The 57671-nt window shown below is 39.3% G+C and carries 56 protein-coding genes (1 of these 56 running past the window's edge); 33 read left to right on the top strand and 23 right to left on the bottom strand.

The window, feature by feature from the left end; genetic code table 11:
- On the top strand, positions 1-982 hold the 3' portion of the coding sequence (locus tag I7H67_RS07020) for an NAD(P)(+) transhydrogenase (Re/Si-specific) subunit beta (protein ID WP_004794591.1). The gene continues 473 nt to the left of window position 1, outside the view; only the last 982 of its 1455 coding nucleotides appear in the window; the start codon falls outside the window, past its left edge; its stop codon occupies positions 980-982.
- A 64-nt stretch (positions 983-1046) separates the two neighbouring features.
- Here the strand turns inward: I7H67_RS07020 and I7H67_RS07015 are convergent, their stop codons facing one another.
- From I7H67_RS07015 to I7H67_RS06990, 6 genes are all read right to left on the bottom strand, one after another.
- A complete protein-coding gene (locus tag I7H67_RS07015; protein WP_198307451.1) occupies positions 1047-1868 on the bottom strand; it encodes an SDR family NAD(P)-dependent oxidoreductase in 822 nt (273 codons plus the stop codon).
- Between the two features lie 218 nt (positions 1869-2086).
- Positions 2087-2488: a ribosome silencing factor gene (gene rsfS / locus I7H67_RS07010; protein WP_004794586.1), complete on the bottom strand. Its 402-nt coding sequence runs from the start codon at positions 2486-2488 to the stop codon at positions 2087-2089.
- A gap of 81 nt (positions 2489-2569) precedes the next feature.
- On the bottom strand, positions 2570-3364 hold the full coding sequence (locus I7H67_RS07005; protein WP_004794584.1) for a hydroxypyruvate isomerase family protein: 795 nt from the start codon (positions 3362-3364) through the stop codon (positions 2570-2572).
- A gap of 13 nt (positions 3365-3377) precedes the next feature.
- Entirely contained in the window at positions 3378-4247 is an 870-nt protein-coding gene (locus I7H67_RS07000) for an NAD(P)-dependent oxidoreductase (protein ID WP_198307450.1), read from the bottom strand.
- Positions 4248-4259: 12 nt separating this feature from the next.
- The gene (locus I7H67_RS06995) at positions 4260-5048 is read right to left on the bottom strand and encodes a crotonase/enoyl-CoA hydratase family protein (RefSeq protein ID WP_004794580.1); all 789 of its coding nucleotides are present in this window, start codon (positions 5046-5048) and stop codon (positions 4260-4262) included.
- 94 nt (positions 5049-5142) lie between these two features.
- On the bottom strand, positions 5143-7950 hold the full coding sequence (locus tag I7H67_RS06990) for an ATP-binding protein (protein ID WP_111855418.1): 2808 nt from the start codon (positions 7948-7950) through the stop codon (positions 5143-5145).
- Positions 7951-8122: 172 nt separating this feature from the next.
- Between I7H67_RS06990 and cysM the strand changes: the two genes are divergently transcribed.
- The 4 genes from cysM to I7H67_RS06970 are packed head-to-tail and all read left to right on the top strand — an operon-like array spanning position 8123 to position 13624.
- Positions 8123-9055, top strand: a complete 933-nt coding sequence (cysM, locus tag I7H67_RS06985; RefSeq protein ID WP_005302386.1) for a cysteine synthase CysM — start codon at positions 8123-8125, stop codon at positions 9053-9055.
- A gap of 12 nt (positions 9056-9067) precedes the next feature.
- Positions 9068-9886: a 3'-5' exonuclease gene (locus tag I7H67_RS06980; RefSeq protein WP_151768005.1), complete on the top strand. Its 819-nt coding sequence runs from the start codon at positions 9068-9070 to the stop codon at positions 9884-9886.
- Between the two features lie 9 nt (positions 9887-9895).
- Entirely contained in the window at positions 9896-11287 is a 1392-nt protein-coding gene (gene rlmD, locus I7H67_RS06975; RefSeq protein WP_198307449.1) for a 23S rRNA (uracil(1939)-C(5))-methyltransferase RlmD, read from the top strand.
- A gap of 30 nt (positions 11288-11317) precedes the next feature.
- Positions 11318-13624, top strand: a complete 2307-nt coding sequence (locus I7H67_RS06970; RefSeq protein ID WP_005302395.1) for a RelA/SpoT family protein — start codon at positions 11318-11320, stop codon at positions 13622-13624.
- A 48-nt stretch (positions 13625-13672) separates the two neighbouring features.
- Here I7H67_RS06970 and I7H67_RS06965 read toward each other — a convergent pair whose 3' ends face one another.
- Positions 13673-14446 (bottom strand): SDR family oxidoreductase, encoded by a 774-nt coding sequence (locus I7H67_RS06965; RefSeq protein WP_198307448.1) that lies wholly within the window; start codon positions 14444-14446, stop codon positions 13673-13675.
- 112 nt (positions 14447-14558) lie between these two features.
- Here I7H67_RS06965 and mazG point away from each other — a divergent pair, with 112 nt between their 5' ends.
- The 9 genes from mazG (at position 14559) to yjgA (ending at position 21195) form a co-directional block, all read left to right on the top strand.
- Positions 14559-15362, top strand: coding sequence for a nucleoside triphosphate pyrophosphohydrolase (gene mazG / locus I7H67_RS06960; RefSeq protein WP_198307447.1), 804 nt, complete (start codon positions 14559-14561; stop codon positions 15360-15362).
- A complete protein-coding gene (locus I7H67_RS06955; RefSeq protein ID WP_198307446.1) occupies positions 15334-15738 on the top strand; it encodes a ComEA family DNA-binding protein in 405 nt (134 codons plus the stop codon). The genes mazG and I7H67_RS06955 overlap by 29 nt, the downstream gene beginning before the upstream one ends.
- Before the next feature lie 125 nt (positions 15739-15863).
- Positions 15864-17327 (top strand): polynucleotide adenylyltransferase PcnB, encoded by a 1464-nt coding sequence (gene pcnB, locus I7H67_RS06950; RefSeq protein WP_004794561.1) that lies wholly within the window; start codon positions 15864-15866, stop codon positions 17325-17327.
- Positions 17324-17806 (top strand): 2-amino-4-hydroxy-6-hydroxymethyldihydropteridine diphosphokinase, encoded by a 483-nt coding sequence (gene folK / locus I7H67_RS06945; protein WP_198307445.1) that lies wholly within the window; start codon positions 17324-17326, stop codon positions 17804-17806. The genes pcnB and folK overlap by 4 nt, the downstream gene beginning before the upstream one ends.
- 46 nt (positions 17807-17852) lie before the next feature.
- Positions 17853-18662 carry a 3-methyl-2-oxobutanoate hydroxymethyltransferase gene (panB, locus tag I7H67_RS06940; RefSeq protein ID WP_004794557.1) on the top strand — a complete coding sequence of 270 codons (810 nt, stop codon included), beginning with the start codon at positions 17853-17855 and terminating at the stop codon, positions 18660-18662.
- Between the two features lie 3 nt (positions 18663-18665).
- Positions 18666-19514 (top strand): pantoate--beta-alanine ligase, encoded by an 849-nt coding sequence (panC, locus tag I7H67_RS06935; protein ID WP_005302410.1) that lies wholly within the window; start codon positions 18666-18668, stop codon positions 19512-19514.
- Between the two features lie 24 nt (positions 19515-19538).
- A complete protein-coding gene (rapZ, locus tag I7H67_RS06930) occupies positions 19539-20390 on the top strand; it encodes an RNase adapter RapZ (RefSeq protein ID WP_004794551.1) in 852 nt (283 codons plus the stop codon).
- Complete coding sequence (locus I7H67_RS06925) at positions 20387-20656, top strand: HPr family phosphocarrier protein (protein ID WP_013198928.1); 270 nt, start codon at positions 20387-20389, stop codon at positions 20654-20656. The genes rapZ and I7H67_RS06925 overlap by 4 nt, the downstream gene beginning before the upstream one ends.
- A gap of 2 nt (positions 20657-20658) precedes the next feature.
- On the top strand, positions 20659-21195 hold the full coding sequence (gene yjgA / locus I7H67_RS06920; RefSeq protein ID WP_005302413.1) for a ribosome biogenesis factor YjgA: 537 nt from the start codon (positions 20659-20661) through the stop codon (positions 21193-21195).
- A 47-nt stretch (positions 21196-21242) separates the two neighbouring features.
- On the opposite strand, the gene I7H67_RS06915 is transcribed toward yjgA, so the two are convergent.
- Positions 21243-22880 carry an acyl-CoA synthetase gene (locus I7H67_RS06915; RefSeq protein ID WP_198307444.1) on the bottom strand — a complete coding sequence of 546 codons (1638 nt, stop codon included), beginning with the start codon at positions 22878-22880 and terminating at the stop codon, positions 21243-21245.
- 393 nt (positions 22881-23273) lie between these two features.
- Here I7H67_RS06915 and thrS point away from each other — a divergent pair, with 393 nt between their 5' ends.
- The 4 genes from thrS to I7H67_RS06895 all read left to right on the top strand — a co-directional run bounded on the left by thrS (position 23274) and on the right by I7H67_RS06895 (position 27088).
- A complete protein-coding gene (gene thrS / locus I7H67_RS06910; protein WP_004794546.1) occupies positions 23274-25196 on the top strand; it encodes a threonine--tRNA ligase in 1923 nt (640 codons plus the stop codon).
- 5 nt (positions 25197-25201) lie between these two features.
- Positions 25202-25753, top strand: coding sequence for a translation initiation factor IF-3 (infC, locus tag I7H67_RS06905; protein ID WP_081399203.1), 552 nt, complete (start codon positions 25202-25204; stop codon positions 25751-25753).
- Positions 25754-25981: 228 nt separating this feature from the next.
- Positions 25982-26602 carry a glutathione S-transferase N-terminal domain-containing protein gene (locus I7H67_RS06900; protein ID WP_005302422.1) on the top strand — a complete coding sequence of 207 codons (621 nt, stop codon included), beginning with the start codon at positions 25982-25984 and terminating at the stop codon, positions 26600-26602.
- A 57-nt stretch (positions 26603-26659) separates the two neighbouring features.
- Positions 26660-27088 carry a YqaA family protein gene (locus I7H67_RS06895; protein ID WP_198307443.1) on the top strand — a complete coding sequence of 143 codons (429 nt, stop codon included), beginning with the start codon at positions 26660-26662 and terminating at the stop codon, positions 27086-27088.
- A 42-nt stretch (positions 27089-27130) separates the two neighbouring features.
- Here the strand turns inward: I7H67_RS06895 and nreB are convergent, their stop codons facing one another.
- Positions 27131-28384, bottom strand: a complete 1254-nt coding sequence (gene nreB, locus I7H67_RS06890) for a nickel resistance MFS transporter NreB (RefSeq protein WP_198307442.1) — start codon at positions 28382-28384, stop codon at positions 27131-27133.
- 236 nt (positions 28385-28620) lie between these two features.
- Here nreB and rpmI point away from each other — a divergent pair, with 236 nt between their 5' ends.
- The 4 genes from rpmI (at position 28621) to I7H67_RS06870 (ending at position 30395) form a co-directional block, all read left to right on the top strand.
- Positions 28621-28815: a 50S ribosomal protein L35 gene (gene rpmI / locus I7H67_RS06885; RefSeq protein ID WP_003655048.1), complete on the top strand. Its 195-nt coding sequence runs from the start codon at positions 28621-28623 to the stop codon at positions 28813-28815.
- Positions 28816-28826: 11 nt separating this feature from the next.
- The gene (gene rplT / locus I7H67_RS06880; RefSeq protein WP_000124858.1) at positions 28827-29186 is read left to right on the top strand and encodes a 50S ribosomal protein L20; all 360 of its coding nucleotides are present in this window, start codon (positions 28827-28829) and stop codon (positions 29184-29186) included.
- A 90-nt stretch (positions 29187-29276) separates the two neighbouring features.
- A complete protein-coding gene (locus tag I7H67_RS06875) occupies positions 29277-29834 on the top strand; it encodes an NADAR family protein (RefSeq protein ID WP_198307514.1) in 558 nt (185 codons plus the stop codon).
- A 57-nt stretch (positions 29835-29891) separates the two neighbouring features.
- Positions 29892-30395, top strand: a complete 504-nt coding sequence (locus I7H67_RS06870; RefSeq protein WP_198307441.1) for a GNAT family N-acetyltransferase — start codon at positions 29892-29894, stop codon at positions 30393-30395.
- 6 nt (positions 30396-30401) lie between these two features.
- Here the strand turns inward: I7H67_RS06870 and I7H67_RS06865 are convergent, their stop codons facing one another.
- Entirely contained in the window at positions 30402-31394 is a 993-nt protein-coding gene (locus tag I7H67_RS06865; protein WP_198307513.1) for a hypothetical protein, read from the bottom strand.
- A gap of 158 nt (positions 31395-31552) precedes the next feature.
- Here I7H67_RS06865 and pheS point away from each other — a divergent pair, with 158 nt between their 5' ends.
- The 3 genes from pheS to I7H67_RS06850 are packed head-to-tail and all read left to right on the top strand — an operon-like array spanning position 31553 to position 35240.
- On the top strand, positions 31553-32533 hold the full coding sequence (gene pheS, locus I7H67_RS06860; protein WP_004794529.1) for a phenylalanine--tRNA ligase subunit alpha: 981 nt from the start codon (positions 31553-31555) through the stop codon (positions 32531-32533).
- A 32-nt stretch (positions 32534-32565) separates the two neighbouring features.
- Positions 32566-34947, top strand: coding sequence for a phenylalanine--tRNA ligase subunit beta (gene pheT / locus I7H67_RS06855; RefSeq protein ID WP_198307440.1), 2382 nt, complete (start codon positions 32566-32568; stop codon positions 34945-34947).
- Entirely contained in the window at positions 34944-35240 is a 297-nt protein-coding gene (locus I7H67_RS06850) for an integration host factor subunit alpha (protein ID WP_000126166.1), read from the top strand. The genes pheT and I7H67_RS06850 overlap by 4 nt, the downstream gene beginning before the upstream one ends.
- A gap of 153 nt (positions 35241-35393) precedes the next feature.
- Here I7H67_RS06850 and I7H67_RS06845 read toward each other — a convergent pair whose 3' ends face one another.
- The gene (locus I7H67_RS06845) at positions 35394-35636 is read right to left on the bottom strand and encodes a hypothetical protein (protein WP_005302445.1); all 243 of its coding nucleotides are present in this window, start codon (positions 35634-35636) and stop codon (positions 35394-35396) included.
- Between the two features lie 94 nt (positions 35637-35730).
- Here I7H67_RS06845 and I7H67_RS06840 point away from each other — a divergent pair, with 94 nt between their 5' ends.
- Complete coding sequence (locus I7H67_RS06840; RefSeq protein WP_107880773.1) at positions 35731-35883, top strand: hypothetical protein; 153 nt, start codon at positions 35731-35733, stop codon at positions 35881-35883.
- Between the two features lie 163 nt (positions 35884-36046).
- Here I7H67_RS06840 and rho read toward each other — a convergent pair whose 3' ends face one another.
- Positions 36047-37315: a transcription termination factor Rho gene (gene rho / locus I7H67_RS06835; protein WP_004794523.1), complete on the bottom strand. Its 1269-nt coding sequence runs from the start codon at positions 37313-37315 to the stop codon at positions 36047-36049.
- 322 nt (positions 37316-37637) lie between these two features.
- Positions 37638-37964, bottom strand: a complete 327-nt coding sequence (gene trxA, locus I7H67_RS06830) for a thioredoxin (RefSeq protein ID WP_003655060.1) — start codon at positions 37962-37964, stop codon at positions 37638-37640.
- Between the two features lie 277 nt (positions 37965-38241).
- Here trxA and ppx point away from each other — a divergent pair, with 277 nt between their 5' ends.
- From ppx to I7H67_RS06805, 5 genes are read left to right on the top strand one after another with little or no spacing between them, the layout of a single operon-like run.
- Positions 38242-39762 (top strand): exopolyphosphatase, encoded by a 1521-nt coding sequence (gene ppx / locus I7H67_RS06825; protein WP_198307439.1) that lies wholly within the window; start codon positions 38242-38244, stop codon positions 39760-39762.
- 18 nt (positions 39763-39780) lie between these two features.
- On the top strand, positions 39781-40602 hold the full coding sequence (locus I7H67_RS06820) for an acetyl-CoA carboxylase carboxyltransferase subunit alpha (RefSeq protein ID WP_013198918.1): 822 nt from the start codon (positions 39781-39783) through the stop codon (positions 40600-40602).
- Complete coding sequence (gene tilS, locus I7H67_RS06815) at positions 40539-41942, top strand: tRNA lysidine(34) synthetase TilS (protein WP_198307438.1); 1404 nt, start codon at positions 40539-40541, stop codon at positions 41940-41942. Before I7H67_RS06820 ends, tilS begins: the two co-directional genes overlap by 64 nt.
- On the top strand, positions 41914-42750 hold the full coding sequence (proC, locus tag I7H67_RS06810; RefSeq protein WP_111855380.1) for a pyrroline-5-carboxylate reductase: 837 nt from the start codon (positions 41914-41916) through the stop codon (positions 42748-42750). Before tilS ends, proC begins: the two co-directional genes overlap by 29 nt.
- Before the next feature lie 21 nt (positions 42751-42771).
- Positions 42772-43341, top strand: a complete 570-nt coding sequence (locus I7H67_RS06805; RefSeq protein WP_004794512.1) for a YggT family protein — start codon at positions 42772-42774, stop codon at positions 43339-43341.
- 53 nt (positions 43342-43394) lie between these two features.
- Here the strand turns inward: I7H67_RS06805 and polA are convergent, their stop codons facing one another.
- The gene (gene polA / locus I7H67_RS06800) at positions 43395-46166 is read right to left on the bottom strand and encodes a DNA polymerase I (protein ID WP_198307437.1); all 2772 of its coding nucleotides are present in this window, start codon (positions 46164-46166) and stop codon (positions 43395-43397) included.
- Positions 46167-46320: 154 nt separating this feature from the next.
- Between polA and I7H67_RS06795 the strand changes: the two genes are divergently transcribed.
- Positions 46321-49125 carry a DUF2339 domain-containing protein gene (locus I7H67_RS06795; protein ID WP_198307436.1) on the top strand — a complete coding sequence of 935 codons (2805 nt, stop codon included), beginning with the start codon at positions 46321-46323 and terminating at the stop codon, positions 49123-49125.
- Here I7H67_RS06795 and I7H67_RS06790 read toward each other — a convergent pair.
- Both I7H67_RS06790 and I7H67_RS06785 read right to left on the bottom strand, forming a co-directional pair.
- Positions 49115-50032, bottom strand: a complete 918-nt coding sequence (locus I7H67_RS06790) for a mechanosensitive ion channel family protein (protein ID WP_049837853.1) — start codon at positions 50030-50032, stop codon at positions 49115-49117. The two genes, I7H67_RS06795 and I7H67_RS06790, sit on opposite strands and share 11 nt — an antisense overlap.
- Before the next feature lie 9 nt (positions 50033-50041).
- On the bottom strand, positions 50042-50863 hold the full coding sequence (locus I7H67_RS06785; RefSeq protein ID WP_151822292.1) for a hypothetical protein: 822 nt from the start codon (positions 50861-50863) through the stop codon (positions 50042-50044).
- A 96-nt stretch (positions 50864-50959) separates the two neighbouring features.
- Here I7H67_RS06785 and gspE point away from each other — a divergent pair, with 96 nt between their 5' ends.
- Positions 50960-52450 carry a type II secretion system ATPase GspE gene (gene gspE / locus I7H67_RS06780; RefSeq protein ID WP_049837851.1) on the top strand — a complete coding sequence of 497 codons (1491 nt, stop codon included), beginning with the start codon at positions 50960-50962 and terminating at the stop codon, positions 52448-52450.
- 56 nt (positions 52451-52506) lie between these two features.
- Here gspE and I7H67_RS06775 read toward each other — a convergent pair whose 3' ends face one another.
- From I7H67_RS06775 to I7H67_RS06745, 7 genes are all read right to left on the bottom strand, one after another.
- A complete protein-coding gene (locus tag I7H67_RS06775) occupies positions 52507-52938 on the bottom strand; it encodes an organic hydroperoxide resistance protein (protein ID WP_002117290.1) in 432 nt (143 codons plus the stop codon).
- Between the two features lie 88 nt (positions 52939-53026).
- The gene (locus I7H67_RS06770; protein WP_191900457.1) at positions 53027-53464 is read right to left on the bottom strand and encodes a MarR family winged helix-turn-helix transcriptional regulator; all 438 of its coding nucleotides are present in this window, start codon (positions 53462-53464) and stop codon (positions 53027-53029) included.
- 165 nt (positions 53465-53629) lie between these two features.
- Positions 53630-54004, bottom strand: coding sequence for a DUF4951 domain-containing protein (locus I7H67_RS06765; RefSeq protein ID WP_004794496.1), 375 nt, complete (start codon positions 54002-54004; stop codon positions 53630-53632).
- A 14-nt stretch (positions 54005-54018) separates the two neighbouring features.
- On the bottom strand, positions 54019-54843 hold the full coding sequence (locus I7H67_RS06760) for a carbon-nitrogen hydrolase family protein (protein ID WP_198307435.1): 825 nt from the start codon (positions 54841-54843) through the stop codon (positions 54019-54021).
- A 26-nt stretch (positions 54844-54869) separates the two neighbouring features.
- Positions 54870-55391, bottom strand: a complete 522-nt coding sequence (gigB, locus tag I7H67_RS06755) for an anti-anti-sigma factor GigB (protein WP_002117273.1) — start codon at positions 55389-55391, stop codon at positions 54870-54872.
- Between the two features lie 102 nt (positions 55392-55493).
- The gene (gene gigA, locus I7H67_RS06750) at positions 55494-56462 is read right to left on the bottom strand and encodes an RsbU family protein phosphatase GigA (RefSeq protein ID WP_005302479.1); all 969 of its coding nucleotides are present in this window, start codon (positions 56460-56462) and stop codon (positions 55494-55496) included.
- Between the two features lie 109 nt (positions 56463-56571).
- Positions 56572-57450, bottom strand: coding sequence for a VacJ family lipoprotein (locus tag I7H67_RS06745; RefSeq protein WP_004794490.1), 879 nt, complete (start codon positions 57448-57450; stop codon positions 56572-56574).
- Between the last annotated feature and the right edge of the window lie 221 nt (positions 57451-57671).

The raw sequence follows: 57671 nt of genomic DNA, 5'->3' as shown, positions 1-57671 counted from the left end.
GTTTGCGTACGGTAAATTGGCTGCGAAAAAATGGGCTAAAACAATTTCTGGTGCATGGGTTAAACCTGTTCAAGCGCTTATCTTTATTGCGATGTTGGCTTGTGGATTTTACTTCTTCACGACTGGCAACATGACTGCTTTCTGGGCAATGACAGCTCTTGCGCTTGCATTTGGCTGGGTATGGATTGCACCGGTCGGTGGTGGTGATATGCCTGTAGTAGTATCGCTTCTTAACTCATTCTCTGGTTGGGCTGCGGCAGGTATTGGTTTTACACTTGAAAACAACATGTTGATCGTTGCGGGTTCTCTCGTAGGTTCATCTGGTGCGATTCTGTCATACATCATGTGTAAAGCAATGAACCGTTCGATCATCAATGTATTGTTTGGTGGTGCAATGGGTGGTGCAGCGGTTGCTACTGCTGCCAAAGGTGAGCAAGTTCAACGTAACCATCGTTCTGGTTCTGCTGATGATGCTGGCTTCTTGATGTCAAATGCTGACAGCGTTGTGATTGTACCAGGTTATGGTATGGCGCAAGGCCGTGCACAGAATGCTGTAAAAGAATTGTGTGAAATTCTAAAAGAGCAAGGTGTTCGCGTTCGTTTCGCAATCCATCCTGTTGCTGGTCGTATGCCTGGTCACATGAACGTATTGCTTGCAGAAGCAGACGTGGCTTATGAAGACATCTTGGAAATGGATGAGATTAACTCAGACTTCCCTGCAACAGATGTAGTGCTTGTAATTGGTGCAAACGACGTTGTAAACCCTGCTGCGAAAGATGATCCAAGCTCACCGATTTATGGTATGCCGATTCTTGAAGCTCATAAAGCGCGTACAATCATGGTGATTAAGCGTTCTATGGCAACAGGTTATGCTGGTCTAGACAACGATTTGTTCTATAACGAAAAAACAATGATGATCTTTGGTGATGCTAAAAAAGTTGTTGAAGATATGACAAAAGCAATCAATGGTGGTGGTCACTAATCTGACCCCAATCAGGATTGTAAAAGCCACCCTCGGGTGGCTTTTTTTTATTTGGCTTATTTGTTTAAAGAAATTTTTCTACGAGGTTTAGAGATTGTTGATAGAGGTCGCGTGCCAGTTGCTGATTTTTGGCATGTGATGATTTCCAGTCTGGCATATGTGCGCTGACATATTCGCCATTACGGTTTTGCCAAGCATCTCCAGTTGCCATTTCTGTAATGAGATTTGCTGGAACTGAAGTTGGCACTAATCCTAATTTCATTGCTGCATAAACTGGTTTTGGTAAGTCACGATAAATATCGGAAGCAACACCACCGGGGTGTAATGCATTATTAGTAATTGAGCTTTCAGCTAGCTGTTCTGCTAATGCATTACTGAATAATAAATTTGCAAGCTTTGATTGCCCATAATAGAACAGGGGATTGTAAAAACCTTCTGCGCGAAACTTGTTGGGTTTAATTGAGCCAACCCAGTGAGCAATAGATGCAAGATGAATAATACGTGCTTTAGGAGATTGTTTTAAAACTGGGAGTAATTTTTGAGTAAGTAAAAAATGACCTAAATAGTTAACCCCAAATTGTTGCTCAAAGCCTTCATTAGTCAATTGTTTGGTTTTGGCAAATAAGCCTGCATTATTAATGAGTACGTCAAGGCTGCCATAGCGATCAGCAATTTCATCTGCTGCTTTTTGGGTTAACTCAAGGCTGTTTAAATCGAGGGAAACTAAATCGACTTGGCCTTGATTAAGTGAAAGTAGTTTATTCTGCGCATCTTGGGCTTTTTGTGGATTTCGGCACGCTAGAATGACATGTTGTCCTTGTTTAACGAGTTGTTCTGCTGTAGCAAAGCCAATGCCCGTATTGGCGCCTGTAATTAATATCTTCACTTTCTGTACTCCGGTTATGCTATTTATTGGTGAGAACTTTCAGAAAATATATAGTGCTGCAAATTTGACAATTTGTCATGTCAAATTTGGTTGTAAGTGATGATTGGTATTTGTGGGGGGGGCGGGAAAGATGATGGGGTATTTGAAAATGGTTAAAATCTTTGTTTAGTAAATAAAAAAAGCGGCTCAAAAGAGCCGCTTTTTTTAAAAGCAAAATTTTAAGCAACCGACTCTGGAGCGGTACGCCATAAGCTTTCTAAATCATAGAATTTACGAGCTGTTGGTAGCATCACATGTACTACAACAAAGCCGAGATCAATTAAGATCCATTCTGCATCTCGTTCACCTTCAACGCCAATCGGGCGGAAACCGGCTTTTCGAGCTTCTTCTGCAACATTGTCTGCAAGCGCTTTCACATGACGAGTAGAAGTGCCGCTCGCAATTACAATAGCATCAGCGACATTGCTAATTGAGCTAACATCTAACTGGAGAATATCTTTTGCTTTTACATCAACTAAAGCGTCGTGGACGACTTTGAGACAAGTTTGTACGTCTTTATTTGAGGTATTCATTGCGAAATCGTGAGAATTAGACACGCTGGGCGATGGTTCTAAATTCATATAGGGTATATTTTCCTGACAATTACTCACTATCTAATATAGTGGTTTTCGCGCTAAATTTCAAACAAAACTCGTAACAGTTTATATATTTACATCATCAGAAAAATACTTTTTCTTCCATGTAAATGACTGATTTGAAGTATTTTCAGGCTTATATTCTGCTGCAATATAGTTTTGATAAGAACTTTGTTTTAACCAAGAAAAAATTTGTTCATAAGGAATTTCAGCTGTATCTGGCTCATGACGGCCCGGACAGTCTGCAAATTGAATATGACCAATTGAGTTAATATTCTCTTGTAAACCCTCAAGAACGTCTTCGCCCATCATTGCCATATGATAGCAGTCATATTGCATTTTTAGAGTAGGGTCGTTGACCGCTTCTAGCATTTCTTGTGCCTGCGCAATATTTTGTACTAAAAAGCGGGGCATATCTGTACCGTTAATCATTTCAAAAACGGGTTCTATATCGTGTTCACTGAGTAAGTTGCACGCAAGTTTTAAATTAGCTGCTAAGGTTTTTAAACAAGGCAGTAAGTCGGCATCGAGCGGTTGCTTGCCCGCTAGAATATTAACACGAGGAACCTTTAAAGCTGTGGCATAGCTAATGGCTAACTCTAATGCCTCATGGAAAGCTATTTCTTGGCCGGGAATGCCTGCTAAACCATTTCCGCCTTGCATAAGGTCACCAGCAGGTACATTGATCAGACAGAGGCTAAGATTATAGCGTTCGAGTTGAGTTTGAATATCTGCAATAGTTAATTCATAAGGGAATTGAATTTCTACATATTCAAAGCCCTGTGCATGGGCCAGAGCGAAGCGTTCAATTAGAGGAACTTCGGTAAAAATCATGGATAAATTGACTGCAAGACGACCCATACTCAAACTCCGTTTATTTTTGCTCTACTAATTGAATCATAGTAGCTAAATCTTTCTCAGCAAAGCCATTTTTTTGGTGAGTTTGTAGCTGTAATAGAGCTTTTTGTGCAACTGGGATGTCTAAATTAACATTGTTAGCCAATGTTACTGCGTTATTAAGATCCTTAGATAATGTTTGAACTTTCCACTGAACTGGCTCAAAGGTATGAGTTGCCATACGTGGAGTTAGAATTTGAAAGGGTTTAGAGTCCGCAAATCCGCCTGCTAAGGCAGGAGCGAGTAAAGTTGTATCTACACCAGCTCGGTCTGCAAGCGCGACAGCTTCTGCAATAATGGCGCTGTTGGCTGCAACAATCAGTTGATTACAAATTTTGGTAGCTTGGCCAGTTCCTGTATCGCCCATTCGAGTTACACGTTGAGATAAAACATTATAAACAGGTGTTAGTTCTGTAATCGTTTGATCATTACCGCCTGCAAAAATGACAAGTGTGCCTTGTTCTGCTCCAGCTGTTCCACCTGATACAGGTGAATCAATCCAAATAACGTCATGTGTGGCAGCTGCTTGAGCAAGTGTTTTTGTTGCAGCAACAGATAAGCTTGAGAAATCCACAATAACTTGCTCAGCTTTTAAGTTAGGCTGAATTTTTTCAAATACTGCCTCTACGGCTTTATCATCTGCTAGACAGATTAAAATAATAGGATAGTCACCAATATTTGAAAGTTCTAAAGGTTGGGCGCCGATATCAATCAGTTCTTCACATGCAGAGAAGGTTCGATTCCAAACCGCAACTTGAAAGCCGGCTTGAATAAGGCGGGTTGCCATCCGACTTCCCATAAGCCCCATACCTAAAAAAGCAATAGGGGTATTACGATCAAAATTCATAATCTAAGCTCTTTATTTATATTGGCGTGGTAAAAAATTAACTTCCGGATGTTTGTCTTTTTTACGAGCAAGTTTGCTATTTTTACCAAGTAATAATTTAAGTTGCCAGATTTTTTCTAGACGTAATGATTTTTCTGGTTGATGCTCCATTGCATCTAGTACGCGTTTTGCGGCAGTGAGGGCATCAGGTGAGCGCTGCAACATTTCAGCTGCAATCTCATGTGCTCTCTCTAGAGGCGAGTCACTTAAATGAGTCACAAGACCGATTTCTTTTGCATAATTCCCATCAAAGACACGAGCAGTTAAGGTGAGTTCTTTTGCAAGGTCAACGCTAATTAAGCCTTTTAATGAGCGAGTAAGTCCCATATCAGGAACTAAACCCCAACGGCTTTCCATAATCGACATTTTTGTTTCTGGGTGAGAAATTCGAATGTCGGAAGCCAAGGCAAGTTGCATACCTGCGCCGAAACAATATCCTTCTAATGCAGCAATAACTGGTACAGGTAAATTCTGCCAAGTCAGAAATGCTTTTTGAAAAAGGCTTTGTCCGGGTTTTACAAGTTCCCAAATGGCAAAAGCAGAGTTTTTCGGATTGTTTAGGTCGGATAAATCAATTCCAGCACTAAACACATTCCCTTCGCCTGTCAAAATAACACAGCGAATATCTCTATCCTTTTTAATTGCTTTTGCAGTTGAAACTAACTCTTTTAATAAGGCAAAACTCATTGCATTGCGTTTGTCTGGACGGTTTAAATATACCGTTGCAATGCCATTATTTTTTTCAATACGTAAGAGTGCCATGAGATTCCCGCTTCTTTTTTTATAGATGAACGGAGCATAACATGGCTGTAATTTGGAAACATGACAGCCCAGTCATGCCTCTTTGATAGAGATGTTAGTCAGGAATCACCAAGATTTGATGGGCTGCACTTTCTACCTCTTTAACGACAAGACCGAGTTCATCAAAGCGCTGCATAACTTCTTCAATGAAGCCTTCATCTGCTATACGGCGTTCTTTACGCAGCGTTGAAATAAACTGCTCAAAGTCCCCAGTCACTTGTTGTAGTTTTGGGGCGCCTACATAGCGAGTAGCACCATAGAGGCGATGTAAAACATGCTCAAGTTGAGGGAAGTCTTCAAGCTCAATGAGCTGCTGCATTTCATCTAGCTCAGTTGGAAAACTATCAACTAACATTTTAAGTAGATCTTGCGCTAAGTCTTCTTTATTTGCTGCAAGCTGCAAACTTTGTTGCCAGTTTAAAATTTGTGGATCTAAAGCTTCTGCGACTACATGATGGTCTTTATCTAAGGCTTTTGCTGTAAAGTTATTTTTAGTCCATTGCGTTAAGATCTGAATGATTTGCTCCATTTGAATTGGCTTGGTGACATAGTCATTCATGCCTACTTTAAGGAGTTTTTGCTTTTCATCGGCTAGTGCATGAGCGGTGAGCGCAATAATTGGAAGTTGCATTTCTCCATCTAATGTCGACTCTAAAGAGCGAATAGCACGAGTGGTATCAATGCCTGACATGACAGGCATTTGAATGTCCATAAACACTAAATCAAATGGTTTAAGTTTCTGATCAATTCGCTCTTGGATCAGGTTAAGAGCTTCTTGGCCACTGAGAGCTTTAGTTGTTTTAACGTTGAGTTCACCGAGTAAGGCTTCTAAAACAATTAAGTTAGGGAGATGGTCATCCACTGCCAGAATGTGTAGCCCCTGACCATTAAAGTCTTGTTGTTCCTCTTCAAAAATAGGTTGATCATTTAATAGTTGAATAAGTCCGCTTCGACTTAATGGTTGATAGAGAGGACGAGCACGGTATTCATTGAGCATGTTTGGCTCAAGTGTCATTTGATAGCCATAGACGGCTAAATTGCCTTGATAACGGCTACGGATTTCTTTTAATAACGCTTCAGTGTCGCCGCTATGGTCAACAATGAGCCATGTATTATCTTTCTGATCAAGATGTTTTAAACGGCTAAACAAGTCCAGAATCGATTGTGTTTCGATATGAGGAACATGGTAGTTTTCAAGGTAGTAACGTAAAACACTTGCTGTAGCAGGATGAGCAAGATAAGACACCACTTGTAAATGCTCAAAGTGCGGGTGTTCGATTTCGTAATCTTCATCTACCACAAATTGTGCGGTAAACCAGAAGGTCGAGCCTTTTTCAGTTGGTGCACGTTCTTGGTTATCTTCAAAACCAATTTGACCATGCATGAGATGAACAAGCTGTTTAGAAATAGCTAAACCTAAACCAGTACCACCAAATTGACGTGTAACTGAGGCATCGCCTTGCGAGAATGATTCAAATAGTTTTTTACGGTCTGTGCCACTTAAACCAATACCACTATCTTGAACACTGAAATGAAGCAGACATTGCCCAATATCATCATGTTCCATACGAACACGAACAATAATTTCCCCATCAGGAGTGAACTTGATCGCATTGGAAATTAAGTTGGTCAAGATTTGCTTGAAGCGTAAAGCATCGCCAATCACTTCTTGTGGAATGTTGTCCGCATAGTAAAAAGCCATGGCGATATGTTTTTGAGCAGCCAATGGAGACAGCATATCCATGACATCAAAGATGGCTTCTTCTAAATCAAAAGGTGCTGTTTCAAGTTCTAATTTACCCGCGTCAATTTTCGAGAAATCTAATACATCGTTAATTAATGCCAATAAATGGGCAGATGACTTGCGAATGGTTTGCAAATAAAGATTTTGCTCATTATTTAAATTTTGTTGACGAAGCAATAAATGAATAAAGCCATCAATACTGTTTAGAGGTGTTCGAAGCTCATGACTAATATTTGCCAAGAAAACTGACTTCGCTTGGTTTGATGAAATCGCTTGGTCACGTGCTTGACGATAAGTAATGTTTTGGACTTCTAAGGTATCTAGTGTTCTGCGTAAATCTTCTTCTGTTTGTTCAGTGTGTTCTTTTAATTCTAAAAAGCTAAAGTGTAATCGCTTAACAACATTTGCAATATCACGCTGTAGTAGGCGTAGCTCTCCAGTACTGTTAATAACTAGGTGCTGATCTAAAGTATCGGCATTTAGGCGTTGTAACTGCATGCGAATTTCATACATCGGCGCAATCCAACGACGAGAGTAAAAATTCAAGCACAGTAAAAGTAATAATAGGGTCATTAATCCAGTAATGACGAGGGCAATCATAATGCGATAACGTGCCAACTCTAGAGGCTGGTTATCCATTTCAATCATTAACCAAACTGGGGCTTTTCCTGCTTTATTGCTAATTTGCAGTCCATAAATATTGTTGTGGTTATAAGAGATTGGACCGAAAAAACTATTATTACTAGGAAAGCTCGGCCAATAACGATTATCACGATAACCAATACTTAAATAAGTCTGTCCATTGTTATCAATTAATACCGCGCGTTTAAGATTTTTTTCGCTAAACATGCTTTGCATGATGTGCTGGGCATGATCGTATTCATCGGGCTCTAGTTCGACTAGCGTATATAGATCTTTCGCAATTTGATTGTAGCGAGCTAAAATTGCTGAGGCGTGATGTAGCTGTTGTTGTTTTACCGAATGTGACGTTTCAGTTAAAACCAGAAAAGCACCGACCCCTGTTAAAATCATAATCGGCACAAAAATTAGAGCAATCAATTGCCCATATGCATGATTCAGACGTAAGCGTTTCGATAAGGTTTTATTGAAATTAGACATGGCTACATCAGATTTATCTCTCTGTACGGCATCTTATCACGCTTTATTTTAAAACAGACGGCATTTTATAAATGACCGAGCTTTAATCGCTTTCATGAAAAAGCATATTGAAATGGGTGCAGTAGCGAGCATTTTTTCATACAATAGGCGCACCTCGATATAGGTATTGATCATGAGTAATACACAACCTGACTTTTTAGCCGACGAATTTTTGTTAGATCACTATGTAGGTAAGACACCTCTAGTTCGTTTGCAGCGATTAGCTTCTCATACGCAAGCGACGGTTTTAGCAAAATTAGAAGGTAATAATCCGGCAGGTTCTGTAAAAGACCGTCCTGCATATAACATGATTATGCAGGCAGAAAAACGTGGTCAAATTAAGCCAGGCGACACCTTGATTGAGGCAACCAGTGGGAACACAGGTATTGCTTTGGCAATGGTTGCTGCAATGCGTGGCTATAAAATGAAACTTATTATGCCGAACAACATGAGTCAGGAGCGTAAAGATGCGATGCTGGCTTATGGCGCAGAGCTGATTGAAGTAACACCGCAGCAAGGTATGGAAGGTGCTCGTGATTTAGCCTTGCAAATGGAAAAAGAAGGTAAGGGGCACGTTTTAAATCAGTTTGGTAACCCTGACAATGTTGAAGCTCATTATTTAACGACTGGTCCTGAAATTTGGAAACAAACAGGTGGGAAAATCACCCATTTTGTAAGCTCAATGGGTACGACTGGTACCATCATGGGTGTTTCTAAATATTTAAAAGAACAAAATCCAGATATTCAAATTATTGGCTTGCAACCAGCAGATGGTTCAAGCATTGCTGGTATTCGCCGTTGGCCGAAAGAATATTTACCTACTATTTTTGATAGTAGCCGTGTGGATCGTACCATTGATATTCCACAAATTGATGCTGAAAAGACCATGCGTAAATTAGCGCGGATGGAAGGCATCAGTGCGGGTACATCTTCAGGTGGCGCGGTATGGGCATCCATTAAGATTGCAGAAGAAAATCCAGATGCTGTTATTGTTTGCATTATCTGTGACCGTGGCGACCGCTACTTGTCTACAGGATTGTTTTCAGTACAGGACGATAACTCATAATTGAGAGAAATAATGCGTTTCCCTACCTTAGTTTTTGATATTGAAACTTTAACTGATTTAAAAGCGGGAGCGCATTTATATCATCTTGATTTACCAGAGGCTGATGTAGAGCAAGCATTGACTAAACTCCGTCGTCAAGAATCAGGCATGGATTTTCAGCGCTTACCTTTGCATGAAATTGTTTGTATTTCTGGTCTATGGATTGATGAGTCTGGTTTCAGGTTGTTTTCTTTTAGTCGTGAACAATATTCCGAAGCTGAGATTTTGCAAAAGTTCTTGTCAATTTTTGATAAGCGTCATCCGACTTTAGTGAGTTGGAACGGCTCACAATTTGATTTACCCGTCATTCTATTTCGCGCGATGTATCATGGGCTTTCTGCACCGGGTTTGTTTGATCAAGGTGAGATTGATAGCCAGAAGCGTTTTAATAATTACCAAAACCGTTATCACCATCGCCACATTGATTTAATGGACGTGATGGCAATGTTTAATGGGCGTAATTTTCAAAAGCTTGATGATATTGCCTGCATTTTAGGTTTGCCAGGTAAACGTGGTGAATCGGGTTATCATGTGCCTGAATATGTTCGTAATCAACAATGGTTAAAATTGACTAGCTATTGTGAAGGGGATGTACTCAATACATGGTTTATTTATTTGCGTTGGCTCGTACTAAAAGGCCAGTTGAGCGTAGATGAACATAACCACTGGATTAGTTCGAGTATTGAATATTTACAGACCATGCCGCAGCAGTCTGATTTTCTTGAAGTATGGAAACGTACTTCCAAGCATACTGAGTTTACCTCTCACTATTTTAATCCTTCAGATTTTTAGGTTCATCCTTTGAAACAACAAGCCAAATCTCGCAAGCCTCAACAACCTGAATATATTTTTCAAGTTGAAACACTTTCTCATGAGGGGCGGGGAATTGCGCATTATGGTTCTCATCCTGATCATCCAGCAGATAAGCGTGGCAAGAAAGTTTTTATTCGTTATGCATTGCCTGGAGAAACTGTAAAGGCTCAAATTACCCATCAAGCAAAGCGTCTTGAAGAAGCTGAGATGGTGCAGTTGTTAGGAGGACCTTCAACTCATCGCATAGATGCAATTTGTCCTCATTATGGTATTTGCGGTGGCTGTAGCATGCAGCATATCCATCCTGATGAACAAATCCGTTTAAAGCAAAGTGTGCTCCAATCGCATTTACAACATTTTGCAGGCATTCAACCTGAACAGTGGCTTGAGCCAATTCGATCTTTACAAACAGATTATCGTCGTCGTGCTCGAATAGGGGTGCGCTATCTGCCAAAGCCAGATCGCTTAATTATGGGGTTTCGTGAACATCATAGTAATCGGCTAACTTCTATCCACACTTGTAGTGTTTTGGATAAAAAACTATCAGATAGTTTGCCTGAGCTGCGTATTTTACTCCAAAGTCTAAAAGGCAAAGCGCATATAGGTCATGTAGAATTAGCAAAAGGTGATCATGAAATTTCTTTATTGGTTCGTCATGTAGAAAAATTAAACAATTCTGATGTCAACCAATTAAAGCAATTTGCGTTAGACAAAGGGTGGCAGTTGTATTTACAGCCTAAGGGGCCTGAAAGTATTCATCGTATTGATGATGAAAAAGGTGCTTTACGTTTACACTATGCCTTAGAGCGGTTTAATGTAAATTTTGCTTTTTCGCCATTGGATTTTACTCAGGTCAATGCCACAGTAAATGAACAAATGGTTCAATTGGCATGTGAATTGCTTCAATTGCAACCAGGTGAAAAGGTACTTGATCTATTTTGCGGTTTAGGCAATTTCTCACTCCCGTTAGCACGATGTGTTGGTGAGAGTGGTCAGGTTGTCGGTGTGGAAGGGAGTGAAGAAATGGTGCAACGGGCAACAGCTAATGCAAAATGCAATAGTTTGGTGCAAGCAACCTTCTTTTCACAAGATTTAACAAAAGATTTTTCGCATCATTCTTGGGCAAATCAAGGATTTGATGCATTATTGATTGATCCTCCTCGTGCTGGTGCATATGAAATTATGCAGTATGTATCAAATTTTGGAGCAAAAAGAATCGTTTATGTATCATGTAATCCAGCTACACTGGCAAGGGATGCGGGTGTTTTGGTCCAATATGGTTACCAGTTAAAAAAAGCAGCTGTGATGGACATGTTTACGCACACAGAACATGTTGAATCCATTGCACTATTTGAAAAAATTCAAGAGATAAACGATTAAAAACATGAGTTACATATTGAGGAGAATGGTATGGTCACAGTACGTGAACAGTTACCTGAACAACTAACTGAGTTGTCCGAGGAAACGACTGTAGAGCATGCCGCCGAAACGCAAATCGGTTTAGCCTCATGGTTGGATCGGGTGCGTGAAATATTAGATGGGGCGAAGCTTGAACAGCTTGAGCAGGTTGCTCATTTAACCCTGCAAAAAGAGTTGGATTCAACGGTTAATCATCGTTCAAATACTTTCGCTACAGGCGTTGGAATGGCTGACATTCTGGCGCATCTCCATGTAGATGAAGATACTCTATCGGCAGCAATGCTCTATCGTAGTGTGCGTGAAGACATTACTGATATAGAAGAAGTAAAACAGAAATTTGGGGAGCAGGTCTATAACCTTGTCAAAGGCACTTTGGCAATGGGTAAGCTCTCGGAACTCATTGAGAAAAATAAACGGTTAGAAGATCATTTTAATAATAATCAACGAGAACATTTAAGTGGCATTTATAAAATGCTGATTTCGGTTACCGAAGATGTTCGAGTTGTTTTAATTAAACTTGCTGAACGTACCTATTCTTTACGAGAACTAGCAAATTCATCTCGTGAACGTCAAGAACGTGTAGCGCGCGAAATTCTTACTATTTATTCGCCATTGGCGCATCGACTCGGTATTGCTCAGCTTAAGTGGGAACTTGAAGATCTCGCTTTTCGCTATTTAGCTCCAGATCGTTATAAAGAAATTGCGTCATTACTGAATGAAAAACGATTAGAGCGCGAACACTATATTCAGTTCGTGATTGATCGTTTAAAAAATGAGTTGGCGTCTTACGGAATCGAGTCAGAAATCACAGGTCGAGCGAAGCACATTTATTCGATTTATCGAAAAATGAAAAGCAAAAACCTGAGTTTTGATCAGCTTTATGATATTCGTGCCTTACGTGTATTGGTCAATAGTGTTCCTGAGTGTTACCACTCTTTGGGTATTGTTCATCAAATCTGGCGTCATATTCCGCATCAGTTTGATGACTATATTACCAACCCGAAAGCAAATGGTTATCGCTCTTTGCATACTGCTGTAATTGCCGAAAATAAATCGCTTGAAGTGCAAATTCGTACTCATGAGATGCATGACGAGGCAGAATTAGGCGTATGTTCGCACTTTAACTATAAAGAAGGTTCAAAGAATACTGACCATTCCTTTAATCATCGTTTGCATTCATTGCGTGCTGTTTTAGAACACTATCAAGAGCGCAATGAAACGACGGTACATCAAAACGAAGATGAAACAGAAGGCTTTGAACAGTTACAAGACTTTGAAGGCTTTGAGAAGATTTACGTTTTTAGTCGTGATGGTGATATTAAGGAATTGCCACGTGGCTCAACAGTTCTAGATTTTGCTTATCATGTCCATACGGAAGTAGGCAACAAGTGTTATGCAGCGCGAGTTAACCAGCGCTATGTGCCACTTACCTATACTTTAAAAACTGGTGAGCAGGTTGAGATTTTAACTAAAAAAGATCGTGATCCAAACCGAGATTGGTTGGTCAATTCTTTAGGTTATATTAAAACCTCTCGTGCTCGTGACAAGCTGCGTCATTGGTTTAGACAGCAAGATCGTAGTAAAAATCTTGAAGTTGGCCGTGAACTTCTTAATAAAGAGTTAGCTCGTCTAGCGATTCACCCAAAAAGTATCGACTTAAATGATTACTCATCACATTTTAACGTGAAAACGGGTGATGACATTTTGGTGAGTCTAGTAAGCGGTGATATTAGCTTACATGCCTTGATTAATCAGGTGAACCGTCAAATGCATTTAGATCAGGATGAACCTGAACTAGTGCTTAAACCTGCATTAAATCCACGTGCTAGCCATACATTGTCGGCTCATGGAATTTTAATTGATGGTTTAGACAATGTAGAGCTGCACATCGCACAGTGCTGTCAGCCTGTACATGGTGAGTCAATCGCTGGATATATTACTTTGAACCGTGGTGTTAGCATCCACAAAGTCATTTGTTCAGACTACCAACGTATGATTAAGCAAGAACCAGAGCGTGCTGTTGAAGCCGACTGGGAAATGCAGCCAACACGTGGTCAAAGCGTTCAAATTGTGGTGGAAGCGTATGATCGCCGTGGTTTGCTTAAAGACTTAACTCAAGTGATTTTCTCTGACCAAATCAATATTCGTCAGGTCAATACAATTTCTGAGGCAGATGGTATTGCCAATATGAAGTTGCTCATTGAGGTTAAGGGTTTAGCACAGCTTTCTCGCTTATTGGCTCGCTTAGAGCAACAGCCTGGAATTATTAGTGCGCGACGCATGATTCAAGGTGTTTAAATAAATTGAGTAAAAAGGCTGTCAAATGACAGCCTTTTTTATATTGGATTATTTTCTCGATAAATAAATGTTAGTGAGCCGATTTAAAAACTGAGGGCTTAAAGTCGAGAGTTGGTAAAGCAGTTTGGTTTTTATGCCAACTGGAGTGTGAGTGGGTGTCCAGAAATGAGTCTTTTTCTCTACAAGTGTAAGCACCTGCTGAGCAATATCATTTGGAGTTAAATCTATCCCCATATTTTGAATAGTGCCTGCATCCATATTGTTAACCATTGCAGTTTGCACAAATAGCGGCATCACATCTAAAACGCGAATACCATATTTTTTCCATTCCACATCTAAACCTTCAGTAATTCCGCGAACAGCAAATTTACTGGCTGAGTAAGAAATCAAATCAGCTTGCCCATAAATTGCAGAAGCTGAAGATAGATTGATAACGCGTGCAAAAGATGCTTGCTTTAAATAAGGTAGGGCAGCGTGACAGCCATTGATAACACCGTTTACATTAATATTTATTGTTCTTTGGTGAGCTTTAATATCAGTTGTTTCAAATGCACCAGAATATAAAATACCGGCATTATTTACTAAGATGTTGAGTTCGCCAGCCCATTCAGTAAATTCTTTTAATATGTGTTGCCATTGGTCGTAATCACTTACATCTAGATAGCCGGCACGGGCATTTGGCCCTAAGTCGTTTGCTAATTCTTGAGCAAGCGATTCATTAATATCATAAATGCCTACTTTATATCCTTGTTTGTAAAATACGCGTGCAATTTCAGCCCCAATACCTTGAGCGGCACCACTAATCAGAATACTGTATCTCATCTTTTTTCTCTTTGTCAGTACAATAGTGCGACTGATTTAATCGCTTTGATTTTGATCATAACAAATTAAAATCTTAGTTTTACTGACCGACTTTTTAAACTTGAGGGTTACCATGGATAAATTGCTTAAAATCATGCAAGAGTTACGAGAAAAATGTCCGTGGGATCAACAACAAACCCCAATGTCACTGACTAAATATGCGATTGAAGAAGCATATGAAGTTGAGGCTGCTGTTCGTCAGGGTAATATCGATGAAATCAGAAATGAGCTAGGCGATTTGTTATTACAAGTCGTGTTTCAATCACAAATGTTTAGTGAGCAAGGTGCTTTTAACTTTCAAGATGTTGTTGAGGCAATAAGTGAAAAGTTAATTCGCCGTCATCCACATGTTTTTCAGGCAGATCAATTTAATAATTTAACACCAGAGCAAGTAAGTGAGCTTTGGAAACAAATTAAACAGCAAGAAAAACAAGGCAAGCCGCAATCAAGGTTGGACGAAATTAAGCATGGACCAGCTCTATTGCAGGCACAAGAAATTCAAGAAAATGTCGCAAAAGTTGGGTTTGACTTTGAAACCGTAGAAGATGCTTATGGAAAACTAGAAGAAGAGCTAGATGAGTTTAAGCAAGCACTAAAAAATCAAAATATTGATGAAATTCAAGATGAATTTGGAGATTGCCTGTTTTCATTAGTCAATGTAGGACGTAAACTTGCGATTTCAAGTGAAACATCACTTTTATCAACAATACATAAATTTAGAAGTCGTTTTGCTTTTATTGAAGATCAAGCGCAAAAACAGCAAAGAACATTAGAAGACATGACCTTGTCTGAAATGGATGAATTGTGGAATCAGGCAAAGCGGCAGTTAAGATTAGGGGAAAAAACACATGCATCTCAGCATGAATCTTTGGAATAGTAAGTCTTATATTTTTATTATTTTATTTTGGAGCCTGATTTCTTCAAGCTTTGTTCAGGCTCAATCTTTTGATCAAAATTTTAAGGAGTGGAAGGCTAAACAGCAGATGTATGATCAGAAGTTAAGCATACAACACGCCTCTCATTCTAGTGTTCCAAAAAGCTCAGTTATGACTGACTCTTCGGGACAAGTTCACTTGAATCAAGCCAATATTGATGAGCTTCAAAAGCTAAAAGGTATTGGTGAGAAAAAGGCTCAAGCGATTATAGAATACCGTCAAAAGAATGGTGGCTTTAAAAATATTGATGAATTTAAAAGCGTAAAGGGCATTGGTCCAGCCATTTTTGAAAAGAATAAAGCACGTTTGACTTTATAAATCATCTGTTTGTCAATTGTCATTTCATGCGCAAACTACAGAGAATCAAATTGCCCTTTGTGTGCGTTAGAGCTATGATTAGCGACAACTTGTTATTTACGTCCTGACGTAGGAGACAGCGTCTTTTGCAAACATTGCGAGCGTCAAAATGTGGTTTGTCCACAGCCCAACTTCCTTCTTCGATTTTAGATGTGATCGATAGCCTGACTAAAGCTGGCTATGAAGCTTATATTGTTGGGGGTGGTGTCCGTGATTTAATGCTAGGGTTTAATCCTAAAGATTTCGATGCAGTGACCAATGCGACACCTTCTCAAATTAAAGAAGTTTTTGGCAGACGTTGCCGAATCATTGGTCGTCGATTTGAATTGGCACATGTTTATTCAGGGCGTGAGCTTATTGAAGTTGCTACATTCCGTGCCCCTCCTAAAAAAGCAGTCACTAGTGCCTCAGGCATGATTTTACGTGACAATAATTGGGGTACTATCGAACAAGACTTTGCTCGACGTGATTTTTCAATCAATACGCTATATTACCAACCGCGTAAGAGTATTGTGCTCGATTTCTGCAAAGCAATTGATGATGTAAAAAATAAAACTCTACGTTTATTGGGCGATCCGGCACAGCGCTTCGAAGAAGACCCTGTGCGTATGCTGCGAACTCTACGTTTTGCAGCCAAGTTAAATTTCAAAATTGATTCAAATATTCTCGATATCTTTGATGCTGAAATGACGCAATTACTGCGTGATGTATCTCCGCATCGTTTATACGATGAATCTCAGAAGCTGTTCACAATGGGACATTTGGCGCGTGTTTTGCCAATGTTGATTGAGTTTGGTGTCTGGAAGCAACTCTTTGCAGATATTCAGCCTAACCTCACTCCATTTATTTTAAGAGCGGCAAAAAATACAGATCAACGTATTCAGGTTGGGAAAACAATTAACCCAGCATTTTTCTATGCAGTGTTATTGTGGCAACCATTTTTAGAGCGTTGTGAGTTTTATTTATCTAAAGGTATTGTGCCGGCTGAAGCACGTGCGCAGGCTGGCTTAGATGTCTTAAAACGCCAAGCAACACGTACAGTTATTCCTCGCTTTGCAGAAACTTTTATTCGTGAAGTTTGGGAAATGCAGACCCGTTTGCTTAATCCAAAACCACAGCAAATAGAAGCATTGGCTGGACATGCTCGTTTCCGTGCAGGTTTTGACTTCTTATTACTTCGTGAAAAGTCAGGTGATGACACAACACAAGGAATGGGAAGCTGGTGGGAAGCCTACCAAGAAATGTCAAATGACGAAAAAGAAGCTGCGATTAGCCAATATAATCGTCAAAAAGCTAGAAACCGTCGTAAAGCTGCTGCTGAGCCTATTGAAAATAATAAAGTTGACACCGAAATTGAACCTTTGGTTGATATTCCGGAACCACGCACTCGCCGTGGGAAAAAAGAACGTACTAGACAAGATCAGGCAGTTGGCCGATTTGTTGAAAAAGCGACTACTTCTGAAGCAGGGGTGATAGGCGATCATCCAATTTTAAAACGTAAGCGGGTACAACGTGATTTAAGCCAAGTCGTCTTTGGGCCAACGCAATGACAATAACCACTTATATTGGTTTAGGAAGTAATTTAGGCGATTCACGTCAAATTTTATCTGAAGCCATTGCTAAGCTTAAGACGTTAGGAGTGGTTAAAGTCTCTAGACTTTATCAAAGTCCGCCTATGGGGCCTCAAGATCAGCCAAATTATTTAAATGCAGTTGCAGAATTAAATACCGATCTTGCGCCTTTAGATTTGCTGGATCATTTACAACGTTTTGAGCAAGAAGCTGGTCGTGTACGGCTTCGTCGTTGGGGTGAGCGAACCTTAGATCTGGATTTGCTTATTTATGGCAATGAAAAAATTCACAATGAGCGCTTAACTGTGCCGCACATAGGCATTCTACAACGAGATTTCGTTGTGATTCCTTTATTAGATTTAGATGCTGATTTACAGATTAATGATCAGCCACTTAAAAATTTAGAACTGATACAGCAGCCAACGCTGACTGTACTTGCGGATGAGTCTTGGGCTTAAGCTCTCGATTCATTATGTTCTGCAAACTCCTGTAGAGGATATCATCATGATTAGTCTAAGTGACTTAAGAAAATTTAAAGCCGAAGGACGTAAGTTCTCTTGTCTAACTTGTTACGATGCAAGCATGGCAAAAGCAATGGAACTTGCTGAAATTGATACAATCTTAATTGGTGATTCTCTTGGAATGGCAATTCAAGGGCGAGATTCAACTTTGCCAGTAACCGTTGAAGATATGGCTTATCATACGGCAGCGGTGCGCCGTGGTAATCAGCATGCCTTGATTATGACGGACTTGCCATTTATGAGTTATGCAACCTTGAATGATGCTTTGCAAAATGCAAGAACAGTCATGCAAGCTGGCGCTCAAATGGTGAAAATCGAAGGCGGTGCATGGTTAAGTGAAATCGTGCAGGTCTTAACCCGTAATGGCGTACCTGTTTGTGTACATTTAGGCTTAACGCCTCAATCTGTACATGTATTCGGTGGCTATAAATTACAAGCTAGAACACGTGAAGCGGCAGATCAGCTTATTGCTGATTGTACAGCAGTGGTTGAGGCGGGCGCAGCGGTATTATTACTTGAATGTGTTCCTGCTCAGTTGGGTCAAGAAATTGCTGAATTATTCCCAAATACGCCTGTAATTGGTATTGGTGCGGGCAATGCAACCGATGGACAAGTATTGGTTGTACAAGATATGTTAGGTTTAACTTTTGGTCGAGTTGCGCGTTTTGTACGTAACTTTATGAAAGAGCAATCAGGTGAAACTGCCATTTTAGATGCTTTTAAAGCTTTTCATGCTGCTGTGCAGGATCAGTCATTCCCTGCCAAAGAACATACTTTTCACGTTGAGCTGTAATTCATGAAAACAGAAACCACCATACAAGGTCTTGCAGCTTCTTTAAATCCTGCTAGAGCTGCACGTAAAATTATTGGTTTTGTCCCAACAATGGGAAATCTACATGAAGGGCATCTCACACTTGTTCGTGAAGCGAAAAAGCTATGTGATGTTGTGGTTGTAAGCATCTTCGTAAATCCGACGCAATTTGGCCCAGGCGAAGATTTTGACAACTATCCTCGTACTTTAGAGCAAGATAGTCGCTTACTTGCTGATGTTGGCTGTGACATTATTTTTGCGCCATCAGTTGAGCAAATGTATGGTACACAACCACGTTTAACGAACATCAGTGTCAGCCAGATTACAGATGCTTTATGTGGTAGTTCACGTCCAGGACACTTTGATGGTGTCGCTTTGGTTGTAACTAAGCTCTTTAATATTGTGCAACCGAATTACGCTTTCTTTGGACAAAAAGATTACCAACAGTTAGCCGTTATTCGTCAGTTTGTACAAGATTTAAATATTCCTTTAGAAGTAATTGGCGTGCCAATTGTTCGTGCAGCAGATGGTTTGGCGCTTAGCTCAAGAAATGGTTATTTAAGCGCTGAGCACCGTCAGATTGCTCCGGTTATTTATCAGAGTTTGAAGCAGGCTGAGCAACAGTTACATCAAGGCAAAGATTTGCAACAAGTTGTAGAAGATATCAAAACTCAGTTGACAGATAATGGCTTTGTTGTTGATTATGTCGAAGCTCGTCAGACAAATCTGTTACCTGCTGCTCAATTTGATCGTGATATTGTGTTGTTTGTCGCGGCAAAACTTGGTGCAACTCGTTTGATTGACAATTTAGAAGTTGCCTTTACACCCCAATAAAAGAGATCAAAGGACAGCCATGCCATGAAGCGTATACTTATCGTGACAGGACAGTCTGGTTCAGGAAAATCTTCGGCCCTTCAAGTATTAGAAGATTTGGGCTATTACTGTATTGATAATTTGCCTTTGGCATTGCTGCCTGAAATTGTGGCAAAGCTAGATCATGAAAACAATCTAGAGCAATTAGCTTTAGGTGTGGATGTAAGAAGTACTCGGGCAGATATGCAAGAGTTCGATCATGTGTTTGAGCAATTACAAAGACATGGAACTGTTGATGTTATTTACTTGACGACACAAGATCAGGATCTGATTGCGCGTTTTAGTGCATCGCGTCGCCCGCATCCATTAGCTAATCGTTTTAAAAGTCTGTTGCAATGTATTCATGAAGAAAAGCAGTTACTGCTTCCAATTCAGTTCCGAGCTACGGTTCATATTGATACAACGGATAAAAGCGTTCATGATTTAAAGCATATTTTACTGTCTAAATTAGGGCAGTCAGATAAGCTTATTGTCATATTGCAGTCATTTGGATATAAACATGGCATTCCTTTGGATGCCGATTATGTTTTTGATGTACGGCATTTACCAAATCCGCATTGGGATTTAGAATTAAGACGTTTTTCTGGTTTGGATGAGCCAGTAAGACTATTTTTAGAAGCAAGTCCGCAAGCAAACGAAATGTTTGATGATATTCTTCACTTCTTAAAAAAATGGCTTCCCGCATTTGCTGAAGGACATCGTCACTATATGACGATTTCTATTGGTTGCACTGGGGGGCAACATCGTTCGGTTTATATCGTAGATAGACTAAAACAAGCACTTGAGGCAGAATGGTCTGTTCAGGTCTTACACAGAGAAATGAAGCACTGGTCATGATAGACACAACTGTTGATGTAATTAATAAACTCGGTTTACATGCTCGTGCATCAGGAAAACTGATCGAGGTCACTACAAAGTTTCGTTCGTCGATCCAGATTGGAAAAGGCGATCATTTGGTAGATGCAAAAAATATTATGTCTTTGCTGATGTTAGGTGCAGGTAAAGGGACCACTTTGCGATTGGTCATTGATGGTACCGACGAAGAGCAGGCATTAAATGAAGTACTGGCGTTATTCGCAGCAAAATTTTATGAGGCAGATTAATCGTGGCACGTGGTTCCCAACGTTATACTGAAGAAGATTTCGGTTCTTTAGAAGGACGTGCAAGTAAAACCGAACAGAAAAAAGCAGTGCAACGCATGGCTGCTTTAGGTGAGCAACTCGCACAACTTTCTATTAAACAAATTCAGAAACTTCCAGTTGATGAGCGTTTAATTGATGCTTTAATGGAAGTGCAGAACATTAGTTCTTTTGAAGCACGTCGTCGCCAATTTCAACGTATTGGTAAGTTATTGCGCAATGAAGATGAGACGGTTATTTTGTCTTATTTAACTCCGCAGCAAGGCGCGAAAAGACAGGCTCAATTAATGCGTTGGGTTGACCGTATGATTGAGCAGGGTGATCCTGCAATTAATGAATTTAGTAAAATTTATAATGCATCGGAACGTCACACCTTGCGTCAGCATGTGTTGAGAATCAACCGCGATAAAACTCAACAGGCGAGTGAAGCAGATATTGAGGCATCAAAAGTTAAATTTGTTAACTATGTGCAGCAAATCGCATTATTGTCTGATCAAGGCTAAATGCGCTTAAATAAAAAAAGCGACGCTCGAGGCGTCGCTTTTTTTATTTATATATTTTCAGCACGTTCTTTTGCCCATTCTCGCAAAATAAACTTCTGTAATTTGCCGGTCGATGTTTTTGGAATTTCTGTAATAACCACATCTTTAGGAACTTTAAAGCGTGCTAACTCTTTTTGGCAATGTTCAATAATTTCTTCAGGTGTCGCTGTGGCACCCATTTTTAATTCAATAAATGCGCAGGGTACTTCTTGCCAACGAGCATCGGGTTTAGCGACGACCGCAGCAGTTAAAACAGCTGGGTGTCTATACAACACATCTTCTACTTCTAGAGATGAAATATTTTCTCCACCTGAAATAATAATGTCTTTCGAACGGTCAGTAATTTTTGCATAGCCATCTGGATGACAAACGGCTAAGTCTCCCGTGTGGAACCATCCGCCAGCAAAAGCTTCTTGAGTTGCTTGAGGGTTCTTTAAATAGCCTTTCATGACAATATTGCCACGAAACATAATTTCCCCCATGGTTTGTCCATCATTCGGGACAGGCTGCATTGTTTCAAGGTCTAGCACACGCATACTGTCTTGTAGTGGGTAGGGCACACCTTGACGGGAATGAAGCTGAGCTTGCTCAGCAATTGAAAGCTCATTCCATCCAGATTGTGAAGCACACAAGGCAGAAGGACCATATGTTTCTGTTAAGCCATAAACATGGTTGACGTTAATTCCCATGTTTCGCATACCTTCAATGATAGCAACTGGAGGAGCTGCTCCAGCAACCATAACTTCAACATGGTGATCAAAGTTGGTTTGTTTTTCTTTAGGTAAGTTAATAATCATTGAAAGAACAATCGGTGCACCACAGAAATAATCAACTTTATGTTCTGCAATGAGTTGCATGATTAATTCTGGGTCGACTTTCCGCAAACAAATATTCGTTCCACCGCTTGCTGCGATACTCCATGCAAAACACCAGCCATTACAATGGAAAAGCGGTAATGTCCATAAATACACAGCACGAGGTTTCATGCCACAGGCTAAGATATTGCTTGCAGCATTCAGATAAGCCCCACGATGATGATAAACCACGCCTTTAGGATTACCTGTAGTTCCAGATGTATAATTTAAGCTAATTGCATCCCATTCATCTTTTGGTAAATGCCATACAAAGTTAATATCGCCTTGGGCTATCCATTCTTCATATTCAAAAGAACCGATAAATTGATTTTCACCTTCATATTCATCATCAGCTACATCAATCACAATAATGTGTTGGTCAGGAATAAGAGAGAGGGCTTCTCTTGCCAAATTAACAAATTCAGGGTCAACCAACAGCACTTTACTTTCAGCATGTTCAAGCATGAAAGCTATGGTTTTTGCATCTAAGCGAGTATTGAGTGTATTAAGTACGGCACCAGCCATTGGAACTGCGAAATGTGCTTCAACCATGGCAGGAATATTTGGTAATAAGACCGACACCGTATCATTTTTTTCAATTCCCAGTTGTTTGAGCTGAGAAGCAAACTGGCAACAACGTTGGTAAGTTTCTTTCCATGAAATTTGGCGCTTACCATGAATAATCGAAGCTTGATTTGGATAAATATAAGCTGCACGCTCTAAGTAGCGTAGAGGTGACAATGCAACAAAGTTTGCGGGTGTGCGTGGTAACTCATCATAAGCACTAACCATGGTAAACAACTCCGTGTTCTATTTTTAATTCATTCTTTGAAAATATGACTTAATACGCATCAAAGCATCTATGCTTTAGTCTTAAACAGAAATACCCTTCAGTCAGAAAATGAGCAAAAATGCTATTTTCTTCATCTTAAACCACTTGCGCTGAGTGTGTTTAAAAAATCTTCCCAATATATTTTTAAGTCATTTATTGCTGTTTACCTGTTAAGCAAAATGTATTTATGATTTTGTGGGCTCAAAGGTTTTCACTTTGCTTGAACAAGTGTAAAATCTTTCAGGTTTTTTAATTTTGATTTACACCGTTTTTATATTTTGAGGTTCGCCTCGATCATAATCTCGCGGTGAAATGCTCCTTCGTATAGGGCATCACTCCTTAAGGATTTTTTTATGCCAATTATCACATTGCCAAATGGCGATCAAAAAAGTTTTGATCATGCTGTATCTGTTATGGAAGTTGCCCAAAGTATCGGGCCTGGTCTAGCAAAAAACACTGTTGCTGGCCGTGTAAATGATCGCTTAGTTGATGCATGTGACTTAATTACCGAAGATTCGACCTTACAAATTATCACTCCAAAAGATGAAGAAGGTCTTGAAATTATTCGCCATTCTTGTGCACACCTTGTAGGACATGCTGTTAAACAGCTATTCCCTGAAGCCAAGATGGTGATTGGTCCAGTCATTGAAGAAGGTTTTTACTACGACATCTGGATGCCTCGTCCGTTTACATTAGACGATATGGCAGCGATTGAAGAGCGCATGAAAAAGCTCATCGATCAAGATTATGATGTCGTTAAAAAAATGACACCACGTGATGAAGTAATTGCTGAATTTACTGCACGTGGCGAAGAATACAAATTACGCTTGATTGCAGATATGCCTGAAGAAACACAAATGGGCTTGTACTATCATCAAGATTATTTGGATATGTGCCGTGGTCCACACGTACCAAATACCAAATTCTTAAAATCATTCAAGCTGACAAAAATCTCTGGCGCTTACTGGCGCGGTGATGCGAAGAATGAACAGCTTCAACGTATTTATGGTACTGCATGGGCTGATAAGAAACAGCTTGCTGCGTACATTAAGCGTATTGAAGAAGCTGAAAAGCGCGACCACCGTAAAATTGGTAAAGCCTTAGACTTGTTCCATATGCAAGAAGAAGCACCGGGTATGGTGTTCTGGCATCCAAATGGTTGGACGATTTACCAAGTTCTTGAACAATACATGCGTAAAGTTCAGCAAGACAATGGTTACCTTGAGATTAAAACTCCGCAAATCGTAGACTTTACGCTTTGGGAAAAATCTGGTCATGCTGCAAACTACGCTGACAACATGTTTACGACTCATTCTGAAAGTCGTAATTATGCGGTTAAGCCAATGAACTGCCCATGTCACGTGCAAGTTTTCAACCAAGGTTTGAAGTCTTACCGTGATTTACCAATTCGTTTAGCCGAGTTCGGTTCTTGCCATCGTAACGAACCATCTGGTTCTTTACACGGTATTATGCGTGTACGCGGTTTTACACAAGATGATGCTCATATCTTCTGTACTAAAGAACAAATTGGTCAAGAAGTGGCAGATTTTATCAAGCTCACTTTAGATGTTTATAAAGATTTTGGCTTTGAAGAAGTGCAAATGAAATTGTCTACACGTCCAGAAAAACGTGTGGGTGATGACGCGCTTTGGGATATGGCTGAGAAATCTTTAGCAGATGCTTTAGATGCTGCGGGTCTTGAGTGGGAATTACAGCCAGGTGAAGGCGCGTTCTACGGTCCGAAAATTGAATTCTCATTGAAAGACTGTCTCGGACGTGTATGGCAATGTGGTACTATTCAATGTGACTTCAACTTACCAGAGCGTTTAGATGCGTCTTACGTAACTGAAGACAATGATCGTGATCAGCCTGTTATGTTGCATCGTGCAATTCTTGGCAGTTTTGAACGTTTTATTGGTATACTAATTGAACACTACGCTGGTTTCATGCCACCTTGGTTGTCGCCGTTACAAGCATGTGTTATGAATATTACTGACTCTCAAGCTGAAGCTTGTGAGAAAGTCGTAGCAAAACTCAAAGAAAATGGTCTTCGTGCTATTTCTGACTTGAGAAACGAAAAAATCGGATTTAAGATTCGTGAGCGTACTTTAGAGCGTATTCCTTACCTGTTAGTTCTTGGTGATCGAGAAGTTGAAGAAGGTACAGTGAATGTACGTACGCGCTCAGGAAAAAATTTAGGTACTATGTCAGTAGATGCATTCATTGACTTAGTGAAGTCTGCCGTCGCCGAACGCGGCCGGTATATTGTGGAGTAAGAAAGATTAAACAGCCTGACCGTAACCAACAACAAGGTGCAAAAAGCAACCGTCCAGCAATTAACGATGAGATCCGTGCAAAAGAAGTACGCCTTGTCGGTGCTGAAGGTGAGCAAAAAGGAATTGTTTCATTAAGTGAAGCACTGCGTGCTGCTGAAGAGGTTGAACTTGATCTTGTTGAGATCGTTGCAAACGCCGAGCCGCCTGTTTGTAAAATTATGGATTACAACAAGCACTTGTTTGACCTTAAGCAGAAGCAAAAAGATGCGAAGAAAAAACAGCATCAAGTGCAAGTGAAGGAAATCAAACTGCGCCCTGCAACTGATGTTGGTGATTATCAAGTTAAGCTTCGTGCTATTTTGAAATTCCTTGAAGAAGGAAACAAAGTGAAGATCACTTTACGTTTCCGTGGTCGTGAAATGGCTCATCAACAACTTGGCTTAGCTCAATTGCAAAAAATTGAAGCAGACGTGGCTGAGTATGGGGTTGTGGAACAAGCACCAAAAATGGAAGGCCGTCAAATGGGTATGTTACTTGGACCGAAAAAGAAAAAGTAATACTCAAAAAAAGCACTGCAAAAGCAGTGCTTTTTTTTACTCTAATATTAATAAAAAATATCACTTAACTTTTCTTTGTTCAGTTTTATTTAAGACAATTGCTATATTTTTTTAAGAAATTCAATTCACGAATTTTATGTGTTTTTTAGTGTTGGAAATCTCATCGCTCCTCTTAAAACATGATATAACGCAAGACGCAGTCATGATAACGATGAATAGGAAAATAGAATGATTGATCTATATTATTGGGGAACTCCCAATGGACATAAAATCACAATTGCCTTAGAAGAAATGGGATTGGATTACACCCTTTACCCAATTAATATTTTAGAAAATGATCAATTTCAACCAGATTTCCTGAGAATTTCTCCAAATAATAAAATTCCTGCGATTGTTGATCAAAATGGACCTCGTGGTGAGCCGATATCAATATTTGAATCAGGTGCTATCTTGCAATATCTAGGTCGAAAAACTGGATTATTTTATCCAGATGATGAACAAGAGCGAGTTGAGGTTGAGCAGTGGCTCATGTGGCAAATGGGCGGGTTAGGGCCTATGCTTGGGCAAAATCATCATTTTAATCGTTTCGCCCCAGAAAAAATTCCCTATGCCATAGATCGCTATGTAAATGAAACTAAACGTTTATATGGTGTACTTAATAAACAATTAATTGGTCAGAAGTTTGTTGCTGGTGAGTACTCGATTGCTGACATGGCAATTTTACCTTGGATCTTGCGTTATGAATGGCAAGGTATTCAACTTGAAGACTATCCATATGTACAAGAATATATTGTGCGTTTAACAGCACGTCCAGCAGTTCAGAAAGCACTATCAATTAAAGTGGCTTAATTTCTTGCCTAGATTTAATAAATGCTTAAAGCAAAAAGTCATTTGGTATAATTGCTTATGCTGAGTTACTTTTTGCTTTTTATCAGTGCTTTTGGTGCTGCCACATTATTACCTCTACAGTCCGAAGCGGTGTTGGTCACTTTATTATTAAAGGGACCATATTCAGCTTTGCTTTTAATCAGTACTGCTACTTTGGGTAATGTATTGGGTTCTTGTGTCAATTGGTGGTTAGGCCTAAAGATAGAGCAATTTAAACATCGAAAGTGGTTTCCAGTTTCTGAAAAGCGTTTAGAACAAGCCCAACGCTTTTATCATAAGTATGGCTTTTACTCTTTACTTTTAAGTTGGACACCTGTGATTGGTGACCCAATTACTTTGGTTGCTGGACTCTTCAAAGAAAATTTTTGGCGCTTCCTTGGTATTGTTATTATTGCTAAAGCAGGGCGGTATTTGTTTATTTACTGGATGGTGATGGGTTTTATTTAAAATAAAAAAGCATCCGAAGATGCTTCAATTATAAATATGTATTTAGTCTTCTGAGCTTTTGGTAATGTCTACTTTAAATAGATCATTCGTTTTGAGCCAACAGAAAGTCACAACAACCAGAGTCATACAGCCTCCAAAAATTGTAGCGGTAATCGTGCCTAAATATTTAGCCGCTAAACCTGATTCAAAGGCTCCTAATTCATTACTTGAAGATACAAACATACCGTTTACGGCAGCAACGCGGCCTCGCATATTTTCTGGTGGGAAAATTTGCAAAATGGTTTGTCTTACAACAACAGAAATACTGTCACATGCACCTGTCATAGCAAGAGCAAAAAGTGATAACCACATATTTTTTGAGAAGGCGAATAGAATAGTAAATATTCCAAAACCTGCTACAGCAAGTAACATGTTACGCCATGCGTGCTGAGTTGGCGGAAAGCGAGTCAAAGCAATCATCGTAATAAGTGCGCCAATAGAGGGAGCAGCTCGCAAATATCCAAGCCCTTCCGGACCGACTTTTAATATATCTTCTGCGAAAATTGGTAATAACGCGATAACGCCACCAAATAAAACAGAAGCTAAATCAAGAGAAATCGCCCAAAGAACAATTTTGGTTTTCCAGATAAAACGGAAACCTTCTCCTAAGCTTTCTAAAATATTGTCAGTTTCAATTTTAGGGAAATTACGTTTATGCAATAAGTTAATTAAAATAAAGCAAATAGCGAGTAAAGCAGCAACGCTAAATAAGCTGGTTTCTCTGCCTAAATAAGCAAGCATAAAACCACCCAGCATTGGTCCAATAATTACACCACTTTGCCAGCCGATGGTTGTCCATGCCGCACCATTTGCATAAAGTTCGCGTGGAATTAAAAATGGTTTTAAAGATGTTGCGGAAGGATTGTAGAAACCGCGGATTGTGCCTAAGCCAAAAATAACAGCATAAATGCCCCATGAAAGGAAGCTAACACTGATATGCCCTAAACCATGTAAGTGGAAAAGTAACCACAAAACCAAGGGAAGGGGAACCGAGAAAAATAAACAGATTTTCATAATAATCTGTTTATTAAACCTATCTGCAAAATAGCCTCCCCAAAGAGAAAGGGCAATAAAGGGAATGGCTTCTGCAAGTCCGATTAAACCTAAAGTCAGTGGGTCTTTGGTGATTTGATATAATGAATAGGCAACAATAATTTCTTGAATCAAAATTGCGAGCGTTAAGCAAAACTGATTGATCGTAACGATAGAGAAGTCTCGATACCGTAATGCAGCGAAAGCATCATTTTGTATATTCATATTCTTTTGAATTTAAGAGATTGCACTTATTATAGGCGATGATTTTGTGGATTTTCTCGTAATTTGATAATTGATTATAGAAAATATCGTTTATATAAAATAGACAATTTACTATCAAAAAATGAGCATTTTACTTTTGTTTTAAGTTGGGATGCTTTAGAATATCGGCTCCCTTACCTGCAGGTCGTTTTTGCAATGGTGCAAACGTTCCGAACAGGTGTTCAAAAGAGGTTGTTATGCCTAAGATGAAAACTCGCCGCGGTGCTGCTAAACGCTTCAAGGCGACTGCACACGGTTTCAAGCGCAAACAAGCATTTAAGCGCCACATTTTGACCAAAAAATCTGCTAAACGTATCCGTCAATTACGCGGCTGTGTAATGGTTCATGTTTCTGACGTGAACTCAGTTCGTCGTATGTGCCCATACATCTAAGGAGATTATAAATGGCTCGTGTAAAACGTGGTGTAGTGGCTCATCGTCGTCACAAAAAAATTCTTGCTCGCGCTAAAGGTTACTATGGTGCTCGTTCACGCGTTTACCGCGTAGCGTTCCAAGCGGTAATCAAAGCTGGTCAATACGCTTATCGTGACCGCCGTCAAAAGAAACGTCAATTCCGTGCTCTATGGATTGCGCGTATCAATGCTGGTGCTCGTCAAAACGGTTTGTCTTACAGCCGTATGATCGATGGCTTGAAAAAAGCTCAAGTGATCATCGACCGTCGCGTATTAGCTGACATCGCTATGCATGATGCAGTAGCATTTGCTGCTTTAGCTGAAAAAGCTAAAGGCGCATTAGCTGCATAAGCTTAGAGATTCAAAAAGAGGCCGCTTTTTAGCGGTCTTTTTTATTTTTAGTGGTTCTATTTTAAAAAAGAAAATAATCAGAGATAAATGATGAAAGACGAAAAATTTCTAAAGGACTTAATTCAAAAAGTACAGCAAGGCCATCAGTCTAAATACTTATATTTCTGGGGGCATACTCCTAAACAAGCTGATCTTGTTGATAAAAGCTGTTTTAGCCAGTGGTTTCCTGCGCAATTTAAAGTGGAAGGTGATGAATACTTTACTGCTGAGCACTATATGATGGCGCAAAAAGCAAAATTATTTAATGATGAAGAAATTTTTGCACAGATTTTGCAAGTTAAACATCCGAATGAGGCGAAACAGCTAGGTCGTAAAGTGCGTAATTATGACGAACAGATATGGCAAGAAAAACGGTTTGATATTGTCGTACAGGCGAACTTTGCTAAATTCTCTCAGCATCATAAATTGAAAGAATTCTTATTAGCCACAAAAGATCGTATTTTAGTTGAAGCATCTCCAGTCGATAAAATTTGGGGAATTGGTATGGCACAAGACCATCCACATATTCAAGATCCATCTCAATGGCAAGGCTTAAATTTGTTGGGTTTTGCTCTAATGCATGTTCGAGAGCGGCTTTTAGTTGAATAAGTTTGTATGAAACAAATTGGTGCTTCACTTTAAAAGTAGTGACGTGAGGGAAACGAATTGCAATTACTAAATGAAACAGAAATTCGTATAGCTACTTTTAAGGATGCATTATCTATTGCAGAAGTACATGTGCAGTGTTGGAAAGAAACCTATACAGGTATGCTTAAGCAGGAAATATTGGATGAGCTTAAAGTACTAGATAAAGAACAGTTATGGAAAGAAATCATCAAAAGCCCTGATTATAAGTTACTTATCTATACTGAAAATGGAATAGTGAAAGGCTTTCTCGATGGTTATTTAAATCCAGAAAATAATATTGCTGAAATTCTTGCTTTTTATCTTTTAAGAGAAGTTCAGAAACAAGGCATAGGCCGTGAGTTATTCCAAAAGTTTCATCAATGTGCTTTAAATAATGGATACAGTTTTATTCGTTTAGAAGTTTTTAATAAAAATCCAAGCCGTTTTTTCTATGAAAAAATGGGAGCCAGAATAATTGGCGAAACCGAACTACCGGAGTTCGGCTTCGAAATAACAGAGTTACTTTATCAATGTAAACTCTAATCTAAGTTAAAGCCCAAAATAATAAGCCAGAGCACAAATAATAATCGTTAGAATAATCAGCTTAATAACGCCTGAACCAGTGCCTTTATGGTGATGAGATTTCAAATGTTGTGGATTTTCATTTGATTGCTCGAACGGAGAGGCTTTAACTACAGGTACAATCTGAGCTGTTTGGTAGTGATTTGCAGCCTTAACAATAAGTTTGGCAAACAAATCATCAGTTTTTTGCGTAAAATTTCTTAAATTAATGATTTGTTCTTGGTCTAGCTCTTCTCCTAATGGATCATTTGCAAGGCGTTTCTTTTGTTCTAAATAATTAGCCAATGCTTGAGTACGAGATAAAAGTTGATGAGCATAATCTGCAGGATAATTCTCTGGAATTAAAGCAAGTCTTGGTTCTTGGCTCGTAATGTTTGTACCATCAAAATGAGCTTTTTGAAATTCTGGCTCCTCAAACCCTGCTGCATATTTACTACGAAATAATTCACTCTCCATAAAGTCAGCTATTTCTTGCCATGGTGGGTTTTTTAAATCAGCTTCAATTTTTTTTGATAATTTTTCATTGAGTTCAAAACGCCAGAAAGTTTCTAAACGAAGCTCACAGGTTTGTGAAGCAGGAGCTTCAAACTCATTATCATTGTTATACCATTCAGCAAGTTCATGGCCGAAAATCCATGCAAATTTCTTATCATTTTGATGGCTAACGATAAAATGAGTATAAGGTAAAAGCTCAACGTTGCTGTTTGGATTTTGCTCTTCATTTAGATGGCTTGATAAATGTAAACTAAGCTGAGTGGTACCTTGTTTTTTTAGCGCTTCTAGCCAAACTTGAAAGTGTTGAGCGAGTAAATGCTGAGAAGCTAAGTCACGAAACTGAAAACTATGGTGGTCAAAAATATGATGTTGTCGCCATTGGGTAAAGCTTAAATTCTGACGGAGGTATTCATTACCATACGTCACAAGCGTAAGTTGTTGTTTCCAAATTTGATTGAGCGCCATAATAGTTGATCTCATTGACGATGCTATTATCTTATACGTTTTATCTTTTTGTTGCCTAATACATTTTTCATGATGGATAAACTTCATCAATCTGATGAAAAACTGTTAGAATGCAGTGTTTTATTATATTTTTTTAATTTGTTGCTTTGAGAGTTAATATGTCACTGGAAGCCCTGACCACAGAAGCGCTTGCTGCCATTGCAGCAGCTCAAGACCTTGTTGCACTTGATCAGGTGCGTGTGCAATTTACAGGGAAAAAAAGCCAGCTTGCAGAACAATCGAAAGCATTAGGGAAAATGGACCCTGAAGAACGCAAAGTACAAGGTGCTGCGATTCATGCTGTTCGAGAAACAATTAATACTGCTTTAACAGAACGTCAAGCGGCATTACAACAGGCAGCACTTGAGCAAAAGCTAGCAAGCGAAACAATTGATATTACTTTGCCGGGCCGCGGTCAACGCGTTGGTACAGTTCACCCTGTTACTCAAGTACAAGAAAGAATTTGTCAGTTCTTCACTAAAGCTGGTTTTACAGTTGCGACTGGTCCAGAAGTTGAAGATGACTATCATAATTTTGAAGCATTAAATATCCCTGGTCACCATCCAGCGCGTGCTATGCACGATACTTTCTATTTTGATGCCACTCATTTACTGCGTACGCACACGTCTGGTGTGCAAATTCGTACCATGGAAACAAGTGAGCCACCAATTCGTATCGTATGTCCAGGCCGTGTTTATCGTTGTGACTCTGATCAGACGCATTCGCCAATGTTCCATCAGATCGAAGGTCTATACGTTGCTGAGAACACCAGCTTTGCTGAATTAAAAGGTTTACTCATTAACCTGCTGAATGAGTTTTTTGAAAAAGATTTAAAGGTACGTTTCCGTCCATCATATTTCCCGTTTACTGAGCCAAGTGCAGAAGTAGATATTATGGATGAACGTGGCCGTTGGTTAGAGGTTTTAGGCTGTGGCATGGTACATCCAAATGTATTAAGTGCTGCGGGTATTGATCCTGATAAATACAAAGGCTTTGCTTTTGGTTTAGGGGTAGAGCGCTTTGCTATGTTGCGTTATGGCATTAATGACTTGCGTATGTTCTATCAAAATGATGTGCGTTTCTTACGCCAATTTGCCTAACAGTTTTTCAGGATTAAAAAAGGTTTATAAAGATGAAGATTAGCGAAAATTGGCTACATACATGGGTTAATCCGGCAATTGATAGTGATACATTATCTGATCAGTTGACGATGCTTGGTCTTGAAGTTGATGAATTGGCACCTGTTGCTAAACCATTTACAGGCGTTGTAATTGGTGAAGTGCTCACTGTTGAGCAGCACCCTGATGCAGACCGTCTACGTGTTACAACAGTGAATATTGGTTCAGGTGAGCCTTTACAAATTGTATGTGGTGCACCGAACGTTCGCGCTGGAATGAAAGCACCTGTGGCAACCATTGGTGCAGTTTTACCTGGTGATTTTAAAATCAAAAAAGGTAAACTTCGAGGAGTTGAGTCACAAGGCATGCTTTGTGGTGCTTCTGAGATCGATCTTGAAGATAAAATCGATGGTTTGCTCGAACTACCAGCTGATGCTCCAGTAGGAGTAAATATCCGCGAATACCTCAAACTTGATGATAATGTCATTGATATTAGCATTACGCCAAACCGTGGTGACTGTTTTAGTATTCGTGGTATTGCTCGTGAAATTGCAGTTATTAATAAGCTGCAAATGAATGAGCCCGTAATTAACTCAGTTGATGCCACTATTGCTGATGAGAAAAAAGTAGTTATTAGTACTGAAGGTGCTCCGCGTTATCTAGGGCGTATAGTTAAAAACGTTAATGTAAAAGCTGCTACTCCTGATTGGATGGAACAGGCTTTATCACGTTCAGGAATCCGTACTCATAGTATTTTGGTTGATGTGACCAACTATGTCTTAATGGAATTGGGTCAACCAATGCACGCATTCGATTTGTCTAAAATCGAAGGGACTGTACATGTTCGTCAAGCAACACAACAAGAAAAATTACAACTTCTGAATGATCAAGAAGTTGAGTTGCAAGAAGATATAATGGTGATTGCTGATGACCAAAAAGCTCTAGCAATTGCTGGAATTATGGGTGGTTTATCATCAAGTGTAACTGATGATACGACTGATATTTTCCTAGAAAGTGCTTTCTTTGCACCACTTGCGATTGCTGGGCGTGCTCGTCGTTTTGGTTTACATACTGACTCTTCGCAGCGTTATGAACGCGGTGTAGATTTCGAATTACCTTTAATTGCAATGAATCGCGCTTCTCAGCTTATTCAAGAGTTAGCAGGCGGCGAGTTTGGTCCAATTACTGTAGCTGAAAAAACTGATCTACTTCCTAAGCGTGAAGCAATTGAACTGAAACAAGCTCAAGTAGACCAATTATTGGGATATCAAGTTGCGGGTGAGTTCATTGCAGATGCTTTAACTCGACTAGGGTGTAAGGTAACAGTTAAGGCTGAAGGTGAATGGAGTGTAGTACCACCATCACATCGTTACGATATGGCTATTTATCAAGATTTAATTGAAGAAGTAGCGCGTATTGATGGTTATGACAATATCCAAATTAGCTTACCAAGCATGGATGTTAAATTTGCTAAATATCAAGATCGTTTTGAACTCGCTGAGCTGCGTCAAACGATCGTGACTTTAGGTTATCAAGAAGCAATTAGCTTTAGCTTTGCTGATGCAAAACTTGAAAAGCAATTAAATCCAGAAGTTCAGCCACTAATGCTAGCAAATCCAATTTCAAGTGATTTGGCTGCAATGCGTAGTACTTTACTTTCTAGCTTAATTCCTTGTGTACAATATAATCTCAACCGTCAGCAAAGTCGTGTTCGTTTCTTTGAATTCGGACTGCGTTTTGATTATCAAAATGCTAAGAGCATTGAAGACTTACAACAGACGCCTACCTTGGCTCTGGTTGCAGTGGGCTCACAAGAACCAGAATCATGGCATGTAAAGCCTCAACCAATGGATTTCTTTGATTTCAAAGGTGAGGTGGAGGAAGTTTTAGCTGCTGGTCGTGTTAAGGTTGAATATGTACGTTCTGAGCGTGCTTGGTTACACCCAGGGCAATCAGCTGAGATTTTAGTTGATGGTAAATCAATTGGTTACTTAGGTCGCTTGCATCCCTCTCTAGAAAATGAGCTTGATTTAAGCACGACTTGGGTAGCTGAACTTGATCAAACAGCTGTTTTGCAATCTTATGTATCTAATTTTACAGAATTATCACGTTTTCCTTCGGTTAGACGTGATATTGCGCTTTTAATCTCTGATAATATAAATGTTAGAGATATTCAGCAGTTAATCGAACAAACTGGTGGAGAGCTTTTAGACTCTACATGGTTATTCGATGTGTATACGGGGCAGGGTGTCGAAGATGGTAAGCGCTCATTAGCGTTTGCACTTTTGTGGCAACATCCTTCACGTACGCTTGAAGATGCTGAAATTAAATCTGGTATGGACAATATAATCCAAGTGTTAGAAAACACTTATCAAGCGACATTGAGGGCCTCATGACAGCATTAACTAAAGCAGACATGGCTGATCATTTAAGTGAGTTAACCAGCTTAAATCGCCGTGAAGCAAAACAAATGGTCGAGTTGTTCTTCGACGAAATTAGCCAAGCACTTATTGCAGGGGAGCAGGTTAAGCTTTCTGGTTTTGGTAATTTTGAGTTAAGAGATAAACGCGAACGTCCAGGACGTAATCCTAAAACAGGTGAAGAAATTCCAATTTCTGCACGTAGGGTAGTGACTTTTAGAGCAGGTCAAAAGTTTAGACAACGCGTTGGAAATGAGCAGATCGATTGATCTGCTTTTTTTTACTTATATTTAGATGGCTTTATTTAATTAAAATGTTATATCAATTTATCTAGATAGTTTATGCGAAATGATTTTTGGAATATAAAATTTAGGCGTAAAAAAAGAGGACAGAATGTCCTCTTTTTATCTAATCTATATAGATTAGTGTGCAGCAGAAGCAGCAGCAACGTCAGAAGCAGAAGCAGCAACGTCAGAAGCAGCAGCAGCAACGTCAGAAGCAGCAGCATCAACAGCTACAGCAGCTTCAGAAGCAGCAGCAGTAGCTTCAGAAGCAGCAGCTACAGCTTCAGAAGCAGCAGCAGGAGCTTCTTCTTTCTTAGAACAACCAACGAAAGCTAAAGTAGCAGCTACAGCAGCAGCAACAGCAAATTTTTTGAATAACATGGCATCACTCTCACAAAAAAGATTTGAGATTAAAAAAACCTAAGTTGGACTGTTTTGCTTTTATTATTCCTAAAACGTAGCTAGGTAACAACGCATGGAGCAGTCTAACTGGTCTGCCGCTATGCTATCACTGCAAATGCTGAAATACTACTGTCGTCTGTCAAAAAAATGTATGAAAAACAGAAAAACAGTCTGTTTTTTAACAGAAAAAAACAATCAATCGGCTCGAGTGTATTGGAAAAGGTAGAGGTAAACTACTAAAAAACTTATTTTTTTTAATTCAAAAATAATTATTATCAAAAGCTTATAAGTAAAATTACATAAAAAACTGCAAAATGTATTTTTGTGTAAAGCTTGTCAACCAAATAAAAAGCCACTCAAAAGAGTGGCTTTTTATGAAGATTAATCGATTAAGTTGAAGCTTTACGCTTCATCTGATCGAAGAAATCATCATTTGTTTTGGTTTCTTTCATACGATCAAGTAAGAATTCCATTGCCGCCAATTCATCCATAGGATGTAGAAGCTTACGGAGGATCCATACTTTACGTAAGTTATCATCATCCATTAAACGCTCTTCACGACGAGTGCCAGATTTCTTAATATTCATAGCAGGGAAGACGCGTTTTTCAGCAATACGGCGATCAAGTGTAATCTCTTGGTTACCTGTACCTTTGAATTCCTCATAAATTACGTCATCCATTTTACTGCCTGTTTCAATCAAAGCAGTTGAAATGATCGTAAGAGATCCGCCTTCTTCAATATTACGTGCAGCACCGAAGAAACGTTTAGGGCGCTCTAATGCATGAGCATCTACACCACCAGTTAATACTTTACCTGATGACGGGATAACGGTGTTGTAAGCACGAGCAAGACGGGTAATAGAGTCAAGAAGAATCACGACGTCTTTTTTATGTTCAACAAGACGTTTTGCTTTTTCAATTACCATTTCTGCAACTTGTACGTGGCGAGCAGGAGCTTCGTCGAATGTTGAAGCAATGACTTCACCGCGAACAGTACGTTCCATTTCAGTTACTTCTTCTGGACGCTCGTCAATTAATAGAACAATCAAGAATACTTCAGGATTGTTTCTAACAATCGATTGAGCAATATTTTGGAGTAACATTGTTTTACCCGCTTTTGGCGGTGCAACAATAATAGAACGTTGTCCTTTACCAATTGGCGCAACTAAGTCAACAACACGAGCAGTTAAATCTTCTGTCGTACCATTACCGAGTTCCATAACCAATTGTTCAGTTGGGAAAAGGGGTGTTAAGTTTTCAAATAAAATTTTATTTCGAGAATTTTCTGGCGTGTCATAGTTAATCTGGTTAACTTTGAGCAACGCAAAATAACGCTCACCTTCTTTTGGAGGGCGAATAGTACCTGTGATGGTATCACCTGTACGCAAGTTAAAGCGTCGGATTTGTGAAGGACTCACATAAATATCATCCGGACCTGCTAAATACGAACCTGCCGCAGAGCGCAAAAAACCAAAACCATCAGAGAGAATTTCAAGAACGCCATCACCAAAAATTTCTTCGCCATTCATTGCATGGCGTTTCAAAATGGCAAAGATAATATCTTGCTTTCGGTTACGAGCCATACCTTCCAGGCCCATAAATTCAGCAATTTTAATTAATTCACCAATTGGTTTTTTCTTGAGTTCAGTTAAATTCATAAGGGTCAGAATTAGGAAAGAGTAGAGTGTGGTTTAAAAAGAAGAAAAATCGCTCGCATACAAAAAAGATTATCGCAATTGTATTTACACAATAACAATTCAGAAGTCTGATTGATTGTTTCGAAGAAAAATGTGAAAAAACAATTTCTGTTGCCGAGTGGCGATCTTTATGTTTGTGTCTTGTAAGAAGCCGGACGAAGATGATTCCCTTCAGTGCCTCTTGAGCATGCAATATAAGCCAGCTTAGTTAATTTGTCAATTTATAGCCGAAAAAAATACGCTATAAAAAAGTATAGCGTATTTTCATTCTTAGCATTTTGACTTAAACATTTTCATCAATAAAGCTAACAAGTTTAGAGCGAGGTACAGCACCAATTTGTTGAGCTACAACTTCACCATTTTTGAAAAGTAATAAAGCAGGAATATTACGGATATTGTATTTCACCGCAATATCTTCGCAAGAAGTTACATCAACTTTAACAATTTTTACTTTACCAGCATATTCACTTGATAGGTCTTCAAGAACAGGTGCAATTGCTTTACAAGGTGCACACCAACCTGCCCAGAAGTCAACAAGTACAGGTGTTTCAGCGTCTAGAACATCTGCTTGGAAGTTATCATCAGTTGTATTTACAATAGTCGCAGACATGGTACGGCTCCAATTTTTAGAAAAAGTGCTATTACTACAGGAGAAATTATCTCTATCAGTATTACATAGCTACTTAGTTCAATGTAAGGGTTTGATGCTATTATTCAAGGCTTAACTAAATTTGTCTAATGGATGCTCACGATATTCATCATCGGCTTGTACAATCGTTTAACAATTAGAAAAATATCGATGGCTATTAATTGTTGATGAAAATGGCTTTTCAATTGCATTCTTGTGAATTACTCTAGGCGTGAATTGTTATGGGTTTAGTTCAATAATGTCTGACTTTCTGATTGATGAAGAATTACTTGCCGCCATAGATATGGGGTCGAACAGCTTTCACCTTGCAATTGCACGGGTAGATCATGGCGAAGTTAAAAAAGTTGCTTCGATGTCAGAAAAAGTACAGCTTGCAGCTGGCTTAGATGAAAATAAAAATTTAACAGAAGCCGCGCAGCAACGTGGTTTAGCATGTCTAGCCCGTTTTGTTGGAAGATTGAGCTCTGTTCAACCTAATCGTTTACGAATCGTGGCTACGAATGCCTTGCGTCAGGCAAAAAATGGTCATGAATTTATTCAAAAAGCTGCAGAAATTTTACCTAAACCTATTGAAATTATTGCAGGACGAGAAGAAGCCCGTCTGATCTATTTGGGTGTATCACATACCATGGCCAATGGTGGGCGTCGCTTAGTTGTTGATATTGGTGGTGGTTCAACCGAATTCATTATCGGTGAAGAGTTTGAACCTATTTACACCGAGTCATTACAAATGGGTTGCGTGGCTTATACAACGGCATATTTTTCTGATGGCGAAATCACACAAAAAGCATTTGATAAGGCCGTAGTTGCTGCTCGTAAAGAACTTTCTGCTATTGCAACCACTTATAAAATGGAAGGATGGGATACAGTCGTTGGTTCGAGTGGAACAATTAAAGCCTGTCGCCAAATTATGGTCAATATGGGCTTAAGTGATGAACAAGAAAATGTCACTCGAGAAGGACTATATAAACTTAAAGATAAATTACTTAAGTTTAAAAATATTTCTGAAATTGATTTTGAAGGACTAAGAGAAGATCGACGAGCAGTTTTGCCAGCCGGATTGGCAATTTTGTACGCAGTTTTTGAAGTTTTAGAAATTGATCGTTTGGCATATTCTGATGGTGCATTACGCGAAGGTGTGATGTATGACCTGTTAGGTCGATTTAAACATGAAGATATCCGTGATCGTAGTGTACAGGCCTTAATGGGGCGTTATAACGCAGATCCAAAGCAAGCAGAACGAGTTGTAAACACAGCACAACAATTATTTGATGGTGTTGCGAAATCTCTTAATTTAACGAGTGAAGACAGTGACTTACTGCGTCGAGCTGCTTATTTGCATGAAATTGGTTTAGCAATTAGTCATGGTGGTTATCATCGCCACGGTGCTTATTTATTACAGCACTCAGATATTCCAGGTTTCTCGCAAATTGATCAAAATCATCTTTCACATTTAGTTGCTCACCATCGTCGTAAATTGCGAAATGATGTAAAAAACGAAATTTTGAAGGCTGGTGGTCATAAATTACTTTACTTAAGTTTATTACTTCGCCTAGCAGTTTTACTCAACCATAGTCGAAGTGATCAGATGCTTCCTGCCATTGAACTGACCATCATAAATGATCAACAATGGCAGCTTAGTGTTTCTGGTGATGCCAAACAATGGCCATTGTTAGTTGCCGACTTGCACGATGAGCAAGAGCAGTTTAAGCATTGGGACATTGAATTGAATATTCAGTCGGAAAAATTTATCGATTAAAGGGATAATATTCGACCTATGAAAAAATCTACTCAGTCCAAAGCTTGGACAACGGTTCAAATTGCACGTCATCCTGAACGTCCGCAGTTTCTAGATTATGTCGGTGAAATCTTTACAGAGTTTGACGCCTTGCATGGTGATCGTTTGTTTGGTGATGATGGTGCGATGGTAGGTGGTCTTGCTCGTTTTGACGGTCAACCTGTGATGGTCATTGGACAACACCGTGGTCGTAGTACCCGTGAAAAATTAAAGCATAACTTCGGTATGGCTAATCCTGAAGGTTACCGTAAATCTCAACGCCTATTAGATATGGCTGAGCGTTTTAACCTTCCAGTCTTCACGTTCATTGATACGATGGGTGCTTACCCAGGTGTTGGTGCTGAAGAGCGTGGACAAGCCGAAGCAATTGCAACGAGTCTTGCTCAACTTTCAAGCTTGAAAGTTCCTGTTGTTGCAACAGTACTGGGTGAAGGTGGTTCTGGTGGTGCTTTAGGTATTGGTGTTGCTGACAGAGTCATTATGTTGTCGCACAGTATTTATTCTGTGATTTCACCAGAAGGCTGCGCATCTATTTTATGGAAAACTGCTGAAAAAGCGGCTCAAGCGAGCGAAGCTTTAGGTTTAACAGCAGACAAATTACAATCTCTAGGTATTGTTGAATATGTAGTAGATGAAGGCGAGGGGGCACATTTAGACCCTGAGCAAGTCATGCAAAACCTAAAAGTAGTTCTGAAGCAAGCTTTGGATGAATTGCTACCACTGGAAGCAAATGAACGATGCGAAGCACGTTATCAACGTTTAATGAAGTTTGGCAGCGCAAATTTAGGCATAATGTCTTAAAGCAGGCTCAACTATTTACAGAAAATAGTTCTTTTCTTATTGGATGTAGTGGCGGCATGGATTCTATGCTGCTGCTACATTTGATGTCTCAAATTTTCCCTCAAAAGATCCGAGCAATCTATATCGATCATCAACTGCAATCACAAAGTGCAGAGTGGGGGAAACTAGTCGCTGAACAAGCTACTCGTTTAGATATTCCTTTTATTATTCAAAAAGTTCAGGTTACCGATGGTAATTTGGAGGCTGAAGCACGTCAGGCGCGTTATCAAGCTTATCGACAGCATTTGCAACCGAATGAAACCTTAGTACTTGCTCATCATCAGCAAGATCAGGCTGAAACAGTCATACTCCGTTTATTATCGGGTGCAGGTGTTGATGGATTAGCTGCAATGCAGTCTGTGGATTACCGTGTAGACATGACGATTTGGCGTCCTTTTTTAGACTTATCTCGTGAGCAAATTACTGATTGGACTACTCAACTTGAAATTGAGTATGTAAATGACCCGACAAATTACGATATTCATTATGATCGGGCGTGGTCGCGTGAGGAACTTTGGCCATTTTTACAAAACAGATTTCCTAAAATGCAGCAAGCACTGAGCCGAACCAGTTATCTCATGCAAGATGCTTCTGAAATTTTAGAAGAAGTTTTGAAAGCTGATTTAAAACATTGTGGTACTGCTGAGTGTTTAGACTTAACTAAACTTTTAGATTTATCAGTTGCCCGTCAACGTCAATTACTTTCGGTTTGGATGAAAGGTGATGAGCAATATCGACCTGCATTTGAAATGGTTGAGCGTTTAAAAAATGAAGTGATTGATTCAAAGTCCGATGCACAAGCAGCATTACACTGGAATCAGTTTTACTATGTCCGTTATCAATACCATCTTTATAGATTGAGTAAGCAAGTTTTTCTTGCTGAAAAATTAAACCCAGTTGAAGCTGAGTCAGAGCATCATTTCCAAATGGGGGAAATAGTGCATTACGCTTCAGGAAATTTTCAGATCACACAAAAAAATATCGGTTTGAGTCCATCTTTATTAAATAAAAAATTGACAATAAGTCGACGTCAAGGTGGAGAAAAAGTCCATTTATACGGTCGTGTTGGGCAATGGCCATTAAAAAAAGCAATTCAAGAAGCACATATTTTGCCTTGGCTTCGTCATACAATTCAAATATTAGTCATAGATAATGTTATGCTTGGGGTTTTTACACCGAAAGGATTTTGGTTGGCTCAGTCTCCGTATTGTGAGCAAGGAGGATGGCAACCGGATTTAATTTCTCATTCTTGTAATCTGGTAAATGGCGAATATGGTTATGGCAAGTGCAGTAAATTGTAATATCTGTTTTATTGGTGGCGGTAATATGGCCCAAGCGTTAATTGGCGGGCTCATTTCAAGAGGTTTACCACCGACACGTATTACTGTTTCAGATCCTGTTGAGCAGATCCGTCAATTATTACAAGAGAAAGAAGTCCACGTAACACAAGATAACGTGGCTGCAATTCAAAATGCTGATGTTGTCGTACTGGCGGTAAAGCCGCAAGTTTTGGCGACTGTTTTACGTCCGTTGAAAGGTCTTTTATCAGATAAATTGGTCATTTCAATTATTGCTGGTGCTGAAATTCAAACGATATCAAACTTAATTGATAGCAATCGAATTGTTCGCGTTATGCCGAATACTCCAGCTCTGGTTCAAACTGGCGCGCACGGTATCTATGCAAATGATGTAGTCAGTGCTTCGGATCGTGAATTAACAAGTCAGATTTTAGCGGCCACAGGCTTAACAATTTGGGTAAACTCCGAAGCTCAAATTGATGCGGTAACAGCAGTTTCTGGTTCAGGCCCTGCATATTTTTTCTATCTGATGGAAAGTATGATCCGTGCGGGTAAAAATTTAGGACTGGATGAAAAAGTTGCAACTGCGTTAACTCTTCAAACGGCGTTAGGTGCAGCTCAAATGGCAATTACCAGTTCAAACACTCCATCTGAACTTCGTAAGAATGTGACATCGCCAAATGGTACAACACAAGCCGCACTTGAAGTTTTTGACCGTGCACAAATCTCCCAAAATATTCAATCTGCATTGGCTGCTGCACAGAAGCGTAGCCAAGAATTGGCTCAAGAATTGAGTGACAGTGCGAAATAGCTTAAATAGGATAAGACAACTATGGGTGCAAATTCTGCGCTAATTTTTGGAATTTTAATTAATGTCGCGATTTTATTGGTCTTTTTCCGTTTTTTAATGCAATTGGCGGCAGTAAGTCCTTATAATCCTGTGGTTTTATCGACCGTAAAGGCGACTAAAATTGTTGATATTTTTGGCCGAATTTTTCCGACGGTCGCAAAAGGCCGGTTTAATTTAGCTGCGTTAGCTCTTTTAATTATTTTATATTTACTGAAAATTTTCGGTGTGATGTATCTGTCTGGTTCTATGCCAAATAGTCCGATTCATTTAGTGATTCTGACATTTGTGACTATGATTCAGGACTTGATTCGTTTCTGCCGTTATTTAATTTTCGCGACAATCATTTTGAGCTGGGTGGTTATGTTCACTCAATCTCGTTCACCTTATATTGAAGTGATTCAAGATTTAGCTGAACCATTACTCGCACCATTCCGTCGTTTATTGCCTAATATGGGAATGATTGACTTATCGCCAATTTTGGCATTTTTGGCACTCTATATTGCCGAAATTTTAATGAATGAAGTTGCTAAAGTTCTCTTAACTGGTCTTTAAGCTAACTCAATAAAAAGGGCTGTATTTCACAGCCCTTTTTTTATTTCTATTAATTAATGAGCGTCATCCCAGTTTTGTCCTTGTCCTACTTCAACCACTAAAGGCACAGAAATTTCTACAACAGATTCCATGACTTTTGCGATTTGTTTGGAAAGTTCTTCAGCAATGTTTTGATCGGCTTCAAAAACTAATTCATCGTGTACTTGAAGTAGTAATTTGGCTTGATCTTTTGGCAAGATTTTATCGACTTCAATCATCGCAATTTTAATAATATCAGCTGCACTACCTTGTAAAGGTGCATTGATTGCAGCACGTTCGGCAGCCTTACGCACCATCACATTTCGTGCATCAATATCTGGTGTATAAAGACGACGGCCTAAAATAGTTTCAACAAAACCTTGCTCTGATGCAACTTGACGCGTGCGTTGCATATATTCATAGATGCCAGGATAGCGTTGGAAATATTGTTTAATATAATTTTGCGATTCTTGACGTGTGAAACCTAACTGACGAATCAAACCAAACTCAGACATACCATAAAGTAGACCAAAGTTTACTGCCTTGGCTTGACGACGTTGATCATTGGTCACATCTTCGATATCAATCCCCAATACTTCTGCAGCAGTACGGCGGTGAACGTCTTGTCCATGCTGGAACGCATGTACTAAAGCATCATCTTGAGAAAAATGTGCCATTAAACGCAGTTCAATTTGCGAGTAATCGGCAGCCAATAGAACTCGGCCTTCTGGTGCAATGAATGCTTTACGAATCTGACGGCCAATTTGTCTACGAATTGGAATATTTTGTAAGTTAGGATCAGAAGAGGAGAGACGGCCTGTCGCTGTGAGTGCTTGGTGATAACTCGTATGTACACGATGCGTGTCGTTATGAGACTGCTCAACTAGACGGTCCGTATAGGTACTTTTTAGTTTTGCTAAACCACGATGCTCTAGAATAATTTCCGCTAAAGGATGTTCAATTTTTTCTAAAACACTTTCACTGGTGCTGTATTGTCCAGTTGCAGTTTTTTTACCGCCTTTGATTCCTAATTTATCAAATAGGATTTCGCCTACTTGCTTAGGTGAAGCAATATTAAAAGTTTCATCTGCAATTTCCATAGCCTGATTTTCAAGGCCTTCCATGGTTTTTGCAAACTCAACGCTTAATTTATCTAAGAACGCATGATCTAAACGTATACCATCTTCTTCCATGCCTGACAAAATTCGGGCAACCGGCATTTCGATGTTATATAAAATATTTTCTAACTCAGGAAATGGCTTAAGTTTGTTTGAAAGTACTTCATACAAACGATAGGTCACATGTGCATCTTCTGCTGCATAGTGAGCAGCAACTTCAATCTCAATTTGATTAAAAGTTTTCTGCTTTGCACCCTTACCAGCAATTTGTTCAAAAGTGGTGGTTAAGTGGCTTAAGTAGACACGAGCTACATCATCCATGCCATGACGAGTTGCTGCTGCATTTAGTACATACGATGCCAGCATGCTATCGAAATACCAGCCTTTAAGTTCTATACCGTGGTTTGCAAAAATGTGTGCATCATATTTAAGATGGTGACCAATTTTTTTAACCGTTTCATTTTCTAATACAGGCTTAATTTGACCCAGTATTTGTTCACGGTCCAGTTGCTGCGGTGCATTTTCATAATTATGCGCTAAAGGCACATAGTATGCATCTTGTGCATCAAACGCGATTGAAAAACCAACCATCTCGGCAATACGATAATCGAGACTTGTAGTTTCTGTATCAATAGCAAAATGATCAGCATTTTGCATGCGTTGCAAGAGTTGATCCCATGCTTCTTGAGTTAAAACAGTATGATAATTTGCAGTGCCAAGTTGGTCATCTTGACTGGTTAAGCTTGCTTGATCTTCGGTTTCTATAGCGTCAGCCGGTTTAACTTCATCTTGAACGACTACTTGTGAAGCTTGTTGTTTATAAGTAGAGCTGTTCGGATTATTCGGATGATCAAGTGACTGTAACTGATTTCTAAATTCAAGCTCAGTATATAAGTTGCGTAAAGCATCAACATTTGGATCGGTAAGCTTTAATTCATGCCAGTCGAGTTCTAAAGGAAGATCACAGACAATGCTAGCTAACTGGTGATCAAGCTTAATATTGTCTAAATTATCTTTAATATTTTGGCTAATCTTGCCTTTAAGTTGATCAGCATTGGCAATGATATTGTCTAAAGTGCCATATTCAGTCAGTAACTTAGCTGCTGTTTTTGCACCTACACCTGGAACACCCATAATGCCGTCGGATGCATCACCCATTAGCGTTAAATAGTCGATAATCTGATTTGGCCAAACGCCAAATTTTTCAAATACACCGTCGGTGTCCATTACGCGATCTTTAAAGCTATCTTCAAGTTTGACATGATCATTGACGAGCTGAGCCATGTCTTTATCTCCAGTTGAGATAAGTACATGATGCCCTTCAAGCACGGCACGTTTAGCAAGTGTCCCGATAATATCATCAGCTTCAGCGCCAGGAAGACTGTATAAAGGAATCCCTTGAGCTTTAATCAATGCATGTAAATATGGAATCTGTTGAGATAACTCTTCAGGCATGGTTGGGCGATCACCTTTATAAATAGGTGAAAGCTTATGACGGAAAGTTGGCTCAGGCGTATCAAAAATCACGGCCATATGCGTCGGTTGCATACGACGCATAAGTTTCTGAATCGCAGAAATTGCTCCACGTATTGCATTGGTATGTAACCCTGTAGAGGTCGTCAATGGTGGTAATGCATGATATGCACGAAATAAAAAATAGGACCCATCAACCAAGACAAATGGTGGCATTGAACAATTCCTTAATTTGAATTACGGGTATTTTACGTGAAAACGGCTATGAATGCAGGTTTATGATTTTTGCAGTATTTTGTATGTATAAATATACGCTTGTATTGGCTTAAAGTAAGATGACATGTAATGAAGGTGTCATATTGCTAAGCCCATGTATAAAAAAGACAAACAGGGAATGATCATTGTTTTGATCGCTTTGACTTTGTTTTTAGCCATTTCAATTGGTTTTAAATTCCAGAGTGTTGTTGCTGCTTTATCTATTGCACTCGTGGTAGTACTGGTTCAGTTATTATCAAATCTGCATCAGCGTCTGACTCATTTAGAACAACAGTTTTCTCAGCAGAAAAAACCACTTTATTCTATTCATACACAAACAATAGTGATTTATGCAGCCGCCTTGGTTGCATTAGTTGCTTATATGAATCACTGGATGTGGATTGCTGTTGGGGCATTACTGGTTTTATTGCTATGTTTGATTCAAACAATTAGTGCGTTTCATACTCGACTGTTATACCTTGAGTCGGCAAAACCAACTGTTCATGTAAACGAAACTCTACAAACAGAAATTATAACTCCAGCGGTAGTGCAAGTTGATTCCAATAGTACAGACACGTTAATCCCTGTTGAAACGGCAATTTTAAATCAAACAGAACAACCAACTCATGTAAAGAGTACATGGTGGCAACCAGCAGTCGATTGGATGGTCCATGGTAATCCAATTTTAAGAGTTGCGGTGGCTGTGTTGATGGTTGGGGTGGTGTTGTTATTGCGTTTCGCAAGTGAACACTGGCAACTTGGTTTAGGTGTAAAACTTGGTTTTATTGCAATTGCCGGAGGTGTATTAACGGCATTTGGATATAGCTTGCAAAAGAAAAATCAACTTTTTGCTGTGGCATTGCAGGGTGTAGGACTAGCTGTTGTATTCCTAACACTCGTGTTCTCACATCATTTTGGTGTAATTGCCAATCTAACTACAGCCAGTATTCTGTTTACGATCTTATTGGCTATTACGGTATTCCTAAGTTTAAAACAACAAGCTATTTATTTGGCAATTTTAGCACTCGGCATGGCCTATGCAGCCCCTTTAGTTATTCCACAATATCGTCCAGATGTAGTCTTCCTATTCAGCTACTATTTGGTAATTAACTTAGCAGTTGCTGCGGTTAATTTTATTCAGCCTTGGAAAATCTTAAATCAGATTGCTTTCTTTGCCACGATGTTTATTGGTGGTAGTGCGATAGGTTTTTATGCAGAACCAGCAAAATTTGACACATTAGACTGGATTTTATGGCTACATATAGCTCTGTTTATTTGGCTTAGTGTCCGTTATAGCCAAAATATATCTCGAGTTTCAGCACGTGAACAACAAGAAGGCATTCGTTTACCTCCGCTCTTAGATGTCGGTCTTATTTTTAGTGTGCCTGTATTAGGCTTTACGCTACATGCCTATTTAGTCCATGAGTCTACTCAAGCGTTGACGATTGGTGCTGCTGTTTTGGCTGGTACTTATGCGGTATTAACTTTCTGGATCAAAAAGACCCATCCTCAACTTTCAGTTCTTGCTAAAAGCTTTTTCATCCTTGCCGTTGCATTTTTCGCCTTAATCTTTCCACTCGCGAAAGGGGCACATTGGACTGCGATTGGTTGGGTTGCTCAAGGTACGGCCCTCATTGTATGGGGAGTAACTGAGCGCTACCGTTTGAGCCGATATATTGGTGTAATTTTAGTTTTACTCAGTTCGGTTGCATTGTTTTATCAATTTTGGGCGAATGCAGAGTTCCCGACGCTAAGCACAAGCATTTATGCAATTGCCCAATTCATTTCGGCCTATTATTTATTGCAATACAACAGTAAAGAGCAACACTATTTTAGCGCCAGCATGTTTAGCGGCATTTTCTTATGCTTAGGTATGTATGTGGGCGCTATCGCTGGTATAGAAATTTTGACATGGCAACATCATGGCTTAAGCCCATATTTGATGATTGCGATACTATTATTATCAATATTTAGTGTAGTGGTTCACTACAAACTAAGAGTCCAATGGCAGAGCTTACAGTTAAGTTTAATTAGCCTGTTATTATTGTTAATTTTGGGTGAGGCCTTTACCAGTCAAGTATTCAGCATGTTTAAATGGCGGAGTATATTACAGCAGGGTACTTTCCTCATTGCAGCAACGCTTCTTAGTGCTTTATTCATTATGGCTCAACCGCAATCAGGTCAGTTTGGATCTTTAAAGGTCTGGTCTGGTTTAAGTTGGCTTGCATTAGCGATGATTGGTTTGGCGATCTTTCCACAAATGCCAATAGTTGCTTTGGCTTTTGTACCCGTAGTTTATTCACTCTGGGCGTATAAGTCCCATAAAACTGCTTTGTTACATCAAATTCCGGTGTGGTGTTTAAGTTTACTTTGGTTGCTTGTGGTGAGTGTCGATATCCATTCTGCCGAGTACCTTTACTTTGTTCCTTTGATCAGCTTAACTGACTTCCTTTCAATTTCAGTATTTGCTGGTCTACTCTTTATTATTTATCAGCATGCTTTTGATCAAGATAAATCACTGGAATGGACTTTTAAAATTACAACAATTCTAGTGGGGTTGTTGGTATTCAGTAGTGTGGTGGTCAGAGGCTTGCACTATTACTGGGCAACACCACTCTGGAGTGCTGCAATTTGGACAAATGGAATCGTACAGTTAAGTCTGACATTGCTTTGGGTAATCTTGGCATTTATTTTAACTACATTCTCTAGCCGAAAAATGATTCGTCAATTATGGTTTGTAGGTGCTGCACTTTTAGGGATTGTGGTATTAAAGCTGATTTTGCTTGATCTATCGCAAAGTGCGACTTTAACTCGAGTCATTTCATTTATTGGCGCGGGTGGGGTAATGTTGATTATTGCTTATCTTGCGCCATTACCACCATCATCCGCTGTACAGAAAAATGAAGAGCCTAAGCTTTAGGCTCTCGATTTAATTCTTTTTGATTACTGTATTGATCGATATCATCTTCAGCAAAAACACTAGATGGTCGATCAATCAAACCCATTTTAGGAACAGGAATTTCAATTCGGTTATCTAAAAATCCATTTCGAATTCGTTCTTGCATCTCATCTCGAACTTTTAAAGAGTTCTCTTGTCGACACCACATTGTAAATAAAAGCTCAATTGATGATTCTCTGAATGCGGTCACTGTAACAGCAGGCTTTGGGTCATCTAATACAAGTGGATAATGAGCTGCTACATTCAGTAAAACCTCACGAACTTTAATGATGTCTTCATGGAAGTTGATTGCGAGCGTAATTGGAATACGTCGTATAGGATATTTAGATAAGTTGTGCACGGGAGCACGAATGAGTTGTTCGTTTGGCAAACGAATATAGACATTGTCTAATGTAAGTAGCTTAACCGAAAGCAAATCAATCGAGATCACTTCACCTTCAATTGTATTTCCACGAATGAGCGTAATCTGGATCGTATCACCGACTTCAAATGATCCTTCACCAATCAAAAATAAACCACTAATCAAGTTACTGGCTGATGTTTGCGATGCGAAACCGAGCGCTACGGTTAAAATTCCTGCCGCGCCAAGAAATACACTCAGTTTAAAACCAGCTTCTTTTAAACTCGTCATAATGAAGAGTAAGAAAATAAAATAAAAAATACCGCGACGCCACACCAGACGTTGATGAGCATTAAAACGTGAGCCAATGGTTCTAATAAATGTATTTGAAATAATACGGGCAAGAACAAAACCAATAAAACACAGCACAACACCGACTAAAATTTCACTAATACGTTCGGTATTGATATTGGTAAATATGCTTGTGAGGCTATCAGCGATATCCTTAGGAATACTTGTATCAGCCATATAAACCTCTTAAAAGAATGAATCAAACATATTGAATAATGCTCCACCAGGTGAACGTGGTGGGTGAACATAGGTCACTTCACCAGCAAGAGGGGGCGTACGGTTTTCAATACGAATTCGTGCAGGACGATCAGAACCTTCATAATAAACTTTAATTTGAGAAGTCCATAAACGGCCAGTACTTTCACTATAAAAAAGAGGTAGAGCTGTAACGGGCACGTTCATGCGGTCAAAACGTAATTGATGATTACTGGTGTTGTGAAAATCAATTGGGGTTACAGCACGAAAAGCACGAGGTGTTAACAGGTTCAAATCGGTACGCCCATCGACAGAAGTGGCATAACAAATTTCACCTTGCTGGGCATTTGGACCAAACCACGTATCTTTAGGCTGAATCACAGGAATCTCAAACAAAGGCTCATGCTGACTTTCAACTAAACCTGCAATCCATAGGGGGGTACTAATATAAAGAGTTCCGCGTTGACCTGCTGGAATGTAGATAGGATCAACGGGTTTAATGACTACAGAACGATCTGCCAGACGGGGCATAAGTAAAAATTCTGGATTAGTTTTCCGAAACATGTAGCGTTCTACTTGAACAGTATGCGGAAAGGCAAAATTCGGATCGGCAATTGGATGCCAATCTTGCTCATTATCGTCTTGAAGAGATGGGCGATAATATTCGATACGCCATTCTTTTATACCGCGCGTTAGACGAAAAAGCATTGAACCGAATTGCCATGCTTTGGACTGGTTAATTTCAAAGTGCTGCTCTCCCCACCATTTTAAGGAATTTTGGGGGCGAGGCTGATATTCATTATTTTCAAACAAGACGTAAAATTCCTCTACCGAGTTGTTAAACAGACTTCACGCTGTAATCTGCTTAGAGTACACTCAAAATCATCTTACTCATCATTATAAATTGTGATGCAAATATTGAAACAAATACAAGTTCCATATAGTTTTGCCAAGCGTCATGGTGTTTTATTTCGTTATGACGGTGATCAAGTATTTATTATTAGACGTCAAAACACTGAAAAAATTGCATTGCAGGAAGCAAGACGAATTCTAGGTAAGCCAGCTCACTTCCAATTATGTACTGAACAAGAATTTAATACGCTCTTAAGTACAAGCTATGCCGGCGATACAGGGGAATCACAACAAGTTGCAGCAGGTTTAGAAGATCATCCTGATTTATTAAGTTTGGCCGATCAGGTTCCTGAGACAGAAGATTTGATGGATCAGGAAGATGATGCTCCAATTGTTCGTCTGATCAATGCACTACTTTCAGAGGCAATTCGAGTAGGGGCTTCTGATATTCACATTGAAGCTTTCGAAAAGAAATTATCTGTACGATTACGTGTAGATGGTCAATTACGTGAAGTTGTACAGCCGCGCCGTGAGTTGGCACCGTTGCTGGTTTCACGTATTAAAGTCATGGCAAAACTCGATATTGCAGAAAAGCGAGTGCCACAAGATGGACGTATTTCTTTACGCCTTGCTGGCCGAGAAGTAGATGTTCGTGTTTCGACTTTACCATCTTCACATGGTGAACGGGTCGTAATGCGTTTGCTTGATAAACAAGCTGGTCGACTTAATATGATCCATTTGGGACTGATGGCAAATGACTATGAGCGTTTAACTCAGTTAGTACATCGTCCTCATGGCATTATTTTGGTCACAGGGCCTACAGGTTCGGGGAAAACAACGACTTTGTATGCAGCCTTATCTGATCTAAATGATAATACGCGCAACATCTTAACTGCCGAAGATCCGATTGAATATCAACTTGAAGGCATTGGTCAAACACAAGTCAATACCAAAGTGGATATGACGTTTGCTCGTGCTTTAAAAGCAATGTTACGTCAAGATCCAGATGTGGTGATGGTAGGTGAGATTCGTGACTTGGAAACGGCTGAAATTGCAGTGCAAGCATCGTTAACTGGACATTTGGTTTTATCGACACTACATACCAATACAGCTATTGGTGCGGTTACTCGACTTAAAGATATGGGGATTGAACCCTTCTTATTATCAAGCTCTTTAATTGGGGTGATTGCTCAACGTTTGGTTCGTACCTTATGTCCACATTGTATGACATGGCGTGAAGCTGATACTTTTGAAAAACAGGTTTTTCAACATATTCATAATGAACCATTGTTGCAGTTACCTGAAGCCAAAGGGTGTGACCATTGCTCACATTTAGGCTTTAATGGACGTACAGCCATTTATGAAATCGTACCAGTTGATGAACCGATGCGTCGTCTCATTCATGGTAATGCGGCTGAATATGAATTAGAAAATCATGCTCGTGAGTATTCAGGTTCTATTCGTGATGATGGTCTGCGCAAAGTACTCGCAGGTAAAACGACACTTGAAGAAGTGCTTCGAGTAACCAATGAGGCAAGCGAAGTCTAATCTGTAACACGTAATAAAAATGCCCGATATGATTCGGGCATTTTTTATATCGAAACTTATTCAGTCACAATATTAAAAGTTACATCAATATTGTTGCGAGTTGCATTTGAATATGGGCAAACAATATGAGCTGCTGCAACTAATTTTTCAGCTTCTTCACGGTCCATACCCACTAAGTAAACATTTAAAGTTACTTCGATGCTAAAACCTGTAGGAATTGGACCAATACCTACTTCACCTTCTACGTAAGCATCTTTACTAATGTTAAATTTATCGCGGTTTGCAACAAATTTTAAAGCTCCTAAAAAGCATGCTGAATAGCCAGCTGCAAATAATTGCTCAGGGTTTGTTACGGCACCACCAGCGCCACCCATTTCTTTAGGTACACCAAGTTGTACATCTAATACACCGTCAGATGAAGTTGCACGGCCATCACGACCACCGGTTGCTTTAGCTTTTGCACGATAAACAACTTTTTCTAATGACATCGTTTTTATTCCTAAAATAAATTGAATACAAATATATCGTACACGACTTAATTATTTTGACAAGTATATTTTTTGAAAAAATTGCTGTTTATTTAACTAGGTTTGTACGGAGTTTGGTAAGTTGATCTTTCAAGCCTAATAGTGTTGTCATGTCACATGAACTTGCTTCTAGTACGCCTGCGGGAATATCCAATGCTTGATCTTTTAATTTTTTTCCTTCATCGCTAAGTGTAATAATCACTTGTCTCTCGTCTTGAGTTGAGCGGGTACGATGAAGCAAATGCAGCGCTTCTAACTTTTTCAAGATAGGAGTGAGAGTGGATGATTCTAAAAAAAGTTTGGTGCCAATTTCTGAAACAGTCACTTCATCCTGTTCCCACAAAACTAACATCACTAAATATTGGGGATAGGTAAGCCCCAAAGGCGCGAGAAGTTTTCGGTAGAGCTGATTAAGAGCTAAATTTGTTGAATAAATGAGGAAACATAATTGATTCTCAAGCTTTAAGTTTTGACAGTCTTGGTCCATATATTCCTCAAAGAAACTCATATTGCTTTTGTAGTATATCGCGTTCTATTCAGTTTCTTAAATGTTCATCAGAATAGGTTATGAATAAAGTAAATTAAGGGATATAAAAAATGGAATAATTACATCAATTACTCCATAATATAAAAATATTTTAGATAAAATTGTCTACCACAGATCTGCAATTTTTTTCATTAAACGCGCACGATATTTAGCGGTAGGATTATTTGCATTGCGTTGTTGCTCTTGTTCATAAAAATCTTGCCATGCAGTAATCATTTCAAGCGTTGTTCCTTGTTTTTTAATCATAGAAACATCTGCTGGCTGAATATTTTCTAAACGTTGTCTTGCGCCTTCTGCGCCAGTGCCCCATCCAATTATTCTTTGGCCAAATGCAGGCAAAGGAATATCTTTAGGTGTAGAGGGAAGAATATCTGATTTGAGCTGTGCTGTTGGTGAAACGAAATGATTCGTTGTCCCAAACTCAGCATAACAATGAATATTTGCCCCCAAGCAAAAAAAGCTAAATAAGTATTTCCACATGAATAATTAAACTTTTAATAGTGAATTAATTTACGGTGTGTCATTAGAGGCATTGAAGAGCGGACGAGATCTTGCGCTGTTAGATCAAAGGGCACAGTAATTAAACCATTTCCTTCATATCCAATCATACTTAAAATTTGGCCACGACTATCAGTTGCCCCAGAGTGTCCCCATGTCTGTCGTTTTTCACCATGCCAGCCCTGTTGTGCTGCACCTAAAACATAACATTGGCTATCCATTGCCCGAGCTTGTAACAAAAGCTGCCAGTGCATTTCTCCAGTTGTATAGGTAAATGCAGCAGGGGCAGTAAGAATATGAGCGCCTTGTTGTCTTAGCGTTAGAGCAAGCTCTGGAAAACGCAAGTCATAACATACCATTAAGCCAATATTGCCAAAAGGAGTAGATGTGACTACTACGTCTGTTCCTGGTTCAAAGAAACGAGATTCCTGATAACCACCGACAGCATCACCCACTTGTACATCAAATAAATGGATCTTGTCATAACGCGCTTCTGTACGCTCAGGGCTAATACAGAGGCTAACAGTTCGGACGCGACCATCTTGAATAGTGGATCCATCTGGACGGAATGGGCAAGGTAAGGTGCCAGCCACAATCCAGATTTGATATTGATGTGCGAGTTTCTCAAGCCTTTGTTGAATAGATTCAAATTGCTCAGCAGTTTCACGTTGTTTTCCAGCAGCAAAACATACAAAGTTTTCGGGGAAAACAATCAAACTGGCATTTTGTGCCTTGCTCTGTTGAATCAAAGACTCAATGACTTGAAAATTATTTTCAATATCATCTTGAGAGTTCATTTGAGCAACAGAAACGAGGGTCATATTCTAATCCGGCTTAATGGTGAAAATCAGGCATTTTGCTTGTCCGATACCTGTTCAAGAGTATCTTGTTCTTTCTGTAACTGCTTAACAAGTGGCTCAAACATATTCTGATTGTTTGCATTGAGTTTCATCAATGTCTTATGTGCATCCAGAACAGTTCTTAGCATTGCATTATGAGTTATTTGTTCATCTGTTAACGTTAATGTGCAAACGTTAGGATCACCACAATAATTCAAAATGACAAAAACCTGCCCTAGCCCCATACTATTGGCTAAGGTTGTGATATCTGGATTGGTAGATAGCATCACAGCTTGAATATGATGAGTCTGTTTAAGCTTTAAACCCAGCTTAGCTAGGATGCCTAATACAGTACTATCAATAAATGTTGTTTGGGTTAAATCAACGATTGCACCTACAACATTCTCTTGCTGTTCAATTCTGTTTAAAAGTTTGTCTAGACTTATACAAGAATGGGCTCGCACTTCACCAATAAGTTTGAAAATATGCGTTCCATTTAAACTTGCATATTCAACATGACCTGTTGACATATAAATGCCATTTTCAGAGAAGGATAGAAAAATTATCACATAGTGCCATCCCAGACTCAAGAGTCCTTAAGTCGTATATTATGTAATTAATTGATTCGTAAATTAATTCATTCGACAAAGACTGAAGATGGCAATATCGTCGGCCACATGATCGGGTGCTTGAAATGATTGATTTTGCAAATGATGGACCAATTGTTGGAACTGATCGTTTAAACCGCCATCAAAAGGTTCGAGGGCTCCGTCTGAGCAAACAATGAAGCGAGCATGGCGATTTAATGTACAAATATGCTCTTCAACTTCAAGTTCATCAGTTAAACCTAAGGGGAAACTGCTCGTTGTTAGAATCTTCGGTGCCTGATTAGGTTCAAAAATGATAGGAGGCGGATAATGTCCAGCACTTGACCAGCGAAGAGTATGTGTTTCGAGGTTTAAAATACCCACCACAATCGTAATGTGCTTTTCGATATTCTCTTGAACTAACATCCCATTTAATTTTTTTATTAATTGTCTTGGGGTCTTAGAGCGACCATGAAATGCTGCCATCCATGATGTTAATAAACTACTGGTTACACCATGACCTGAAACATCAGCAAGATAGAATAAAACTTCTTTATCATTTAATTTCCAATAGTCGTACCAATCACCGGAAAGATAAGCTGAAGGCTGAAAGAAAGTTTCGACTTCATAATTTAATAGATCAATTGGATTAGGCAATAAACGTTTTTGCAGTTCAGCAGCCGAAGGTAAATCACGACTATCTTGATTACGCTTATATTGAGCATCAATTCTTGATAGGGCTTTATTTAAATCGCTAGGTAACTGATTCCACACCCAGCCTGCAAGAGCACCTGCTTCCCATGCATGCGCTAAAGCGGTACCTTCATGTTCAAAAGCAATTACGACCGTTGGCAAATTCCATTTATAAGTCAGGAAATCTTGTACATCTGCAATTGCAATGATGGTTGGATCATATAAATCTAAATCATCTATGTTAATGACTTGTAAGCCTGGCAGTTTATCCAAAGCTTGCTCTAAATAAGGAATAGAGCGTGTCGGTTTAATAAAATACATAGAAGATATGGTAGTCCTTTTATATGATCACTTTATTCATCATAGAGTATGTATGATCAAAATCAAGGTATTGCCGAACTCTTAATCCAAGCAACACCTTTATTTCATGTTAAGGGTTTTGATTCTCATCTGGTGTATCTTCTGAGTCATCATCAATGAAAGACACATCGGCTGAATCGCCCTTTTTCTCTGCAATTTGGAATGCTTTACGCTGGAGGTATAAGTCCCGAATCATAGCGTATTGATCACCTTGTAAGGTTTGATCTAAGTCAAGATATTGGGCGCGTGTATCTACAGCTTGTAATAGATTACTCGACCAATAAAGACCTTCTTGATCATCCATAACGTATTTTTGTGGACGAGCTTGAGCATCTACTGCTAAACCAAAACCATCACGTAAGGTGCTTGGACCAAAAAAAGGCAACATAAGGAATGGGCCAGAAGGAACGCCATAGTAGCCAAGAGTTACACCAAAGTTCTCTTCTTCAGTTGGTAAACCTAAGCGACTTGCTGGGTCAGCCAAACCAAGAGTGGTTAAGGTGTTAATTGTAAATCGACCTAAAGTTTTTGCTGCACGGCCAGGACGGCCTTGAATAAGCTGATTGACAGCATTCCAAGGTTCACCAAGATTTTTACGGAATTGGCGATAAGAACCACGTACATCTTCTGGGGTTTTTTCTCTATATTGAACAGCAACTGGGCGTAAAAAATTGCGATCCAACATATCATTAAAAGAATAAATTGGACGGTTCAATGATTGCAAAGGATCTTTGACAAGATCTGGTTGAGCTGCATTTGCATTAATTTTTAAATCTTTAACTTTAATATTTTTTAAATCTTTAATAATTTGGGAACGGGGATGGTTTGGCCCTGTTTCTTCTAATGAACTCGCATTAGCAGATTCACTTACCGTGTTTTCTTGAGCATATATAGAGGTACAAACACCTACAGATAACACGCTTAGTAAAATTAAATTAGAATAATTCATATAATTCCTTAACCGCCAGCCAGGCTAATACTTAATGTGCAGTTGGGTGGAGATATGTTTTAATACAAAATTGATAACCTATTATCAATGTAAAATTGATCAAATAATATAGATAAAATGCTAAAAAGGCTAAAAAACGAACATGTGATAATATTAAATTAAAAAAGGGGTTGCTAAAGGAATTTAATGGTCTATAATGCACATCCATCGGCGGTGATGCG

Origin of the sequence: Acinetobacter sp. ACIN00229, assembly GCF_016106645.1 — a bacterium.
Taxonomy (GTDB): domain Bacteria; phylum Pseudomonadota; class Gammaproteobacteria; order Pseudomonadales; family Moraxellaceae; genus Acinetobacter; species Acinetobacter oleivorans.
This window is presented reverse-complemented; position numbering and strand designations above follow the sequence as displayed.

Excerpts from the sequence above, each read along its gene's own strand:
- rsfS (WP_004794586.1), bottom strand. The coding sequence starts at position 2,488 with ATGAATTTAGAACCATCGCCCAGCGTGTCTAATTCTCACGATTTCGCA.
- I7H67_RS07005 (WP_004794584.1), bottom strand. The coding sequence starts at position 3,364 with ATGGGTCGTCTTGCAGTCAATTTATCCATGATTTTTACCGAAGTTCCT.
- I7H67_RS07000 (WP_198307450.1), bottom strand. The coding sequence starts at position 4,247 with ATGAATTTTGATCGTAATACCCCTATTGCTTTTTTAGGTATGGGGCTT.
- I7H67_RS06995 (WP_004794580.1), bottom strand. The coding sequence starts at position 5,048 with ATGGCACTCTTACGTATTGAAAAAAATAATGGCATTGCAACGGTATAT.
- I7H67_RS06990 (WP_111855418.1), bottom strand. The coding sequence starts at position 7,950 with ATGTCTAATTTCAATAAAACCTTATCGAAACGCTTACGTCTGAATCAT.
- cysM (WP_005302386.1), top strand. The coding sequence starts at position 8,123 with ATGAGTAATACACAACCTGACTTTTTAGCCGACGAATTTTTGTTAGAT.
- I7H67_RS06980 (WP_151768005.1), top strand. The coding sequence starts at position 9,068 with ATGCGTTTCCCTACCTTAGTTTTTGATATTGAAACTTTAACTGATTTA.
- I7H67_RS06970 (WP_005302395.1), top strand. The coding sequence starts at position 11,318 with ATGGTCACAGTACGTGAACAGTTACCTGAACAACTAACTGAGTTGTCC.
- I7H67_RS06965 (WP_198307448.1), bottom strand. The coding sequence starts at position 14,446 with ATGAGATACAGTATTCTGATTAGTGGTGCCGCTCAAGGTATTGGGGCT.
- mazG (WP_198307447.1), top strand. The coding sequence starts at position 14,559 with ATGGATAAATTGCTTAAAATCATGCAAGAGTTACGAGAAAAATGTCCG.
- I7H67_RS06955 (WP_198307446.1), top strand. The coding sequence starts at position 15,334 with ATGCATCTCAGCATGAATCTTTGGAATAGTAAGTCTTATATTTTTATT.
- folK (WP_198307445.1), top strand. The coding sequence starts at position 17,324 with ATGACAATAACCACTTATATTGGTTTAGGAAGTAATTTAGGCGATTCA.
- panB (WP_004794557.1), top strand. The coding sequence starts at position 17,853 with ATGATTAGTCTAAGTGACTTAAGAAAATTTAAAGCCGAAGGACGTAAG.
- panC (WP_005302410.1), top strand. The coding sequence starts at position 18,666 with ATGAAAACAGAAACCACCATACAAGGTCTTGCAGCTTCTTTAAATCCT.
- rapZ (WP_004794551.1), top strand. The coding sequence starts at position 19,539 with ATGAAGCGTATACTTATCGTGACAGGACAGTCTGGTTCAGGAAAATCT.
- I7H67_RS06925 (WP_013198928.1), top strand. The coding sequence starts at position 20,387 with ATGATAGACACAACTGTTGATGTAATTAATAAACTCGGTTTACATGCT.
- I7H67_RS06915 (WP_198307444.1), bottom strand. The coding sequence starts at position 22,880 with ATGGTTAGTGCTTATGATGAGTTACCACGCACACCCGCAAACTTTGTT.
- thrS (WP_004794546.1), top strand. The coding sequence starts at position 23,274 with ATGCCAATTATCACATTGCCAAATGGCGATCAAAAAAGTTTTGATCAT.
- I7H67_RS06900 (WP_005302422.1), top strand. The coding sequence starts at position 25,982 with ATGATTGATCTATATTATTGGGGAACTCCCAATGGACATAAAATCACA.
- I7H67_RS06895 (WP_198307443.1), top strand. The coding sequence starts at position 26,660 with ATGCTGAGTTACTTTTTGCTTTTTATCAGTGCTTTTGGTGCTGCCACA.
- nreB (WP_198307442.1), bottom strand. The coding sequence starts at position 28,384 with ATGAATATACAAAATGATGCTTTCGCTGCATTACGGTATCGAGACTTC.
- rpmI (WP_003655048.1), top strand. The coding sequence starts at position 28,621 with ATGCCTAAGATGAAAACTCGCCGCGGTGCTGCTAAACGCTTCAAGGCG.
- rplT (WP_000124858.1), top strand. The coding sequence starts at position 28,827 with ATGGCTCGTGTAAAACGTGGTGTAGTGGCTCATCGTCGTCACAAAAAA.
- I7H67_RS06875 (WP_198307514.1), top strand. The coding sequence starts at position 29,277 with ATGAAAGACGAAAAATTTCTAAAGGACTTAATTCAAAAAGTACAGCAA.
- I7H67_RS06865 (WP_198307513.1), bottom strand. The coding sequence starts at position 31,394 with ATGGCGCTCAATCAAATTTGGAAACAACAACTTACGCTTGTGACGTAT.
- pheS (WP_004794529.1), top strand. The coding sequence starts at position 31,553 with ATGTCACTGGAAGCCCTGACCACAGAAGCGCTTGCTGCCATTGCAGCA.
- pheT (WP_198307440.1), top strand. The coding sequence starts at position 32,566 with ATGAAGATTAGCGAAAATTGGCTACATACATGGGTTAATCCGGCAATT.
- I7H67_RS06850 (WP_000126166.1), top strand. The coding sequence starts at position 34,944 with ATGACAGCATTAACTAAAGCAGACATGGCTGATCATTTAAGTGAGTTA.
- I7H67_RS06845 (WP_005302445.1), bottom strand. The coding sequence starts at position 35,636 with ATGTTATTCAAAAAATTTGCTGTTGCTGCTGCTGTAGCTGCTACTTTA.
- I7H67_RS06840 (WP_107880773.1), top strand. The coding sequence starts at position 35,731 with ATGGAGCAGTCTAACTGGTCTGCCGCTATGCTATCACTGCAAATGCTG.
- rho (WP_004794523.1), bottom strand. The coding sequence starts at position 37,315 with ATGAATTTAACTGAACTCAAGAAAAAACCAATTGGTGAATTAATTAAA.
- trxA (WP_003655060.1), bottom strand. The coding sequence starts at position 37,964 with ATGTCTGCGACTATTGTAAATACAACTGATGATAACTTCCAAGCAGAT.
- ppx (WP_198307439.1), top strand. The coding sequence starts at position 38,242 with ATGTCTGACTTTCTGATTGATGAAGAATTACTTGCCGCCATAGATATG.
- I7H67_RS06820 (WP_013198918.1), top strand. The coding sequence starts at position 39,781 with ATGAAAAAATCTACTCAGTCCAAAGCTTGGACAACGGTTCAAATTGCA.
- tilS (WP_198307438.1), top strand. The coding sequence starts at position 40,539 with ATGCGAAGCACGTTATCAACGTTTAATGAAGTTTGGCAGCGCAAATTT.
- proC (WP_111855380.1), top strand. The coding sequence starts at position 41,914 with ATGGTTATGGCAAGTGCAGTAAATTGTAATATCTGTTTTATTGGTGGC.
- I7H67_RS06805 (WP_004794512.1), top strand. The coding sequence starts at position 42,772 with ATGGGTGCAAATTCTGCGCTAATTTTTGGAATTTTAATTAATGTCGCG.
- polA (WP_198307437.1), bottom strand. The coding sequence starts at position 46,166 with ATGCCACCATTTGTCTTGGTTGATGGGTCCTATTTTTTATTTCGTGCA.
- I7H67_RS06795 (WP_198307436.1), top strand. The coding sequence starts at position 46,321 with ATGTATAAAAAAGACAAACAGGGAATGATCATTGTTTTGATCGCTTTG.
- I7H67_RS06790 (WP_049837853.1), bottom strand. The coding sequence starts at position 50,032 with ATGGCTGATACAAGTATTCCTAAGGATATCGCTGATAGCCTCACAAGC.
- gspE (WP_049837851.1), top strand. The coding sequence starts at position 50,960 with ATGCAAATATTGAAACAAATACAAGTTCCATATAGTTTTGCCAAGCGT.
- I7H67_RS06775 (WP_002117290.1), bottom strand. The coding sequence starts at position 52,938 with ATGTCATTAGAAAAAGTTGTTTATCGTGCAAAAGCTAAAGCAACCGGT.
- I7H67_RS06770 (WP_191900457.1), bottom strand. The coding sequence starts at position 53,464 with ATGGACCAAGACTGTCAAAACTTAAAGCTTGAGAATCAATTATGTTTC.
- I7H67_RS06765 (WP_004794496.1), bottom strand. The coding sequence starts at position 54,004 with ATGTGGAAATACTTATTTAGCTTTTTTTGCTTGGGGGCAAATATTCAT.
- I7H67_RS06760 (WP_198307435.1), bottom strand. The coding sequence starts at position 54,843 with ATGACCCTCGTTTCTGTTGCTCAAATGAACTCTCAAGATGATATTGAA.
- gigB (WP_002117273.1), bottom strand. The coding sequence starts at position 55,391 with ATGTCAACAGGTCATGTTGAATATGCAAGTTTAAATGGAACGCATATT.
- gigA (WP_005302479.1), bottom strand. The coding sequence starts at position 56,462 with ATGTATTTTATTAAACCGACACGCTCTATTCCTTATTTAGAGCAAGCT.
- I7H67_RS06745 (WP_004794490.1), bottom strand. The coding sequence starts at position 57,450 with ATGAATTATTCTAATTTAATTTTACTAAGCGTGTTATCTGTAGGTGTT.